Genomic DNA, 55,876 nt, shown 5'->3' on the forward strand with positions numbered 1-55,876 from the left:
ATCCCCCTCGGCATCAGCATCATGCGCGACGTCCTGCCGCCCGAGCGGCTGAGCGGTGCCACCGCGCTGATGAGCGCCTCGCTCGGTGTCGGCGGTGCGCTGGGCCTGCCGCTGGCCGCGTTCATCGCCGACAACGCCGACTGGCACGTGCTGTTCTGGGCCGCCGCCGCGCTGGCCGGTGCCGCCTTCGCGCTCGTGACCGCGCTGGTGCCCGCCTCCGCGGTGCGCACCGGTGGGCGGTTCGACCTGCCCGGGGCGGTGGGGCTGTCGATCGCGCTGCTGTGCCTGCTGCTGGTGATCTCCAAGGGCTTCGACTGGGGCTGGGGCAGCGGCCTGCCGGGGGCGCTGCTCGCGATCACCGCCGTCGTGCTGCTCGTGTGGGGGTGGTGGGAGCTGCGCACCCCGCGCCCGCTGGTCGACCTGCGCACCTCCGCCCGGCGCCAGGTGCTGCTGACCAACATCGCCTCCGCGGTGTTCGGTTTCTCGATGTACGCGATCACCCTGGTGGTTCCGCAACTGGTGCAGCTGCCGGAAGCCACCGGCTACGGCTTCGGTCGGACCGTGTTCGTCGCCGGCCTGGTGATGGCCCCGAACGGGCTGGTCATGATGGCGATGGCGCCGGTGTCCGCGCGGATCACGCGCACCCTGGGACCGAAGGTGACGCTGATGACCGGTGCGGCCGTGGTCGCCGCGGGATACGGCGCGGGACTGCTGCTCAACTCCGCCCTCTGGCAGCTCGTGCTCGCCTCGAGCGTCGTCGGCTCCGGGGTCGGACTCGCCTACGGCGCCATGCCCGCGCTGGTGATGGCCGCGGTATCGCCCTCCGAGACCGCCGCGGCCAACAGCCTCAACACGCTCATGCGGTCGATCGGCACGTCGGTCTCCAGCGCGGTGATCGGGGTGGTGCTCGCGCACATGACCACGCGGATCGGAACCGCGGCCGTACCGGCGCAGTCCGGCTTCCGCGCGGTCCTCGGCCTCGGCGCGCTCGCCGCGCTCGGCGCCCTGGCGATCGCCTCCTTCCTGCCCGGCCGCTCCGCCGGGCGCGCAGCGGCCGAACCGGAACCCGCCGCGCAGCGGGCGGGCCGGTAGGGCGGCGCACCTGCCGCGACGAGCCCGGGGGTCACCTCACCCGGGGGACGGCACCGCCGTGGCGTCCGGCTGATCGGTGGACACGTCTTCTTCCGCGCCGCAGCACCGGTGTAGTTTCGCCGGAAAGATCCCGTGCGGGCCGCGCTCCGGCCTGCCCCGCGGTGCGGTGACGCCGTCCTCGGCGCTTCGCCGCTTCGCAGCGGTGGGCTCGGGGCCGACCGCACGGGCCGTCGCGCGGCGAGGGGAGCGTTCCGTGGCCAGCGAGGTGCACCGGTCCGGGCTGGCGGTGGCCGACCCGGCCGTCTACGCCCACGAGCAGCAGCTGCACGAGGCGCTCGCGACCCTGCGGCGGGAGGATCCCGTGCACCGGGTGGACCCCTCCCCGGAGTACAACCCGTTCTGGCTGCTCACCCGCCACGCCGACATCCTCGAAGTGGAGCGGCAGCACCACCTCTTCCGCAACGCGCCGCGCCCCGTGCTCGTGCCCGCCGAGCAGGACCTGCGCGCCGAGCAGGAGGGGCAGCTGCTCAACACGCTGATCCACATGGACGGTCCGGAGCACCGCGCGATGCGCGGTGTCGTCGCCGACTGGTTCCGACCCAAGGCGCTGCGCAGGATGGAGGAGCAGGTCCGCGTCCTCGCCAGGCGCTACGTCGACCGGATGGCCGAGTTCGGCGGGGAGTGCGACTTCGTCCGCGACGTCGCCGTGGGCTACCCGCTGTACGTCATCCTCTCGCTGCTCGGGCTGCCCGAGTCGGACTTCGACCGGATCCTGCAGCTCACGCAGGAGCTGTTCGGCGGGTCCGACGAGGAACTGCAGCGCGGGCGCACCGCCGAGGAGATGGCTGCGGTGGTGACGGACTTCTTCGCCTACTTCCAGAAGATCACCGCGGACCGGCGCGCCCAGCCGACCGAGGACCTGTCCTCGACGATCGCCAACGCCCGCGTCGACGGGGAACTGCTGTCGGACCTCGACGCCACCTCGCTGTACGTGATCATCGCCACTGCCGGGCACGACACGACGAGCTCCACGATCTCCGGCGGGATGCACGCGCTCGCCGAGCACCCCGAGCAGCTGCGCCGGCTGCAGCGCCACCCGGAACTCGTCGACACCGCGGCCGAGGAGATGATCCGGTGGTCCACCCCGGTCAAGGCGTTCCTGCGCACGGCCGCCGCCGACTACGAGCTCAACGGCACGCCCATCGCGGAGGGGGATTCGCTGCTGCTGTCGTACCCCTCGGCGAACCGCGACGAGGAGGTCTTCACCGACCCCTCCGCCTTCGACGTCGGGCGCGACCCGAACCGGCACCTCGCGTTCGGGTTCGGTGCGCACTACTGCCTGGGCGCCACGCTCGCGCGCATGGAGACCCGCGCGTTCTTCGCCGAGCTCGCGCCGCGGCTGGGGGAGGTGGAGCTCGCCGGCGATCCGGAGTGGGTGGCGACCACGTTCGTCGGCGGGCTCAAGCACCTGCCGCTGCGCTGCGGTATGCGCAGGGCTTCCTGAGAGCCGTTCCGGCGAGCCGGGCCCGGTCGCGGCGGGTGTCCGAAGTGCGCGGAACGGCGTTCCGCGCTGCGTGGTCGCGTTGCCGCGCGGGCTACGCGCCCAGGTTGCGGTCGAGCAGTTCCAGCAGCTCCCGCCAGTGCCGCTCGGCGGCGTCCTCGTCGTAGCTGGCCGTGTCGGCCTGCGTGTAGCCGTGCGCGGCGCCCTCGTAGACCTCCGCGCGGAAGCGCACCCCCGCGTCGGTCAGCGCGGTGCTCAACCGCTCGACCTGCTCGGGCGGCAGCGCGTGGTCGTTGTCCGCGTGTCCGAAGTAGAGCTCCGCGGTGATCCGGTCGGCGAGCAGGTGCGGGCTGTCCGGGTCCTCCGTGGCCAGGTTCCCGCCGTGGAAACCCGCCGCGGCGGCCACCCGGTCGGGGTGGGCGGCGGCCGTGCGCATCGCGAGCGCGGCGCCCATGCAGTACCCGGTCACGCCCACCGGCCCGTTGGCGGCCTCGGGACGCGTGCTGATCCACTCGAGGTAGGAGCCGGCGTCGCGCACCACGCGGTCCGGCGTGAGCGAGCGCATCATCGGGCCGATCTGCTCGAAGATCTCCGGGCGCTGTTCCGGGTCGATGAACTCGGGCAGGTCGGCCACGGGCGTGCGGGCGTGCCGGTAGAACACGTTCGGGACCACCGCGGTGTAACCGGAGGCGGCGAGCCGGTCGGCCATGCCGGTCAGGTGCGGGCGCAGCCCGAACGCATCCATGTAGAGCAGGACCGCCGGGTGGGCGGCGGTGTCGTCGGGATGCGCCAGGTAGGCGTCGGCCACCCCGTCGGCGGTGGGGACGTCCACCCAGGTTCCGGTTGTGGTGGTCATCGGCGCAGGTTCCCTTCTCTCGACGGATCTTCTGCTGCGCGATCACATCACTCCGCGCCGCGGGGCGGGATCCGGGGCCCGCGATCCCGTGCGCGGGCCGGCGCCGCCGGCCGTTGCGCACCGCGACAGGCGCGGCGCGGCAGCGCTGCTCACCAGACGCGGACAGCGGCGAGCCCGGCGGACCACCGCGGCCTGCCGGGCTCGCGTCGGGAGCAGTGCTGCGCTCGCGGCCGTCAGTCGGTCCGCGCGGCCGTGATGCGGTTGGAATTGATCTGGGTCGCGATCGCGAGCGCGCCCATGATCAGCACGGTGGCGATGCCGACGAACAGCGGGGGGATCGCGTGGCCCAGCGCCAGGGCCAGAACGCCGACGAGGATCAGCGCCCCCGCGGCCGCGTAGCGGGCGCGGGCCACCGCACCGGTGCGCGAGCGCAGGAACAGGATGTTGCCCAGCAGGTAGATCAGCGGACCGCCCACGGTGGTCAGCACCAGCGGCGCATCCGTGTGGTCGTGGGTGAGGCGCAGCTCGATCGACACGGCCACCACGATCGCACCGGCGACCATGAGCGCGTGCGCGTAGGCGAACGCCGACCGCAGCGCGCGCGTGCTCGCGTCTCCGCGGCTGGCCTGCGTGTTCTGCCCCGCCAGCGCGAAGTACGCCCACCACTGCACGAACAGGCCGAGGAACCCGAGCACCGTGGTCAGCACCGCGGCCGGCGGGATCTCCTCCAGCTCGGACAGCGTGAAGCCCATGATCAGGATCGACTCGCCGAGGGCGATGATGAACACCCCGCGGTTGCGCTCGGCGAGGTGCTCCGGGTCCGTCGGCCAGGTGTGCATCGGCGCCGACCCGAGACCGGGGAAGCGGAACTCGAACCGCGGTGCGGCCACGTCCACCACCAGGGCCGCCAGCCAGATCACCAGCCGCACTTCGGGCGGGAAGAACGCGCCGAGGATCCACAGCACTCCCGCCGTGGAGCTCCAGGCCAGCAGGTTGGTGTAGTTGTGTGAGAGCACGTGTCCCCGCATGGCGAAGACCATGAACGCTGCGCGGCCCACCTGGGCGACCACGTAGAAGAGCGCGAAGAGCAGCGCTTCGCCCGCGAACGCGTACGGCAGGGTCAGCGACATGCCCAGGGCCGCCAGCATGAGCAGCAGGTTGAGCACGCGCACGATCCCGCTGTGCGGGTCCAGCCAGTTCATCGCCCACGCCGAGTAGTTCCACGCCCACCACACCGCGCCGAACAGCAGGGCGACTTCCAGCGCCCCGAACCAGTTCAGCTCGTCCAGCAGCGTGTGCGAGATCTGGATGATGGCGAACACGTACACCAGATCGAAGAACAACTCGATCGGCGCGACTTCCGAGCGGCCCTCTCCCGGTGCCCGCATCAACCGGGGCCGCGGTCGCGCGGCCCCGGCGTCCTCTTCGACCATCGCTCCTCCCCGTGGTGTTCCGACCTCGCGGCTCTCCGGCGGCCGCACAATCCTAGAGCAGTCCACACCGGAGGGCGCGACCGTCCGGTGCCCTCCGGTGGTGCAGGCGCTCCGCGAGCACGATCCGTCCGCAGTGGCTGGTCCTCCGTGGATCCGCGGGGGAGCGTGGCCGGGCAGTCGCTCGTGGGAACGCCGTCCCGCGCGGGACGCGGCGGCTCGGTGGCCGGGCGCGCTGCAACGCGCGAGCGCGGGCGGCCCCTGCGGACCGCCCGCGCACGTCACCCCCGCTCTCCCGAGGACGACCCCCGAACGAGCCTAGGCCGGCGACCTCGCAGGTGGGAAACGCGAACCTGCGGTGGGCTCACAAGCGGGAGCGATAGTCCCAGTGCAGCGCCTTCCCGGCACTCGGCGGGCCTGCGCTGCGGGCAGCGGCGGCGGATGGCTGACCGGCCGGGCCCGGCGTGCTGCTCGCGGCTCCGGCGCGCCCGGGCTCAACTCGGGTGCAACCGCCGCGCGTCCAGGGCGAGGCGCAGCCACACGGCCTCCTCGACGCCGTTGATCGACCGCCCCAGCACCGACTCGATCCGCGCGAGCCGGTTGAGGACGGTGTTGCGGTGGCAGAACAGCCTCGTCGCGGCGAGCTTGGCCGAACGGTCGGCCGCCAGCCAAGACGCCAGCGTCGCGAGCAACACGTCGCGTTCCTGCTCCGGCAGCTCCAGCAACGGACCGAGCGCGCGGTGCACGAGCCGCTCGGCCAGCGCCGGGGAGCGGGCCACGAGAGCCTGCGGCAACCGCTCGTCGAGCGTGGCCGTTCCGGTCGTTCCGGGAGGGACCGTGCGCAGGGCGAGCCGTGCCCACTCGTGGGCGCGCGGCAGTTCGGCGGCGCTGGTGACGCCGGGGGAGAGACCGACACGCCCCGGTACGTTCTCCGCGAGGACCCGGGTCAGCGCCTCGACCGGGTCCAGCTGCACCGCGACGATCCCCACCAGGGCCGCCGGCCTGGCCTGCCACGCCGAGGAGACCCCGTGGCGGGCCAGCATCTCCTCGCGGTGCACCGGGTCGACGGGCCCGTCGTCGGCGGCGTTGACCACCACCAGGTAGGACGCGTTCGCCGGCAGCCCCAGCGCCCGCAGCTGCGACTCCGCCGATCCCGCTTCCTCCTCCGTCCCGTGCAGCAGGGAGTCGATGAGCGCGCGGCGCTGCTGCTCGTCGGCGCGGAGCACCTCCAACTCGGCGCGGCGGTAGTTGTCCGAGACCACCGAGGAGACCTCGTCGACCACGGTCCACACGGAGGTGGCGATCTCGAGCAGCAGCTCCTGGTCGATGCGCTCGCTGCCGCGGGCGGCCTCCAGCGTGTTCGACCACACCACGCGCCCGCCCAGGCGGAACGAGCGCAGCACGAGGTCGAGCGGGACGCGCTGCTCCGCCCGCTTGCGCCCGGTGCGCCGGGCCGCGTCGTAGGCGTCCTCCCCCTCGGGGGTGCACTGGCCGATCAGCTGCAGCACGCGCTCGATGTTGGCCCGGCACGAGGCCCGCAGGTCCGGTTCGGACACCTGCTGGGAACGGTAGTACCGGGGGTTTTCGGTGACGATCGCCTCGACCAGCCGGTCGGTGACCGTGTCCAGCTTCGCCAGCGTCGCACGCGCGAGTTCGGCGGCACCCGCGTCCCGCTCGTCCGGAACGGTCCGTGCGTCGGTGTCCATGGCCCGGGAACGTAGACGGCCCGCGGCGGGCTTGGCAATTGCCCTCCTCCCTCGTTCCCGGGGGTGCGCTGCGGTGATCCGGAACTCGCGGGGTGCTGTGACGCCGTGCGCCGGGTGCGGCCCCGGTCAGGCAGGGGCTTCCACCGCGGCCTCCGCACTGGTCCACGCCCGTGCCTGCTCCGACGGGGAGAAACCGAGGCCGGGGCGGTCCGGCACGACCATCCGCCCGTTGCGCAGCTGCAGTCGTTCGTTGAACACCGGTTCCAACCACTCGAAGTGCTCGAGCCAGGTGGTACCCGAGTACGCCGCGGCCAGGTGCAGGTGGATCTCCATGGCGAAGTGCGGGGCCAGCGACAACCTGCGGTGCTCGGACAGGGCCATGATCCGGAGGAACGGCGTGATCCCGCCGACCCGGGGAGCGTCCGGCTGGACGTAGTCGCAGGCGTCCTGCCGGACGAAGTTCCAGTGCTCGTCGACGCTGGTCAGCATCTCGCCCGTGGCGATCGGTGTGTCCAGCGCCGCGGTGAGCCGGGCATGCCCCTCGGCGTCGGAGCAATCGAGCGGTTCCTCGATCCACGTGAGCTGGAACTGCTCCAGCACCCGGCCGGTGCGCTGCGCGGTGGCCCGGTCCCACTGCTGGTTGGCGTCGACCATCATCGGGAACGCGTCCCCGAGGTGTTCGCGCACGGCCTCGACTCGCCGCAGGTCCTCTCGCGCGTCGGGTTGTCCGACCTTGATCTTGATGCCGCCGATGCCGCGCGAGAGGGACAGGTCCACGTTTTCCAGGATCTGCTCGGTGGAAGCGGACAGGTAACCACCGGAGGTGTTGTAGCAGGGAACCGAATCGCGGTGCGCCCCCAGCAGTTTGGCCAGCGGCAGGTTCGCGCGCTTGGCCTTGAGGTCCCACAGCGCGATGTCGCAGGCCCCGACCGCCTGGGTGGCCAACCCGCTCCGGCCCATCGAGGCACCGGCCCAGACGAGCTTGTCCCACAGGCGGGCGATGTCGTTGGGGTCCTCCCCGATCAGGTCGCCGGCGATCTCCCGGACGTGGGCGAACATGCCCGGACCGCCCGCGCGTTTCGCGTAGCTGAAGCCGACACCGCCGTGCCCCGCTTCGGTGCTGATCTCCACGACGAGCAGCGCGATCTCCGTCAACGGCTTCTGCCTGCCGGTCAGGACCTTCGCGTCGCTGATCGGGGCTTCCAGCGGCAGGCGGACCAGCGAGAGGTGCACCTTCGAGATCGCGTCGGTGGGCGCCTCCTCGGGGGCGCTGGTGGACGGCCGGGTGGCAGGACTGCCGGATCGAGTAGTCAAGGGGTTTCCTCTCCGTGCACGTTGGACCGTTGTCGCGTGGTGGGCCGTGGTGGTGGGGACGTGGTGGTGGACCACTGCCTGCTCGCCGCGTCGCGCCGGGGCGGTCCGGGAACCGCGCGGGAGCGCTGCGCGCTCAGCCGAACGCGGTGATGCCGATGCTGATCACCAGGGCGATCAGGAACATCAGCGCGCCCATGATCGTCTCCATGAGCGTCCAGGTCTTCAGCGTGCTCCTGACGTCCAGATCGAGGTAGCGGTTGAACAGCCAGAACCCGGAGTCGTTGACGTGCGAGAGCACGGTCCCGCCGCCGGCGACGGCGATGACGATGAGCGCGGTCTCCGGCTGGGAGAGGTCCGCGGATTCGATGAAGGGACTGATGATCGGTGCGGTCGTCACGATCGCCACCGTCTTCGACCCCAGGGCCACGCGCAGCACCGCGGCGACGAGGAAGGCCAGCACGGTGGGGGGCAGCGCGGCGCTGCCGATCGCGTTGGCCAGGGCGTCACCGGCTTCGGTGGCCTCGAGCACGGCGCCGAACACGCCACCGGCTCCGGTGACCAGCAGCACCATCGCAACGGGGCCCAGCGAGGCCGAGGCGGCCTTCTCGACGCCCTGCAGGGTGAACCCGCTGCGGCGGGCGAGGATCCAGAAGGCCAGCAGGGTGGAGATGGTGAGCGCGCTGATCGGGTCACCGATGAACAGGAAGAAGCTGCGCACCGGTCCGTCGGGGAGGAACACGTCGGAGAACGTGTTGAGCAGGATCAGCACGACCGGCAGGACCATGAACGTCACGGTCAGCGGCAGGGACGGCGGGCGCTGGTTCTGCGCGCGCTGGCCGGCCTCCTCCGACACGCTCAGCGACAGCTGCTCGGGCACCGGGGTGAAGGTGCGGTCGCCGATCCACTTGCCGAACAGGTAGGAGCCGAAGAACCAGGCGGGCAGGCCGCAGAGGAGGCCCATGATCGTCAGCCACCCGAGGTTGGCGCCGAACAGCTCCGCGGCGGCGACCGGTCCGGGGTGCGGGGGCAGCACCGCGTTCAGCATCGCCAGAGCGCCCAGCGTGGGCAGTGCGATGCTGATCAGGGAACGTCCCGCGTTGGCCGCGACGGCGTACACCAGGGGCAGCAGCAGGATGAAACCGACGTCGGGGAACAGGGGGATGCCGACGACGAGTGCCGTCACGCCCATCGCCAGCGGAGCGCGGTGCTCGCCGAACAGGGTCAGGAGGCGTTCGGCGAGGGCCTGCGCACCGCCGGTCTGCTCCATGACGCGACCGAGCATCGCCCCGAGAGCGACGATGATGGCGAAGCTGCCGAGCATCTCGCCCATGCCGTTCTCCAGCACGGTGGGGATCTGGTTGAGCGGGATGCCGGAGGCCAGCGCCACGACCATGCTGACGACGAGCAGCGCGACGAAGGCGTGTAATCGCAGGGCGAGCACGAGCACGAGCAGCAGCGCGATGCCACCTGCCACGCTGAGCACGAGCGCCCAGTCGGGCAGGTCCCAGGCGGGCGTGATGTTCGCGTCCTCCGACTGCGCGAGGACGAGCGGTGCGGGGTGTGCGGGTAGGAACGGCATGGGCGTCCACCTTCCGCGGTGTCCGGGATCAGCGGGAGTTCGAAGTTCGTCGGGATGCGCGCCCCCGCGCGGGTGGGCCGGGGAGGTGCGCGGCGGTGCGGGGAGGGTGGCGTTCCGGGCGGCCGCCCGGAACGCCGGTCACCAGCGCGGCAGGTGCGGAGCGGTCCAGGAGGGGTCGTGGGCCCGCATCGCCGCGGCGTCGTCGCGCGCGCGGACCTCGCTGCCGGCCCAGCGCGCGTGCAGCCGCTCCAGGGCGGTGCGGTCGAGCTCCACCCCGAGTCCGGGTTCATCGCTGACGACGACGGCCCCGCCGCTGATGGTGTGCGGCCGGGCCACGACGTCCTCGTCCTGCCACGGCCGGTGCGTGTCGCAGGCGTGGTGCAGGTTCGGCACGGTCGCGGCCACCTGGGTCATCGCGGCGAGGCTGATGCCCAGGTGCGTGTTCGAGTGCATCGAGACGCCGACGCCGTAGGTGCGGCACAGGGCGGCGAGTTCCTGCGTGCGCCGCAGGCCGCCCCAGTAGTGGTGGTCGGCGAGCACGACCTGCACGGCGTCGCTGCCGAACGCCTGCGGGACCTCGTCGAACCCGGTCACGCACATGTTCGTGGCCAGCGGCATGCCGGTCCTCGCGTGCACCTGCGACATGCCGTCGGGGCCGGGCGTCGGGTCCTCCAGGTACTCGAGCGTCCCGTCGAGCTCGCGCGCGACGCGCACGGCCGTGTCCACCGACCACGCGCCGTTGGGGTCGAGCCGCAGCGGCAGTTCGGGAAACGCGGCGCGGAGGGCGCGGATGGCGGCGATCTCCTCGTCCGGTGGGAACACGCCGCCCTTGAGCTTGATCGACGAGAACCCGTAGTGCTGCACGAACGTGCGCGCCTGCGCCACGATTCCCGCGGGGTCCAGCGCACTCCCCCACGCGTCCGGTTCCCGGTTCGGGTGCGCGCCGTACTTGTAGAAGAGGTAGGCGCTGTAGTCCACCCGGTCGCGGACCTTCCCGCCCAGCAGGGCGTGCACCGGAACACCGAGGGCCTTCCCCCAGGCGTCCAGGAAGGCCACTTCGAACGCGGAGTGCGCGCTGGCCTTGAGCTTGGGGAGGTCGTGCTTGCCGCGCAGCGCCGAGGCGGGAGCCCCCGCCTCGGCACCGCCGGAGCCGTTCTCGTCGCGACCGGGCCCGTCCAGGGCTTCGTCGACGCGCGCGAGCAGGGCGTTGGGGCGGGAGACGTCGGCGGCGTGCAGCTGCGCGGCGACGGCGCGGACGGCGGAGAGGTAGTACTGGTCGCCGTACGTTTCGCCGAGACCCACGTGACCCGAGGCGGTCTCGACTTCGACGACGGTGCGGGGGGTCAGCGGCTGGTGCGCTCCGGGCAGGTTGAGCAGCGGGGGGTCCGAGATCAGGATGGGCGTCACCCGGACGTCGGTGACGTGGGACGCGTTGGTCGGTCCTGGAGCAGGCATCGTTGCCTCCTGTGCGGTGTGGACGGACCGGTCGCGGCGGTGACGCTCCCCGCCGCTCCGGATCGGGAGCGCCGCGGCCGGGCGAGGAGGGCCCCGCCCGGCCGCAGCGGTGTCAGCCCCGCTCGAGGGCCGGGCGCTTCGGGTCGAACGTCCAGTCGGGGACCAGGTACCGCATCGCTGCGGCGTCGTCGCGGGAACCGAGCCCCTCGGCCCGGTAGAGCTCGTGCGCGGCCGCCACGCGCTCCTCGTCGAGCGCCACGCCGAGGCCGGGGGCGTCCGGCACCCGGAGCAGGCCGTCGCCGATGCGTAGCGGCTCCCGCGTGAGCCGCTGACCGTCCTGCCAGATCCAGTGCGTGTCGATCGCCGTGATCTCCCCCGGCGCCGCGGCGGCCACGTGGGTGAACATGGCCAGCGACACGTCGAAGTGGTTGTTGGAGTGCGATCCCCACGTCAGGCCCCACTCGTGGCAGAGCTGGGCCACGCGCACCGAACCGCTCATCGTCCAGAAGTGCGGGTCGGCCAGCGGGATGTCCACCGCGTCGGCCCGCACGGCGTGCCCGAGCTCGCGCCAGTCGGTGGCGATCATGTTCGTCGCCGTGGGCAGGCGGGTGGCGCGGCGGAACTCCGCCATCGTCTCCCGCCCCGAGAACCCGTCCTCGGCGCCGCACGGGTCCTCGGCGTAGGCGAGGACGCCCGGAAGCTCGCGGCCGAGCTCGATGGCCTGCTCCAGCGGCCACGCCCCGTTCGGGTCGAGCGTGATCCGCGCGTCGGGGAAGCGCCGGGCGAGCGCGGTGACCGCTGCGGCCTCGTCCTGCGGCGGCAGCACGCCGCCCTTGAGCTTGAAGTCGCGGAAGCCGTAGCGCCGCTGCGCCGCTTCGGCCAGCCGCACCACCCCGTCCGCGGTGAGGGTTTCCGCGTGCCGCAGCCGCATCCAGTCGTCCGCGCCGGCCGGTTCGTCCTCCGGGGCGCGGTAGGCCAGGTCGGTGCGCGTCCGGTCGCCGACGTAGAACAGGTAGCCCAGCACCGGGACGTCGACGCGCTGCTGCCCGTCGCCGAGCAGCTCGGCCACGGGCACGTCGAGGTGCTGCCCCAGCAGGTCGAGCATCGCCGATTCGACAGCGGTCGCGGTGTGCACCGCCACGCGGAGGTCGAAGGTCTGCTGACCGCGCCCTCCCGCGTCGCGCCCGCCGAAGCGGGAACGCACCGCGCTGAGCACTGACCGCAGCCGGGCCACCGGTGCCCCGACGACGAGCTCGGCGACTTCCTCGAGGGTGGCGCGGATCGCCTCCCCGCCGGGGACCTCGCCGAGACCGGTGCGCCCCTCCGCGTCGGTGAGCACCACCAGGTTGCGGGTGAAGAACGGCGCGTGCGCGCCGCTGAGGTTGAGCAGCATGCTGTCGCTCCCGGCCACGGGGATGACGCGCATCCCGGTGACCACAGGGGACCGCTGTGCGTGTGCCATGGGTTCCTCCGCGTGCTTCAGTGGCGTCCCGGTTCGCCGTCGATGCGGCGCAGCAGTCCTTCGGGGTTGTCGGCGGCGACCGCCGCCGGCAGCAGGTCGGCGGGCACGTCCTGGTACGCCACGGGGCGCAGGAACCGGTCGACGGCCGCGGTGCCCACCGACGTGGTGCGTGCGTCCGATGTGGCCGGAAAAGGTCCACCGTGGACCATCGCGTGCCCGACCTCGACGCCGGTCGGCCAGCCGCCGAAGAGGACGCGACCGGCGAGCAGCTCCAGGACCGGCAGCAGTCGCGCGGCCTCGTCGTGATCGGCGGGGGAGGCGTGCACGGTGGCGGTCAACTGCCCCTCGAGGCTCCCGGCCACCTCGCGCAGCTGAGCGGCGTCGCGACACCGCACCACCAGCGAACTCGCCCCGAACACCTCGCGCTGCAGGCCGCTGTCGGCGAGGAAGCTCGCCGCGTCGGTGGCCAGCAGCGCCGGGCGGCACCGGTTCGGGTGGTCGGTTTCCGGGCCGCGGGCGAGCACCTCGACGTCCGCGCGGTCGGCGAACTCGGCCACGCCCTCGTCGTAGGAGCGGGCGATCCCCGGCGTGAGCATCGTGCTCGGTTCGCTGGCCGCGACCTCGGCGGCCGCGGAGTCCAGGAACGTCCGCAGCTGCGGATCTTCGACCGCGAGCACGAGCCCCGGGTTGGTGCAGAACTGGCCCGCGCTCGAGGTGAGCGAGCCGACGAAGCCGCGCGCGAGTTCGGCGGGCCGCTCGGCGAGCGCGCCCGGCAGCAGGCACACCGGGTTGATGCTGCTCATCTCCGCGTACACCGGGATCGGCTGCGGGCGCTGCTGGGCAGCGTTGCGCAGGGCCGTCCCGGCCGCGCGCGAACCGGTGAAGCCGACCGCCCGGATCCGCCGGTCGCCGACCAGCCGCACGCCCAGCTCCGGCCCCGAGCCGAACAGCATCGAGAACGTGCCCGCGGGCAGGTCCAGATCGGCCACGGCCTCGGTCGCGGCGCGCGCGACGAGCTCGCACGTGCCGGGGTGGGCGTCGTGCGCCTTGACGACGACGGGGCAGCCGGCGGCGAGCGCCGCGGCGGTGTCACCGCCCGCGACGGAGAACGCCAGCGGGAAGTTGCTGGCGCCGAACACCGCCACCGGTCCGAGCGGCACCGCCCGCTGCCGGATGTCCGCGCGCGGCGGTTGGCGGTCGGGGCGGGCGGGGTCGAGGCGCGGGACCTGTTCGCCGCCGTCGCGCAGCAGCGCGGCGAACATCCGCAGCTGGCCGGTGGTGCGGGAGCGCTCACCGGTCAACCGGGCGGTCGGCAGGCCGGTTTCGGCGCGGGCGCGCTCGACGAGCGCGTCGCCGAGCGCCTCGATTCCGTCGGCGATGCCCTCCAGCAACGCCGCGCGTGTGGTGCGGTCGACGGCGCGGTAGGAGGCGAAGGCCTCCTCGGCGGCGGCGCAGGCGCGCTCCACCTCGGCGGAGCCGCCGTGGCCGAAGGCGGGCTCGAGTTCCTCGCCGGTGTCGGGGTCGGTGGCGCGGATCCGCGCACCGCCGCCGAAGACGGCCTCCCCGGCGAGGAACATGTGGCCTGTCGGGTGCTGCTGGGGCATGATCACTCCTTCGGAATGCGTTCGACGAGTTCGGCCAGGCGGGTGCTTTCGTCCTCGTCCAGGTCCACCAGCGGGCTGCGCACCGGACCGGCCGGTCGCCCGACGACGGTCATGCCGGCCTTGACGATGCTGACCGCGTACCCCGCCCGGCGGTTGCGGATGTCGCAGTAGGGCAGGACGAACTCGTCGAGGTAGCGGTGCACGGCCTCCCGGTCGCGTGCGCGCACGGCCGCGTAGAAGCGCTGCGCGAACTCCGGCACGAAGTTGAACATCGCCGAGGAGTACGTCGTCACGCCCAACTCCTGGTAGGGCAGGGCGAACGTTTCCGCGGTGGGAAGCCCGCCGACGTAGGTCAGCCGCTCGCCCACGCGGGAGTGCAGCCGGGTCATCCGCTCGATGTCGCCGACCCCGTCCTTGAAACCGATGAGGTTCGGGCAGTCCTCGGCCAACCGCGCGACGGTCGTGTCGGTGTAGGTGGCGTTCGCCCGGTTGTAGACGAGGACGCCGAGGTCCGTGGCCGCGCAGACCGCGCGCACGTGGGCGGCCAGTCCCTCCTGGTCGGCCTCGGTGAGGTAGGGCGGGAACAGCAGCACGCCGTCGGCGCCGGCTCGTTCGGCCGCGCGGGCCAGCTCGGCGGCCAGCGCTGTCCCGTAACCGGCGGGGGCGACGATCGGCACGTCCTGCGGGGCCTCCTGCACCGCGGCTGTGACGACCTGCTCGACCTCGGCGGGGGTGAGCGAGAAGAACTCGCCGGTGCCGCCGGCGGCGAACAACCCGGACGCGCCGAACGAGCCGAGCCAGCCGATGTTCTCGCGGTAGGCGGGCTCGTCGAAGGAGCGGTCCGCGCGGAAGTGGGTCACCGGGAAGGACAGCAGACCGGAGGCCAACCGGTGGGCGAGATCGGGCGGAGTGAAGCGGGACATCGGTGCGTCGTCCTCCAGAATCCGTGCTTTGACTGGAGATGACGGTAGAGTCGCCGATCAATGCGCGTCCAACTCCGAAAAGGCATTCTTCGATACTGAGAGAGCATCAATGTTCACGCTCACGCAGCTCGCCGGTTTCGTCGCCGTCGCGGAAGAGGGGAACGTCGGCCGGGCGGCGCAGCGGCTGCGCATGACGCAGCCGCCGCTGAGCCGCCAGGTCCAGCAGTTGGAGAAGGAACTGCAGGTGCGGCTGTTCGACCGCAGCGGCCGGACGGTGCGGCTCACGCCCGCCGGGCGCGCGTTCCTGCGGGACGCGCGGCGGCTGCTGCACGAGGCGGACAACGCCGCCCTGTCGGCCCGCCGCACGACCGCCGGCCAGGAGGGCACGGTGCGCGTGGGCTTCACCGCGACCTCGGCCTACGGCGTGCTCGGCCCGCTGCTGAGCACGGCGCACGAACAGCTGCCGCACGTGGAGGTGGTGCTGCAGGAGCTCGTCACCCGCGACCAGTTCGAGCGGATCGCTTCCGGGGCGCTCGACCTGGGGCTCGTGCGCCCCCCGGCGCGGCCGGAACTCGCCTCCCGCCGGTTGCGCAGCGAGCCGCTGCTGGCCGCGCTGCCGGCGGGCCACCCCCTGGTGGACGCCGGCGAACCCCTCGGCCTCGAGGAGTTCCACGGCGCCGAGGTCGTCGGCTACTCGCCGTCCGAGGCGCGCTACTTCCACGAACTGCTCGCCGGCGTCTTCTCCGCGGCCGGGGTGCGGCCGGTGTACGTGCAGCACGTCAGCCAGGTGCACACCGTCCTCGCCCTCGTCGAGGTCGGCCTGGGCACGTCCCTGGTGCCGTCCACCGCGGCGCGGCTGCGGTTCGAGGGGGTCGTGCTGCGGCAGGTGGACCTGCCCGCGCCGGACCCGGTGGAGCTGCACCTGGCCTGGCGCGAGGACAACGACAACCCCGCCCTGCACGCGCTGCTCGCGGAGCTGTGAGCACGCGACCGGAGCGGTGCGGTGCTCGGCGCCGCCGGGCTCGACAACCGGCGGGACGGTTCGCACGCTGCCGGTCATGCTGAACTCGCGGGCCGGGGAGTTCGTGGTGGCGCGGATCGTGCGCATCGTCGAGCGCTTCGGCGTCGACGCGCCCGCCCTGGCGGTCTCGGAGATCGCCCGGCGGGCGGACCTGCGCGTCGCCACCGCCTCGCGCCTCGTCGACGAGCTCGTCCGGCACGGCTGGTTGCGCCGCGACGGCGACCGCGCCGTGCGCGTCGGGGTGCGGTTGTGGGAGGTCGCCTCGCGCGCCTCGCCCACGTCGGGTCTGCGCGAGGCGGCGATGCCGTTCCTGGAGGACGTGCACGCCGTCGTGGCCACCACGTCCAGCTCGGGGTGCGCGACGGCGACGAGGTGCTGTTCGCCGAGCGGCTGTCAGCACGGGGCGCGGTTGGAAGCCGAAGCCGTGCTCACCGCGCTGGTGCGGCGGGTGGAGCGGATCGAACTCGCTGCTGACCCGGTGCGCCACCGCAACAACACCCTGCGCGGGTGGGAGTCCCCGCCCGTGCGGGTCCGGCTCGGTCGAGCGCCCGGTCCGTCTGCGGACCAGGCGCTCGGGCTCCGCGGTCGTCCTCGCGGAACCCGAGCGCGCTGCGGGGCGGGGCGCGGTTCCGGCCGAGGGACCCGCCCGGGTTCACCTGCGGCCGTGCACGGACACGTCGTCCGGGTTGAAGAGGTCCGGTGCCGTCCAACCGTCCAAGTCGTACTCGGCCATGCACCGCTCGGCGAAGCCCTTCATCTCATCGGCCTTGCCCGAGTTCTGGTGCGCGTACAGGATTTCGGCGCGCACGCCCTCGTGGTTGCCGGAGTAGTTGACCTCGTAGAGCTCGTGGCGGCTGCCGAACTCGCTGCCGATCGAGTCCCAGATCAGCTTCATGAGCTTCACCCGGTCCACCGCCTCGTAGCCGTTCGACCCGCGCACGTACCTGTCCAGGTAGGACCGGATCTCGGGCCGCTTGAAGTCCCGCGCGTGCGAGTTGAGGTAGATCAGCGAACTGCCGAGGTCCTTCTGGATGATCTCCTTGATGCGCGGGTACCCCTGCGTCATGAACCAGCGGTAGGCCATGCCGTAGTCCGCGTTCGGCAGCACGGTGCCGTCCTTCCACCCCTCCGGGGTCCTGGCCATCGCGTCGGTCAGTCCCCAGAACATGTTGCGCCAGGCGAGCACCTCGCCGACGCGGGTCTGGATGCCGCGGAAGTCCTTGGTCCCGGTGACCTCGACGCCCTTCATGAGCAGGCCCGCGATGAAGTCGAGCTTGACCGCCAACCGCGTCACGCCCTGGAACGTGAACCGGGGCAGGAACCCGGAGTTGGGCATGAACGTGCTGGCCTTTTCGGTGTCACCGTAGATGAACACGTTCTCCCAGGGGATCTTGACCCGGTCCAGGACGAAGATCGTGTCGTTCTCGTCCATGCGCGAGGACAGCGGGTTGTCGAACGGGCTGCCCATCACGTCGGACTGCATGGAGTACGAGTGGCGGCAGATCAGCTTCATCCCGGGCGCGTTCATCGGCACCGTGCACACGAGCGCGAACTCGCGCTCCTTGATCGGCAGGGCGTAGTGGCCGAGGAAGTTGAAGTGCGTCAGCGTCGAGCCGGTCGCCACGACCTTCGCCCCGGAGACGACGAGTCCGTCGTCGCGCTCCTCGTGGACGTGCATGAACACGTCCTTGACCTCCTCCGGGTCGCGGTGGCGGTCCACCGGCGGGTTGATGATCGCGTGGTTCCAGTACAGCACCTTCTCCTGCGACTCCCGGTACCAGCGGCGGGCGTTGTCGGAGAACGGTTCGTAGAAGTCGGCGTTGGCCCCGAGCGTGCCGAGGAAGCTCGCCTTGTAGTCCGGGCTGCGCCCCATCCACCCGTACGACAGGCGCGCCCACTCGGCGATCGCGTCCCGGTCGGCGACCATGTCCTCGGCGCTGCGCGGGGCGCGGAAGAACGGGTGCGTGAACCCGTTGCTGCCCGTGTCGGTCGGCCGGGTGAGCACGTCCTGCTCGTCCGGGTCGTGCAGCGCGTCGTAGAGGCGCGCCGTCATGCGCACCGGGTTGCGGAAGGCCGGGTGCGTGGTGACGTCGTCGACCTTCTCCCCGTACAACCACAGTTCCCGGCCGTCGCGCAGGCTCTCGACGTACTCGTCGCCGGTCATCGGCCGCTGCTGCGCCTGCGGGGCGACGGCGGGATTGCTGGTGCGCTCTTCCTGCTGGGTCATCACGTGCTCCTTCGCTGCGGATTTCCCGCTGCTGCGGAGTCTCCGCGTTCTTCGGGTGCGGGTGCGCCGTGTCCGTGCCGGGCTCACGCCCGGACGAAACGGGTCTGGCCCGTGGGGCAGTCGGCCGATTCGAGCCACGGTGCGTCCTGGAACACCTCGCCCAGGTGCCGGAACGCGCCGAGGTAGAACACGAGCGGATCGCCGCCGGTGCACTCGAACGTCTCGACCTCGCCCAGGTGGATGACGTGGTCCCCGCCGTCGTAGCACCGCCACGGCCGGCACGAGATGCGTGCGAGCGATTCCCGCAGGTACGGCGCGGAATCAGCGGGACGCACCCACTCGACCGGTTCGTCCGCGGGCTTTCCCGCGAAGTGCAGCGCCACCGCGTCCTGCTCCTCGCGGAGCACGTTCACCGCGAACGGGCGGTTCTCCAAGTACCCGCAGGCCTTGCTGCGGCGGTCGAGCGACACCAGCACCAGCGGTGGATCCAGGGAGACCGCGCTGAACGCGTTGACCGTCGCACCGTGCGGGCTTCCGTCGGCCTCGCAGCTGACGACGGTGACTCCGCTGGTGAAGTGGCCGAGGCAGTTCCTGAGTTCTCGCGGATCCAGGTGCATGACGTCTCCAGTGACGGTCGGGGGCCGGAGGGCCCGGCCGCGCGGTGGGCGGGCCCCTCCACCCGTCTGCGGGTGTCCGAAGACTGACCCGACTCGCCGCGCTGTGGAAGGCGTCACGCCGGCGATGTCCGCTGAGTGCTAGGACCCGGCGGCTGAGTGCGAAGGGAGCGCAACTCCTGGATCGATTCTGCGCGTGTTCGAGCCCGGTCCTCCGCTGCGGTGCGCGCTGCCTCGGACACGCAGGTGGTGACGCCGGCGGTCACACGACCCGCACCGGCCGCGGTGCGGTGTCCGCGTCCGGCGCGGCCCCGGAGCGGTCCTGCCGGCGCGCTTCGCGCGGAGTCACGGCGAAGCGGTTCTTGAAGGCGCGGCTGAAGTAGTTGTGCGAGGAGAATCCGAGCGCCGGCGCGATTTCCCCGAGCGGACGCCCCTCGCCTTCCGGGGAGGTCAGCAACTCCCACGCGGTCCAGGCGACGGTCGCGCAGGTAGTCGCGCAGCGTCAGGCCCGCGTCGGCGAACGCGCGCGCGAGGTGGCGCGGGCTGATGCCGACCGCTGCGGCCACCCCTTGAGCCGACAGATCGGGGTCGGCCAGGTGCTGCTCGATGTAGTCCTTGGCCGCCGCCACGTAGCACGGGCCGGCTCCCGCCTCGCGGTCCACGACGAGCGGACGGAGGAGGTCCAGGGCGGAGCGTTCCACCTCCGCGCTCACCGGGACGTGCGCCGCGGCGGTGTCCAGTTGCGCCGCCACCGTGCGGCGCACCAGTTTCGCCAGGGTGTGCGCTGCGCGCTGAGCACCGGTTCCGAACGGGAAGATCACCGGTTCGCGCGGCGCGCCACCACTGGTGAGTCCGCAGTAGACCGATCGTGGAACGGTCAGGACGAGTTCTTCCAGTCCACGGGCGAATCCGCGGGTGTAGGGCAGGTCCGCATCGTACATGATGGCCTCGCCCGGTTTCAGGGATTCGTTGCCGCCGCGGTGGAAGAAGAAGGCCTCCCCCTGCGTGGCGAAGAAGATCGCCACCGCGTCCGCGGGGTTGTCGCGGATGAACGACTCCGAGCGCTCCACGATCTGGGGTGAACCGTTGACCTGCGCGAGGCTGAGGTTCGGCAGGTGCACGTTGATCTCCCGCGCGCAGCGGCGATTCGTCGATCGTGCGGATGTCGAGGGGTATGAGAGCTCGGGCGTTGTGGTGCTCCCACATGTGCACCCGGCTCGCCGGAGCGATGCCGTGCGTGGTGAACCGGAGGGTTCTCGGATGAGCGACCTGCTCGGCGTGCTCCTCGGGCATGGCTCCACTCCCGCTGGCCGTCGATCGATTCGCCGATATGCACCGCGTCCGAATCTCCCGGGGAGGCGGCGCGGAATCTTGGCTCGGTACTATGCGGGTGCGCGCGCGGCACGTCAACGCCGCCGCCGGCGCGATGCCGCCGCCGGCACGGCTCCGGGACGGGGACGCCGGCGAGCACCGGCCCTCGGTGGCGCGGCGGAGAGCTCGGCGAGTCAGCGCAGCGAGTCCTCGGTGAACTGCGGGCGCAGCGGGTCGAGCGTGCGCTCGCGCAGGCAGCCGCGCCACACGCCGGCCGCGTAGGCGGCGTCGTCGAGCACGCGCAGCACGGCCCAGTCCCAACCGCGGCCCGCCGACTCGACCAGGCACGGCAGCAGCGCGGCGAGCAGCGCCCGGCGCGCCCGCCGGCTGAACACCGCCGCCACCGCCAGCGGGGGCAGCCAGGTGCGGCGGGCGGCGTCGGCCAGCAACCGGCCCGCGCCGAGGTGCCCCGACCCGGCCAGTCGCAGCGCCTGCGCGGCGGGCAGACCGCGACCGCGGAGCTTGCGGGGGAACAGCGCAGCCGTCACCACCGCGGTGGCCAACGCCGAACAGGGGCGTCCCGCGGCGAGCAACGTCCACGACAACGCGCTCCACCGTGACATCTTCGCGCACGTCAACCGTCCCGGGTGGCGCGCCGACAGCGGTGCCGCCGAGGTGCCGTAGTCGAACCGCTGGCGCAGCCACGCGGCCAGGCCCGCCCGCGGGTCGTGGTGGACCACCGAGCGGGGCTCGTAGCGCACCGCGCGGCCGCTGTCGAGCAGCCGCCACACCAGGTCCACGTCCTCGCCGAAGCGCAGCCGCGCGTCGAAGCCGCCGACCTCCTCCAGGGCGCTGCGGCGCACCACCAGCGCGGCGCCGGGCACGTAGCTGACCCGGCTCATCGGCCGCACCGGGGCCGGCTGCTCCCCCAGGTCGAGGCTGGAACGGCTCCGCTCGTAGCGGGCCACCGCCCCCGGGCCGGAACTGCTGCGCACGCGCGGGGCGACCGCGGCCACCGCCGGGTCGGCGAACTGCGCCAGCACCGGCTCGAGCCAGCCCGGCTCGGGCCGGACGTCGGCGTCGACGAAGGCGACGAGCTCCGTGCCGGCGCGCTGCCACCCCGCATCGCGCGCGGCCGCCGGCCCGCGCGGGGTCTCGTGGCGCACGGCCGCTTCGGGCAGCGGGGCGGCCGAACCGTCGTCGACGAGCACCCGGTCGCCGAGCTCGGCCGTGGCCCGCCACAGCCGGCGGACCCCGGACGGGTCGTCCTTCACCGGCGCCACCAGCGTGACATCGCTCGGTGCGAACCGGCCCGGTGGTGGTTCGGGGTGCAGCAGGCCCGCGTCGATCAGCTGCCGGGCCAGGCGTTGCTCACCCCGGCCCGCTCCGAGCCGCTCGCCGTTCAACCAGCCGGTGACGACGGCGGCTCCGCGGGAACCGAGCCGCAGCAGCCGCAGCGGGGAACCGCCGAGCAGCACGGAGTCGGCGGCGAACCGGCGCAGCGAGGCGTCCGACCGCAGGACCGCGCCTTCCGGCGGGGCCGCGCTTTCCGGTGGTGCAGGACCGTCCGGCGGGGTAGCGGTGCTCAAGCCGTGAACCCCCCGTCCGCGTGCACGACGCTTCCGGTGATGGCCGAGGACTCCGGCGAGCACAGGAAGGCCACCGCGGCGGCGACCTCGTCCGGGTCGAGCAGCCGCTCGGTGAGCTGGTGGCCGGCGAACTCCTCGGCGTCGGACAGGTCGTAGATCGCGGCCGTGGCGTCGAGCATGTCGGTGCGCGTCGAGCCGGGGGAGACGGCGGTGGCGCACACGCCCGTGCCGCGCAGATCGGTCGCCAACCCGCGCACCAGTCCGACCACCGCGTGCTTCGCCGCGTTGTAGGTCGTCAGTCGCCACAGTCCCCGGTGGGCGGCTGCCGAGGCCAGGGCGACGAACCGGCCTGTGCGCGGTTCCGGGCGGCGCAGCAGCGCCGGGATCGCGGCGCGGGCGAGGTTGGCCACACCGGTCACACCGGTGGAGAACAGCACGTCCCACTCGGACTCGTCGGCCTCCCAGAACGGCTCGCCCCCGGCCATGAGCGCGGCCGCGCCCACGGCCGCGTCCAGGCCGCCGAAACGCTCCTCGGCCAGGGCCACGGCGTCGCGCAGCGCAGCGGTCTCCCGGACGTCGGCGGCGGCCTGCACCACTTGCTCGGGGAACTCGTCCGCGAGCGCCGCCAGCTGCTCGGGGGTGGCCAGCGGGTAGGGCACCGCCGGATCGTCGGCGCAGCGGTCGACCGCGATCACCCGCCACCCCGAGCCGGCCAGGCGGCGCACCACTGCCGCGCCGATGCCCCGCGCTGCCCCGGTCACCACGGCCACCCGCGGTTCAGCCATCGCGTTCTCCTCCCCGGAACGAAAAGAAGCTCGTAGACCATGCGGGAACGATCGCCGACAGCGGCGAACGAAGCACTACCGGACCCCGGTTTCGCTCAGCGCGCCGTCCTCGACGGACCACCGGACGAGTGCCGCGGCGAGTCGTTCGGCCATGCCGGTCACCGCGGCCCGCCCCTCCGCGGCCGTTCCGCGCGTCGGGTCGCCGAGCACGCCGCTCGTGCTCACCCCGAGCACACCGTGCCGGGAAAGCGCCGGCATGAGCTCGGCGACCGGTTCGGTGCGCCCGGTGCTGCGGTGCTCGTCGCGGACCGACCCGGGACGCAGCGCCGACATGAGCGCGGTCTCGGTGCGCCCGGCGTGCGCGTCGGAGCCGGGAACGCTGCAGTGCCACCACGCCACGTCCCGTCCTTTCGCCCGCAGCTGCGCGACGGCGCGGGTCAGTCCGGTGAGGTTGCCGCCGTGCGCGTTGACCACGAGCAGCCGCGGCGCCCACCGGCCCAGCGACCGGCCGATCTCGACGAGCAGCCGCTGCAAGGCCTCGTGCCCGGTGGAGACGGTTCCGGGGAAGCCCTCGTGCTCGCCGCTGGCCCCGTAGGGCTGGGCGGGCGCGACGAGCACGTCCGCCGCACCGGCCGCCAGTGCCGCGCCGCGCCGGGCGACCTCCGCGGCCACCGCTGCGTCGGTGTCCAGCGGCAGGTGCGGGCCGTGCTGCTCGCACGCGCCGAGCGGGAGCAGCACGGTGGGGGCGCGGTCGGCCAGCTCGCACCACGAGTGCTCGGCGAGTGCTTCCTCCGGCTGCGGGGGCACCGGCGACTCACCCGGCCCCGAGGGTTTCGGAGCCGCCGAAGCCGCTTTCGAACCCGGACGGGACGACGACGTCGGAGCGGTCGAGGTCGTGCACCGAGGCCTTGCCGAGGCCCAGCAGTGCCGAGTCGAGGCCGCCGCGGAGGATGTCGAGGACGTTCTCCACCCCGGGTTGCCCGTTGGCCGCCAGACCCCACAGGTAGGCCCGGCCGATCATGACGGCCTTGGCGCCCAGCGCGAGGGCCTTGGCCACGTCGCTGCCGCGGCGGACACCGCCGTCGAGGAGCACTTCCACCTGGTCGCCGACGGCGTCGGCGATGCGCGGCAGGGTGCGGATGGCCGCCGGCGTGCCGTCGAGGTTGTTGCCGCCGTGGTTGGACACGGAGATGGCGGTGACCCCGGCGTCGACGGCGCGCTTGGCGTCGTCGACGCGGCCGAGGCCCTTGAGCATGAACGGCCCGTCCCACTGCTCGGCCATCCAGCGGATGTCGTCCCAGCTCGGCGGGGGCGTGAACATCCACTTGCCGTAGGCGCCGAAGAACGTCGGCGCGTCGGCGTCGTCCTGCTCGCGCATGTTCGGCACGGTCAGGTCCGGGATCTGGCGCCGCTTGGCGAACTCGGCGAACCAGCGCGGATGCGTCAGCGCCTGCGGGGCGTACTTGGCCATCGTGCGCAGGTTCATCTTCTCCGGGATCGCCGGGCTGCCCCAGTCCCTGCCGTGCGAGAACGACCAGTCGGTGGTGGCGATGAGGCCCACCGCACCCGCGTCGCGGGCGCGTTGCATGCGCCGTTCGATGTCGTCGCGGCTGCCCACCCAGTAGGTCTGGAAGAAGGTCTGCGGGTTCGCCCGCACGACCTCCTCGACGGGTTTGCTGGCGAACCCGCTCAGCCCCATGGCGGTGCCGCGGTTGGCCGCGGCGCGGGCCACGGCCACCTCTCCGTCGGGGTGCACCGCCTGCACCCCCGTCGGGGAGATGAGCACCGGCAGAGAGATCGGCTGACCCATCACCGCGGTGGACAGTTCCCGCTCGTGGCACAGCCCCGCCACGTGCGGGGCGAAGCCCAGTTGCGCGAAGGCCGCCTGGTTGTCCGCCAGCGTCACGCCCTTCTCCGACCCGGCGACGAGCGCTCCGTAGACCGACCACGGCAGCCGTTTGCGCGCTCTGCGCTGCGCTTCGGCGACGGTTTCGAACCAGCCGCTACCCATGGGGATCTTCCTTTCCTGACAGCTGGGAGTTGTGCGGGCGCGCGGCCCGGATCGCTCAGGTCATGCCCGCCAGCGGGCTCTCGTCGCAGGCGCGGTCGGGTCGGCGCAGGCCGGGCAGGCCCAACATCACCTGCTGCTGCTTCGCGCTGGGCCTGGAGTGGTCCTGCGCGGGCCGCGGCGCCTGCTCCGCGTCGACCTGGGCCAGTGCGGCCTCGCCGTGGCCCTTGACGCACTCGGGATCCGGCCCGTCCAGCGCGAGCCCGGTGAAGAACTTCGCCGCCATGCAGCCACCCTGGCAGGCGTCGTAGGCCGAGCACGACAGACACGCCCCACCGGTCTGCGGCCGGCGCAGCTCGTGGAACAGCTCGGAGTCCCACCACACGGGGCCGAATCCCGCCTCGCGGACGTTGCCGGCGTGGAAGGCGTCGTGGATGGCGAACGGGCAGGCGTAGACGTCGCCGACCGGGTCGATCAGGCACACCACCCGGCCCGCGCCGCACAGGTTCAACCCCGGCAGCGGTTCCGAGCCCAGCGCGTTGAGGTGGAAGAACGAGTCGCCGGTGAGCACCTCATCGCCGTGCTCCAGCAGCCACCGGTAGAGGGTGTACTGCTGCTCGGCGCTGGGGTGCAGCTCGTCCCACACGTCCGCACCCCGGCCCGAGGGGCGCAACCGGGTGATGCGCAGCTGCGCGTCGAAGCCGTCGGCGATGCGCTTGAACTCGTCGAGCTGGCCGACGTTCTGGCTGGTCATCACCACCGAGATCTTGAACCCGCGCATGCCGGCCGCGTGCAGGTTGGCCATGGCGGCCACGGCCGCGTCGTACGAACCCGGCCCGCGCACCGCGTCGTTGACCTCGCGGGTGGCTCCGTCCAGCGAGATCTGCACGTCCACGTAGTCGGTCGCGGCCAGCCACCGGGCGCGCTCGGCGTCGATCCGGTGACCGTTGGTGGAGAACTTGATGCCCACGTTGTGGTCCACGGCGTAGGAGACCAGTTCCCAGAAGTCCTGGCGCACGGTCGGCTCGCCACCGCCGATGTTGACGTAGAAGACCTGCATCCGCTCGAGCTCGTCGATGACGGCCTTGATCTCGTCGGTGCTCAGCTCGTCCGGGTCGCGCCTGCCGGACGAGGACAGGCAGTGCGCGCAGGACAGGTTGCAGGCGTAGGTCCACTCCCAGGTCAGGCAGATCGGCGCGTCCAGCCCGTACTTGAACTGCTCCACCAGCGGTGGGGCTTGCGAGGTGGTGGCGGTGCTGGTCTTCAACGGCGCGTTCATCGGACCTCCTATCGGGTCGGCCCCGGCGGCGCCGGGGAGGGACCGGCGCCGAGGGGTGCAGCGGCCTCCTCGGCTGCCGGGGGCGCGCTCACGCGGGCACGATCATGCCCGTGCGCGCCAGCGCGGCCAGGGCTTTCAGGTAGCTCGCCTGCTCGGCCCCGGGCAGGTGGGTCACCGCCGCCCGGACCGAGGAGTGCTGCGTCAGCTCCCGCACGATCTCGACCAGCTGCGGCGTCTTCAAGAACGAGAGCTGGCGGGTGCCGAAGTGGTAGGCCAGCGCGCCGAAGCGCTCGGGCCGCAGCGCCACGTTCGGACTCAACCGGTACGGGCGGTCCGGGTCGAAAACCGGGGCGGACTCCTCCGGGGCCGCGGCGGCCCCGGAGGAGCGGGTCTCGGCCGACATCAGTAGACCCCGCACATCCCGTCGATCGAAACCTCCTCGACGAGGAGCTCCTCAGCGGCGACGTCCTCGGCCGCCGGCTGCTCGGAACCGTTCTGCTCGCTCATCGCGCATCCTCCTGATCCATCGCGGGTGGTGCGGTCCTCGGATCCGCACCGACCGGAGCCGAAGTTAGTCGGCGCGACGGCAGGTGGACGCCGTGCCAGCGGACGTGGTTTCCCCCTCCATTCGGGCAGGTAGCAGTCCTACACCGACTGCTCCGCGCGGCGGTGAAGCCGTGCGGAACGCGGGTGCGCCGGGCATTTCCCGCGGCGGGCAGGTGGTTCCCCCGTCCGTTCGCACGGGGCCGCCCCGGACCGCCCGGTCGCGGTTGCCTGGCCGAGGCGGCGGTTCCGGCCGCGAAGCCTTCCGCGCCGGCTCCGGGTCGCCCTAGCGTCCCGGTGCAGGTGATCCGCGTCACCTCGCGAATGCGGAGACCACGAGCGAACGCGCGTCGGGGAGTGCAGCGGTGCGCGCGGTGAGAGGAGAATCGAATGCAGGTCGAAGAGCTGTTCAAACCCTTCCCGCTCAAGGAGTTCCACCCGGTTCCCCGGGCGCTGCTCGGGCCGGGATCGCACGAGATGATCGGTCCGGAGGCCCTTGGCATCGGAATGCGCCGACCGCTGGTGATGACCTCCGGACTGCGCGGAACCGGCATCGTGCACAAGATCTTCGAGTCGCTGAAGTACCACGGCCTCGAACCGGTCCTGTACGACAAGGTGGAGTCGAATCCGAAGGACTACAACGTCATGGATTCGGTGCAGCTCTACCAGGAGAACTCCTGCGACGGATTCATCTCCATCGGCGGCGGGTCCTCGCACGACGCGTGCAAGGGCGCGCGGATCTCGGTGGCCCACGACGGGCGCAACGTCAACGAGTTCGAGGGCTTCAACAAGAGCGAGAACGCCAAGAACCCGCCGCACATCGCCGTGTCCACCACGGCGGGCACCGGTTCGGAAACCTCGTGGGCCTACGTCATCACCGACACCACCACCGACCCGGAGAACCCGCACAAGTACGTCGCCTTCGACGACCACTCTGTGACCACCCTGGCCATCGACGACCCGGTGCTGTACTACGACCTGCCCACCCACTTCACCGCGCAGTGCGGTTTCGACGTGCTCGCGCACGCCTCCGAGCCCTACGTCGCCCGGCTCGACTTCACCCCCTCCATGGGGCAGGCGCGCCACGCCGCCGAACTCGTGGGGCAGCACCTGCGCACCGCCACGTGGAACGGGCAGAACCTGGCCGCTCGCGAAGGCATGATGTACGCCCAGTACATCGCGGGGCAGGCGTTCAACTCCGGCGGTCTCGGCGTGGTCCACTCGATCTCGCACGCGGTCAGCGCCTTCTACGACACCCACCACGGGTTGAACAACGCGATCGCGCTGCCGCGCGTGTGGGCTTGGAACCTGCCCGTGGCCTACAAGCAGTACGCCGAGCTGGCCGAGGCGCTCGGCGTGGACACCACCGGGATGAACGACGTGAAGGCCGCCGACGCCGCCGTGGCCGCAGCGGTCCGGCTGCTGCGCGACGTGGGCATCACGGAGAAGTTCACCGACATCACCCGGGACACCCACGAGAAGAACCGCCTGGGGCAGGGTCCGACGAAGTTCTACGAGAAGCGCATCGCCATCAAGGGCGACAAGGACGACGTGGACCGCGTGTCGCAGCACATCCTCGGGGACGCCTGCACGCCCGGGAACCCGAAGGAGACCACCTTCGAGACCGTGCGCCCGGTCGTGGAGCACGCGTTCAACGGTGATCTCGACGACCTGCTGACCTGAGGCCACCCGCCACCGGCGCCCGCCCACCGCGGCGGGCGCCGGTGGCGCCGCACCGGAAACCACGTGGAAAGGCGAGGCCTTGAGCCCTACGCAGAGCTTCGACTCCGTCGAGCACACCGCCAGCGCCCTGGCCGAGGTCGGCTACCTGGCCGACCGCAGGTTGGCCACCACCGTGTACCTGCAGACCCGGTTGGAAAAGCCCGTGCTGCTGGAAGGACCGGCCGGCGTCGGCAAGACCGAACTCGCCCGGGCCCTGGCCGAGGCCACCGGGCGGCGCATGGTGCGGCTGCAGTGCTACGAGGGGCAGGACGAGAGCCGGGCCCTGTACGAGTGGGACTACGGCAAGCAGATGCTCTACACCCAGATGTTGCGGGAGAAGATCGGCGAGATCGTCGAGAGCTCCACCGACATCGCCGGAGCGGTCGAGGAGATCGGCGCGCACGAGGACGTGTTCTTCTCCGAGCGCTTCCTGTCCGCGCGGCCGCTGCTGGAGGCGATCCGCTCGGAAACGCCGGTGGTGCTGCTCGTCGACGAGATCGACCGCGCCGACGAGGCCCTGGAGGCGGTGCTGCTGGAAATCCTGTCCGAAGGGCAGGTATCGGTCCCCGAGATCGGCACCTTCATCGCGCAGCACCCGCCGCACGTGGTGCTGACCTCGAACAACACCCGGGAGTTGTCCGCGGCGCTGAAACGCCGCTGCCTGCACCTGTTCCTCGACTACCCGGACGCCGGCCGGGAGCTGGAGATCCTCCGCTCCAAGAGCACCGGGGTCGGCGACGCGCTGGCCGCGCACCTGGTGCAGGTCGTGCGCGGACTGCGCGAGTTGGACCTGCGCAAACCGCCGAGCATCGCGGAGGCGGTCGACTGGGCCCGCACGCTAGCCGTGCTGGGCATCGCCGAACTCGGCACCGAGGAGCTGGAATCCACGCTGTCGGTGGTGCTCAAGTACGACAAGGACCTCGCCCGCGCCCGCGAACAGCTGGACGCGCTCGTCGAGGGGGAGGTCCCCGGCACCGCCGGCACCCCGGGGGCCGGGGGCCCGGCCGACCGGGAGGGCCGGGCGGTGCGCAGCGCCAAGGACGAGCCCGGCCGGCACGGCCCCGGCATCTACGGGGAACCGGACGCGCACGGGGAACGCGGCCGGACCGGCAACGGCGAACGCTCCACCCCGCCCCGGGTGAGCGCCGGCCAGGGGGAGCGGTCGTTCACCTCCAAGTTCCGCCGCCGCGGCAACGCCTGAAGGAGGGGTCGTGGAGTCCACAGTGGTGCGCTTCGCCCGTCTGCTGCGGATGCGCGGTGTGCGCCTTTCGGTGTCCGAAGTGCTCGACGCGCTGCGCGGCCTGTGCGCGCCGGGGGTGTTGGAGGAGCGCGCGCTGTTCCGGGAGGCGTTGCGCAGTGCGCTGATCAAGGACCAGCGCGACGACCCGGTGTTCGACGAGCTGTTCGCCGCCCTCTTCGCCGCAGATCCCGTCGCCGCCGCCGATGAACCCGCGGCGGAGGACGAACCGGCGGCGGGCGCGGCGTTGGAGGATTTCACCCTCGGCGACGTCGAGCAGCGCCCGCCGCGCGCGGACATGGAAAGCCCGGACGCCGAAGTCGGCGACCTGTTCGACGAGGACGACCTCATCGAGCGCTACAGCCCGCACCCGGAACTGAACCCGATCAGCATGAGCTCCGACTCCTCCGACGAGCTCATGCTCTCCCAGGACGACGTGGCCGGCATCGACAACAGCGACCACGTGCAGCTGGAAACCGACCGCATGGGCGGCACCCCGCCGCCGGGGGAGCTGTCCTCGGCCAACGCGCAGCGCATCGACGCCGATCTGACCGACGAGCAGCAGGACGCCCTGCTGGGCTGGCTGTCGCCGCTTTCCGATCCGACCGCGGCGGAGGACGACGGCGACGCCGACGACGCCGCCGCGCTGCGCCGCCGGTTGTCCGGACTGCTGCAGCACCTGCCGGAGGCGCTCGAGCAGCACATCGCGCGGTTGCTCGCCGCCGGGCACGACGCCGAGGAGGCCGGTGACCCCGCGGTGCTGGACCGGATCGACCGCAGCGAGCGGGAGGAGCTCGAGGACTCGCTGAACCAGCTGGCGCAGAGCCTGCGCGGCGGGCTCACCAGCCGTCGCGTGATCTCCTCCCGCGGGCGCGTCGACTCGGCCCGGACCATGCGTCGCAACATGCGCTTCGACGGGGTTCCGTTTCGCCCGATCGCGGTGCGCCGCACCGAGGACAAACCGCGGCTGGTCGTGCTCGCCGACGTGAGCCTGTCGGTGCGCGCCACCGCCCGGTTCACCCTCCACCTGGTGCACGGGTTGCAGAACCGGTTCCGGAAGGTGCGCAGCTTCGCCTTCGTCGCCGAAGTCGCCGAGGTCACCTCGCTGTTCAGCACCCGTCCCAGCGAGCACGCGCTCGGGTTGATCTTCGACGGGCGCACCCTCGACGTGGACGCCGACTCCGACTGCGGGAAGGTGTTCGGCGACTTCCTCGAGGAGTACCGCGGGGCGCTCGACCGCAGCACCACGGTCGTCGTCCTCGGCGATGGCCGCAACAACGGCCGGCCGCCGAACCTCCCTGCGTTGGAGGAGATCTCGCGGGCGTGCCGCGAGCTCATCTGGCTCACCCCGGAACCCCGCCACTCGTGGGCCCTGGGCGGGTGCGACCTGCCGCACTACGCCGAGAACTGCGACCGCGTGCAGGTGGTGCGGGACCTGACCGGGCTGCGCCGCACCGCGGAGCGGATGGCCGAGGAGGTGACCGGGCGATGAGCGTGCCGCTGCGCACCGGTGGGCCGATCGACGCCTTCGACGCGTCGACCCCCGGGCGGTACTCCGACGGGCTCATCGAGGTCACCCGGGCCGAGCTCATGGGCGGAACCGAGCAGCGCACCGTGGCCAGCACGCGGCACTTCTGCCTGCGCCGCAACGGGGACCGGCTGCGCATCGGCCATCGGGTAGCGCCGGAGCGGCTCGACAACGAACTCGCCGGGCTGCTCGTGGAGGAGCTGTTCGTCCCGGGGTGGCTCAACGGCGCCGAGGTGTTCGAGCGCGTGTTCACCGGGGTCGTCAAGACCACTGTGGACGATCCGGTGCGGGGGTGGTCGCTGTTCTACGACAACACCCTCGAACGCATCCGGCAGCTGTGGTCGAGCGCGCCGGGCGAGGAGAGCTCCTCCATCGCGGAGATCGTCCCGGTCTACCGGCGCTGCCTCGAACTCGTGCCGGGCGGGCGCGTGCTGGACTTGGGGGCGTGCTTCGGCTTCCTCCCCGTGCTGCTGGCCGAACGGGGCGGCACCGAGGTCATCGCCTCCGACATCGATCAGGGTTCCATCGACCTGCTGCGGCGCATGACGCGGCACCGGGGCGTGCCGATGGGAACCCTGGTCTGCGACGCGGCGCGCGTGCCGCTGCCGGACGGCGCGGTGGACACCGTGCTGGCCGTGCACCTGCTGGAACACCTCGAACCGGAGCACGGGGCCGCCGTGCTCGCCGAGGCGCGGCGCCTGGCCCGGCGCCGCGTCGTCGTCGCCGTCCCCTTCGAACAGGAACCGACCGCGGCCTACGGCCACGTGCGCACGTTCGACCCGTACGCGCTGGAGGAGCTCGGCCGCTGGACCGGCGAACCGTTCGAGGTGCACCAGCACCACGGCGGCTGGCTGGTGATCGACAGGGGTTGAGCTGTTAGATCAGCCCCGCCTTGCTCGCGGAGTAGACGGCTTCGGCCCTGCTGGACACGCACAGCTTGCGCATCACGTTGCGCACGTGGAACTTCACCGTCGTCTCGGAGATGTAGAGCTGGCCGCCGATCTCCCGGTTGCTCAACCCGCGGGCGAGAAGCTCCAGCACCCGCAGTTCGCGGGTGGTCAGTTCCGGTTCCTCTTCCTGGTTGCTGATCGAGTGCGCCATCGCCGCCGCGGACCGCGAGTCGAACGCGCACTCCTCGCGCGCCACGGCCCGGATCGAGCGCACCAGCTCGGTGGTGTCCACGTCCTTGACAACGTACCCCCGCGCGCCCCGGCGCAGCGCCTCCACCACGAGGTCGTCCTCCAGGAACGTGGTGAACACGAGCACGCCGATGCCGCTGTGCGCGCTGGTGATCTCCTCGCACAGCTGCAGCCCCTCGGTGGAGTCCCCGTAGGAGAGCTTCAGGTCCAGCAGCACGACCTCGGGTTCGCAGCGGGGGACGAACGCGAGCGCCTCCTCCGCGCTGGAGGCCTCGCAGACCACCGCGAGGTCGTGCTCGCGTTCCAGCACGGCGCGCAGCCCCTGGCGGACGATCGCGTGGTCGTCGACCAGCATGATCCGCACCTCGCCGCTGCCGTGCTGCGCAGCCGGGGCGGCACTTCCGCGCGTGGCGGCTTCAGTCATCGCCAATCCCTCCAAGCCAGGGGCAGCGGCACCGCCAGGTGCACCAGCACGCCGCCGAGATCCGCGCGCCGGATGCTCAGTTCCCCGCCCATTTCCTCGGCCCTGCCCGCCATGTTCGCCAGACCGCAGTGGTGCCCGGCGCGCTCGTTCCCGCCGGTGAGGAGGGCCCGCTGCAGCGCCTCCGGGTCGCCGGTGCCGTCGTCGGCGACCGACAGCACCACCCGCTCGTCGGAGTAGTGCAGATCCACCACCGCGCGCGCGGCGTTGGCGTGCGTGGCCGTGTTGAACAGCGCCTCACCGGTTAACCGCAGCATCGAGTGCTCGACCGCGGGCGGCAGCGCCACCGGCTCACCCGCCACCCGCACCGACACCTCGACCTCGGTGGGCAGGTGCACGTGCGAGAGCCGCTCCAGCAGCACCGGAAGCGAACCGGGGGCCTCGTCGCTGGCGTTGTGCAGGGCGTAGATCGCCGAGCGCAGCTGCGAGACCGCCTGCTGGGTGAGTTCCTTGGCCGGCGCCAGCCGGTGGGCCACGTCGCCGGCCGGGCCCGGCACGCCCTCCAGCTCCGAACGGCACACCTCGACGATCATGCCCGCGCTGAGCACGGCCTGGGTGACGCTGTCGTGCAGTTCGCGCGCGATGCGGTGGCGTTCCTCGTCGATCACCTGCCGCTGGATCGCGGCGGTCAGCCGCTGCTGGACGTCCTCGAGCTCGGCCTGGCGCTGCACGAGGTGCTCGGCCTGCCGCGAGGCCTCCGCGGTGAGCTGGTCGGCCCTGCCGCGCAGGTGCGCCGCGGTCTGGAACAGGTGCGCGTTGTACAGCGCCACCGCGGCCTGGTTCGCCAGCACGCGGATGATCGCCAGGTCCGTGTCGGCGAGCTGCACCTGCGGCCCCGCGAGCGCGACGATCCCGCCGACCGGTTCCTCCTCGAGCATCATCGGCGCCCGCACGAGTCCGGTGGCGATCGAGCAGGACTCGAGCTCCCGCGGGGCGTCCCGCACCGTCGCCAGGTGCTCGCGCACCTCACCGGGGAGGTCCTGTTCGCGGTCGATGAGCCGGCCGTGGTGGTACAACAGCTGCCCCGGGCGCATCCCGGCCAGTCGCCCGCCCGAGATCGCCAACAGCAGCCACCGGGCCTGCAGGTGCTCCGCGGCGGCGGTGACGACCGCCTCGACCAAGGCGCGCGGCCCTTCCGCCGACCGCACGAGCGCCTGCGATATCTCGTCGAGCGCCTGCACGGTGCGCGTGAGGCGTTCGTTGGAACGGCGGTACTCGGGGTAGAACGAGTGCTTGCTGGAGCGCACTCCGGTCAGCTCGCCGAGCGTGGCCGGGTCGTCAGAGCGGGCGACGTCGTCCATGCCGACCTCACATGGCAGCGCGGAACAGCGCCTCGACCTGGTGCTGGTCCATGGGGCGCGGGTTGGTGGTCAGGCACGCGTCGCGCAGCGTCGTGCGTGCGAGGTGCTCGACGTTGTGCTCGCCGACGCCGAGCCGGACCAGCCCCCGCGGCACGCCGACGGAGTCGGCGAGTTCGCGCACCCGGTCGGCGAGCATGTCGGCCGCTTCGTCGGCGGGCGCGCGGTCGGCGTCGATGCCCGCGGCGCCGGCCAGGGGGCGGTAGCGCTCGGGGTCCTCCGCGGCGTTGAACCGGATCACGTGCGGCAGCAGGATCGCGTTGATCACCCCGTGCGGGGCGTCGAGCAACCCGCCCACCTGGTGGCTCATCGCGTGGGTGGCGCCGAGGATCGCGTTGGTGAAGGCCATGCCCGCCTCCAGCGAGCCCTGGGCCATCGCCGTGCGGGCCGGCATCTGGTGCGGGGCGATCAGGGTGTGCAGCAGGTTCCCGGTGACCAGGCCGACGGCGTGCAGCGCGTGGTGGTCGGTGAGGGGGTTGTGCGCGCGGGAGACGTACGACTCGACGGCATGGGTGAGCGCGTCGAGCCCGGTGGCGGCGTTGAGCCACTCCGGCATCGTGGTCAGCAGCCGCGGGTCGACGATCGAGATCTCCGGGACGAGGGTGCGACTGATGATGGTCACCTTGGTCGACCGAGCGGTGTCGGTGACCACGCAGAACTGCGAGACGTCGGCACCCGTCCCCGAGGTCGAGGGCACCATGACCAGCGGTGGGATCGGTTTGACGACTTCGTCCACGCCTTCGTAGTCGAGGACGTGGCCGCCGTTGCCGGAGAGGATGGCGACGCCCTTGGCGGCGTCCACGCACGAACCGCCGCCCACCGCGACGATCACGTCGCTGCCGGTTTCGACGTACTCGGCGTAGGCGGCCTGGACCTCGTGGTCCTTGGGGTTCGGGGTGAGCTCGCTGAACACGACGGGGTGCAGGCCGACCGAGCGCAGGTGCGCGCAGGCCTCGCGGACCCACCCGGCTTCGACCACGCCCGGGTCGGTGACCAGGAACGGGCGGCGCGCGCCGAGGCGGCCCGCGCTGTGCCCGAGTTCGGACAGGGCTTCGGGCCCGAACACGATCTCGGGGGCGTGGAACTTGGCGAGCTGACCCGCTGCCGGTTGCTCTGCCGTCGGATTCCCCGCTGGCGGCTGTTCGGCTTCCGGCGCGGTGCCGGTGGGCGGGGCTTCGCTCAGCTGCTCCGGGACGGTCCCGGCATCACCGGTGCCCACGCCCGGGCGAAGTCCTGTCATCGGCTGCCTCCGAGATGCGTACGCGGCTTGGGTGCAGCACGCGCTCAGGACGCGGTCCCCGGATCGATCACGGTGCGCACGGGACTCACCCGGTCGCAGGGGAACCCGCCTCGACGCGCGTGTTCCTCGATGCGTTCCGGGTCGGTCGCCTCGTAGACGCAGTAGAGCTTGTCGGGGGTCACGTAGGATTCGATCCAGCGCACCTCATCGCCCATCCCGGCGAGGACCTCGTTCGACTTCGCCGAGAGCTCGCGCAACTCTCCCCCGGAGAGGTCCCCGGCCCCGGGCACGGTTCGTTCCACCACGTAACGCTCCACGGCAGCTCCCTCGGTACTCGTGGCCGCGCCACCTCGCGTGAGTGACGCACGGCATAGCACGACGGTAATCGGTGCGCCACCCGGGCGTAACCCCTCCGGGGCGGTGCGCGCACCTGCCCGGATGGTCAGGTGACCAGCGAGCAACCCCGGTGCACCTGCGATAGCCGCTCCGCGGGCGGGGTGCGGTTGGCAGCCGATGCCCGAAGGCGCCCGGACGCGTCGCGGGACCGCTCGATCAGCCCTGCGCGGGGGCGAGCGGTTTGCGGGCGAGCAGGAAGCCCTGCGGAGTCCCCTCGCTGTAGTCGCCGCTCTCGTCCGGCTCGCGCACCAGGCGGGCGCGCACGTCCAGCCCCGCCCGTTCGAGCAGGCCGGTGAGCCCCTCCGGCCGCAACCGGTGGAAGTCGAGCGAGACGGGGGTGCCGCCCACGTCGGTGCGGTGCTCGACCTCGTCACCGACCTGGAAGGCCAGCTGCAGGTGGCCGCCGGGGGCCAGCACCCGGGCGAACTCGGCGAAGGCGACCGGCCGGTGCTCCTCCGGGAGGTGGATGACCGAGTACCAGGCGACGAGACCGCCGAGCGCCGCGTCGCCGATGTCCAGGCCGAGCATCGACCCCTCGGAGAAGCGCAGCCCGGGGTGCTCCCGCCTCGCCGCAGCGAGCATGCGCGGCGACAGGTCCACGCCGAACACCTCGAGACCGAGACCGCTCAGGTGCGCGGTGATGCGGCCGGTCCCGCAGCCGACGTCGGCGACCGGACCGGTACCGGCGGTGCGGACGAGCTCGGCGAACCCGCCGAGCACGGCGCGGTCCACGGGCTTGGCCGCCAGTTCCCCGCGGATCCACGACGCGTACGCGTCCGCACCCGCGTCGTAGGACCACCGGGTGCGCCGCAGGAAATCCGGTTCGTCCGTGCGAGCACCGTAGCGCCGGCCGGCGCCTGCTTCGAAGCCACCCGTTCCCGGCGCGGACGGCGCCACCTCCGGGGGATCGCGCCGCGCGACGAGCAGCCGTGGCGGCGCGCGGAACCGCCGCGCACGTGGATCCGTGCGCACCGGGACGTCCGGTGCGCACGGCGGAAAATCGGTTTGACGGTCGCTGGGGACGTGCATAGCCTCGGAACATGATCTCCTGAGATCGCGCCGGCGACCGTCCGCCCGCGGCGAGTTCCGCCGCCGAGCTCCACCGGTTCCCACTCCGGTATCGGCAGGACGCGTCCGCACGCGCATCCGGCTTCCCCGCTGCCTCCGCCACCGGAATTCCGGGAGATCCTCGTGTCCGATGCCGCTTTCCTGCACGCCCGTGACGTCGTCAAGCACTACGGGGACCGCCGCGTGCTCACCGGGGTCACCGTGTCCGCCCCCGCCGGCCGCCGCATCGGCGTGGTCGGGGAGAACGGCGTCGGCAAGTCGACGCTGCTGCGCGTGCTGGCCGGAGTCGAGGACGAGGACACCGGTGCGGTGCTGCGCCCGCAGGACTGCGGTTTCCTCCGGCAGGAGCTGCCCTTCCCGCAGGAGGCGGCGGTGCAGGACGTCGTCGACGACGCGCTCGCCGAGATCCGCGGGACGCAGCGTCGCATGGACGTCCTCACCGAACGGATGCGGGAATCGCCCGAGGACACCGCGGCGCTCGCCGAGTACGGCGAGCTCGTGGACTGGGCGCAGGACCACGAGCTGTGGGATGCGGACCGCCGCGCAGAACGCGTCCTCGGAGGACTCGGACTCGCGTCGGCGGACCCCGGCCGGCGCCTCGCCGCGCTCTCCGGCGGGGAGCGCTCGCGGTTGGCGCTGGCGGCGCTGCTCATCCGGCAGCCGCGCGCCCTGGTGCTGGACGAACCGACGAACCACCTCGACGACGCCGCGATCGGATTCCTCGAGCACCAGCTCGCGGACCTGCCCGGGGCCGTGGTCGTGGCCTCGCACGACCGCGTGTTCCTCGACGAGGTGTGCACCGACGTCCTCGACCTCGACCCGTCCCGCGACGGCGCGACCCGCTACGGCGGGTCCTACAGCGACTACCTGGTCGAGAAGCGCCGCGAGCGCCTCCGGTGGGAGCAGCAGTACCGCGCGGAGCAGGACGAGATCGCGCAGCAGCGGCGAGCGCTCGCGGTCACCGCGCGCGACGTCAGCCACAACCGCGAGATGCGCGACAAGAACAAGATGGCCTACGGGCGCCGGGGCGACCGCGTGCAGCAGCAGGTCTCCCGCCGGGTGCGCGATGCCGAGCGCAGGCTCGCGAAACTGACCCGCACCCAGGTGCGCAAACCACCGGTCCCGCTGTCCTTCGCGGGAACGCTGACCCGCGAACCGGCCTGCGACCTCCCGCTGGCGCTGCGCGGAGTCCGCTTCGCCGACCGGTTGCGCGTGGACGAGCTGGATCTCCCCGCACGCGGGCGGATCATGGTCACCGGGGCCAACGGCGCGGGCAAGTCCACATTGCTGGGTGTGCTCGCAGGCCGCCTCGCACCCGACGCGGGAGCGGTGCACCGCGCGCGGGGCGTCCGGGTCGGGATGCTGGACCAGGACGTCGAATTCGGCGACGGGAACCGCACACCGCGGCAGCTGTGCGACGAGGGTGGTGGCGGGAACGGCCCGCCGCTGGTCGAACTGGGCCTGCTGGCACCGCGGGACCTCGACCGGCCCGTCGGCCGGTTGTCCACCGGCCAGCGGCGTCGGCTGGCCCTGGCCCGCCTGCTGATCGCGCCGCCGCACGTGCTGCTGCTGGACGAACCGACGAACCACCTGTTGCTGAGCCTCGTCGAGGAGCTCGAAGAGGCGCTCGGGACTGCTCCCGGCGCGATCGTCGTCGCCTCGCACGACCGCTGGCTGCGCCGGCGCTGGACCCACCGGCGGTTGCACATGGCCGGCGGCGCGGTCGTGGGATGACCCCGGTGCGGCCGGGACCCGGACCGCCGCGGGTCGGCGCGCCGCGCAGGGCGATACCTCCTGCCGCGACGAGCACGCGCCGACCAGCTGGCCGGCTGTGCGGCGGTGAGCGCGTGCACGCCCTCCACGCGTGCGGTCGTCCCCAGCGGCGTGCGCGGCGGTGGAGGGGATCGGTACCGGATGGGACGTGGTGGTGCGGCGGCTGCCCCGCTGCGGCGGCACCGCGCGGGAAAGAGCTTTCCCGGAACCGGGTACCATCACCCCGGGGAAAGGAGATCGATGTCCTCGAACGCAGGTCGGTTGACCCTCGCCGATGTCGCGCGCGAGGCCGGCGTGTCGTTGGCGACGGCCTCCCGCGTCCTCAACGGCAGCGACCGCGCGGTCGGTGACGACCTGCGTGATCGCGTGCAGGCGGTGGCGGAGCGGCTGAACTACTCGCCGAGCGCCCCGGCGCAGGCCGTGGCGCGGGGCAGGACCAACGTCGTCGGCCTCGTGGTTCCGGACATCGCCGACCCGTACTTCTCGACGATCGCCGCCGGTGTGATCCGCCGCGCGGAGCCGCACGGCTTGATGGTGACGCTGTCCAGCACTTCCCAGCGCCCCGAGCGGGAGGCGGAGTACGTGGCGGCGTTGCGGCACCAGCGGGCGCGCGGCGTGATCCTGGTCGGCAGCCGCACCACCGAGAGCGAGCCCGAGGAGGCGCTGCGGACCGAGATCGACGCGTTCGACGCCGCAGGCGGCCGCGTCGTCGCGGTCAGCCAGAACCGGTTGTCCTGCGACACGGTGGTGCTCGAGAACCGCGCCGGCGCGCGCGAGCTGGCCACCCGCTTGACCGAGCTCGGCTACCGCCGGTTCGCCGTCCTGGCCGGGCCGCAGAACCTGCTCACGGCGCGGGACCGGCTGGCCGGTTTCCGCGACGGGCTGCGCCGCGCGGGCATCGGGCTCTCCGCCGCGGACGTGGTGCACGGCGAGTTCACCCGCGACGGGGGCCACGAGGCCGCCGTCGAGCTGCTGCGCCGTGAGCGCGGCGCGGAGTGCGCCTTCGCGGTCAACGACATCATGGCCGTCGGGGCCATGGCGGCCTGCCGCGAGCACGGTCTCGGGGTGCACGACCTGGCAGTGGCCGGGTTCGACGACATCGCCACCCTCCGCGACATCACACCCGGCCTGAGCACCGTGCGCATTCCGCTGGAGAAGCTCGGGGAGGCGGCCTTCGACATGCTCGTGGACGCCGACCGCCGGCAGCGGCGCCTGCGGCGGTTCAGCGGGCAGGTCGTCCTGCGCGACAGCACCCCGCAGCGCGGCTGAGCGCGACCGCCTCCGAGGCGGACGCGGTCGGTGCGGGGGTCCGCGGGTGCGGACCGATCCTTCCCGCCTGCTCGGCGCAGTCGCCGCCGCTCGTGCCCGGTCGAGGGCTACCAGGGGTGCGCGGTGAGGGCGCGTTCGACGCGTGCGCGAAGACGAGGGCGGAGTGCGCGTCCACGGCGTCGTGCTCGCCGACGAAGGCCAGCCACGGTGCCTGCCGGCCGAGCATGGCCTCCCCACCGAGGCCGCCGGGTCCGAGCACGGCGTCACAGGTGAACTCGCGCGGTCCGCGCCAGTGCAGCCGCCCCAGAAGTTCTGCCCGGACACGTGGCTGGCGGTCATCTGCAGGCCCTTGTGCCACCGGTGGTCGTGGGGTCGGTAGCCGGTCACGACGTGGCCGGCAAGTGTGCGCAGCGGTGCGCGTAGGGCTTGCGCGACTCGCAGGCCACCGGCTCCGGGCTGCGGGGCTTTGACACGAGCCCGGAAGGGCGACACGCTAATATTCACATTGCAGTAGTGATAGTTAACGGAATTGGAGTTAACCATGTCCTCTTCGGTGCCCGAGCGGATGCGCAGCGTGGTCATGCACGGCCCCGGTGACTACCGGCTCGAGGAAGTCGACGTCCCCGCTCCCGGGGAAGGGGAGCTGCTGCTGCGGGTCGAGGCCGTGGGCGTGTGCGCCAGCGACCTGAAGTGCTACCACGGCGCCGCGAAGTTCTGGGGCGACGAGAACCGCTCCGCGTACGCGCAGAGCGGCATCACTCCCGGGCACGAGTTCGTCGGCGTGGTCGTCTCGGGCGCGGAGGCCGACCTGCGGCGCCACGGCGTCTCCCTCGGGGACCGCGTCGCGTGCGAGCAGATCGTCCCCTGCGAGCAGTGCCGCTACTGCGCGCGCGGGCAGTACTGGATGTGCGGACCGCACGACATGTTCGGCTTCCGCAACTACCACGGGGCCATGGCCGAGTACGTGATCGTTCCGCCGAAGGCGCGGGCGCACCGGGTCTCGCACGAGCTCGCCCCGCACCACGCGGCCTACGCCGAGCCGCTGTCCTGCGCGTTGCACGCGGTCGAGCGCGCGAACATCTCCTTCGGCGACGTCGTCGTGGTCGCCGGCTGCGGGCCGATCGGGCTGGGGCTGATCACCGGGGCGCGGCAGAAGAACCCGATGACGCTGGTGGCCCTCGACCTCGATGACAACAAGCTCGAACTGGGACGCCGCTGCGGAGCGGACGTGGTGCTCAACCCTGCGAAGCAGGACGTCACCGCCGAGGTCGGCCGGCTCACCGACGGCTACGGCGCCGACGTCTACCTGGAGGGGACCGGTGCCGTCGCCGCCGTCGGACAGGGGCTGAACCTGCTGCGCAAACTCGGCACCTACGTCGAGTACTCGGTGTTCGGCTCGGACGTCACCGTCGACTGGTCGATCATCTCCGACGACAAGGAGCTGAACGTGCTCGGCGCGCACCTGGGGCCGTACTGCTGGCCCGCCGCGATCCGGATGCTCGAGCAGGGCGCGCTTCCCGTCGACGAGATCTGCACCCACCAGTTCCCGCTGGACGAGTTCCAGAAGGCGCTCGACCTGGTGGCCGACACCTCGGGCGAGTCGGTGAAGGTCTCCATCCTGCCGAACGGGTGAGACCGCCCGCTGCGCGCTCCGGCGGGCCCGACCCGTTGGAGCGCGCGTGCTCCCCGTCCCGGCCGCGAGGCTGGTTCCCGCCCCCATCGGTGGGACGATGGGACGTGTCGGGCGACCGGTCGTGAGGCCTGGCGGGGAGGGGATCGCGATGCACGCGCGCGGAACGGAGGCGTTGGGCGGTCGCGGGCGGATCGGCGAGATCGCCCTGTGGGTGCTGCAGGTGCTGCTGGCCCTGTACTTCGTGGGCAACGCGGCGGTGCCGAAGCTCGTCGGCACGGCTTCGGCCGTGGACATGTTCGACCGGATCGGAGTGGGGCACTGGTTCCGGTACCTGACCGGGAGCCTGGAACTGCTCGGCGCGGTCGGCCTGGTGATTCCCGCGCTGGCGGGGCTGGCCGGGCTCGGTCTGGTGCTGGTGATGCTCGGCGCGGTCATCACGCACCTGGTCGTGCCCGCGCTCGGCGGGACGTTGTTCCTGCCGCTGGTGCTCGGGCTGCTCGCGGCCGTCGTCGCCTGGGGCCGGTGGTCCCGGACAGCGGATGTGCTGCAGCGGATCGGCCCGGCGCGGTGATCCGGCGGCCCCGTCCGCGAGGCGGGACCGCGAGCTTCGCGGCCCGTGCTCACGGCGGCTCCGGGGGCGCGGGCAGCGGCGGCGGGTCGCTGCGCTCGTCCGGAGCGGTGCCCGGCATCAACGACGCCCGCACCCCGTCGACGAGCTGCGCGGTGCCGCGCCGCCGCATCGAGCGGCGCGGCACCGCGCAGCTCGTCACGGCCACAGCCGCTGCGTGGCCAGGGCCGCGCCTTCGGCGAGGGCTTCGAGCTTGGCCCAGGCGATCTGCGGGTGGACCCGTCCGCCGAGCCCGCAGTCGGTGGAGGCGAGCACGCGTTCCCGCCCGACGCATTCGGCGAAGCGCACGATCCGGTCGGCCACGAGCTCGGGGTGCTCGACGACGTTGGTGGCGTGGCTGACCACGCCCGGCAGGATCAGCTTGTCCTCGGGCAGCGTGACGTCCCGCCAGACCTTCCACTCGTGCTCGTGGCGGACGTTGCCCGCTTCGAAGGAGTACGCGCCCGCGTCGACCTGCAGCAGCACGTCGATAATCTCGCGCATCGGCAGGTCCGTGGTGTGCGGACCGTGCCAGCTGCCCCAGCACAGGTGGAAGCGGATGCGGTCCTGCGGCAGGCCGCGGAGGGCGTGGTTGAGCGCTTCGACCCGCCGCATCGCCCACCGCCGGTAGTCCTCGACGGCGGGGGCCGGGTTGATCTGGTCCCAGCTCTCGGCCAGGCCCGGGTCGTCGAGCTGCAGGATGAGACCGGCGTCGATGATCTCCTGGTACTCCTCGCGCATCGCCTCGGCGCAGGCGTGGAGGAACTCCTCGTCGGTGGCGTAGTGCTCGTTGCCGATGCGGGCGCAGCTGCCGGGGGCGATGGCGGTCATGAAGCCCTCTTCCAAGCCCGCGCGCTCCAGCGCGCGCTTGAACGCGGCGATGTCCGCCCGGATGGCGTCGTGCCCCGCGTAGTGCAGCGGTCCGCGGCAGACGGGGAAGCGCATCGCTCCCGAACCTCCGGTGGTGATCCCGGCGGACGGGTCGGCGTAGGCCTCGGCGAAGCGCGCCCGGTCGCGGCGGTCGGCGAAGCGCGACAGCGTGAGTCCGGTGGACTTGGCGGGGTCGTGGCTGATGTCGTCAACCCCCTGATCGGTCAGCTCCAGTCCGCCGAGCCGCTGGAACGAGTAGGACCACCAGGCACCGTAGTCGACGCGCGTGCTCATGGACTTCCCGAACTCGCCGTCGCCGACCACGTCGATGCCGGTCCCGCGCTGGCGCTGCACGAGGTCCGCGACGGCCTGGTCGACACCGCTGCGGAAGCGGTCGTGGTCGACCTCTCCGCCGGCGCGGGCGCGGTTGAGCTCGATGAGTTCGTCGGGCCGGGGAAGGCTGCCGGCCTGCGTGGTGCGGATCCGCTCGGTACTGGCCAACATGCGCGCATCATCCTCCTCCACGTATCAAGCACTTGATATGCGGAGATGCGGTGCGCTGGCAAGACCGCGATCGGGCGAGGACACCGATAGCATGTGCACATGGCCGAGCGGAAAGGGCCTCTCCGACTGGAGGATTTCGACAAGCTGCTGGCGCAGTCGGACCTGGCCGGTGCGGGGCACATCCCGCTGCGGCTCCGCCTGGTGTCGCAGATCTACGCCCGGGTGGCCGATGACCTGCTGAGCTCGGCGGGCACGTCGCTGGCGGCGTTCACGGTGCTCGCGAGCCTGCAGCTGCACCCGGGGGCCTCCGGCGCGGCGCTGGCCGATCTCACCGCGCAGACGCCGCAGGGGATCAGCGCGATGGCCGCGTCCCTGGAGCGGGACGGGTTGCTCGAACGGCGCTCGACGGACGGCCGTCGGCTGTCGCACCACCTCACCCGCCGGGGCGAGGAAGTGGTCGAGCAGTGCCGCGACCTGCTCACCGGACTGCACGAGCGGGCCTTCGCCGAGTTCGACGAGGACCGCGTCGCGCGCATGGTGGAGGACCTGAGGTCCTTCGCCGAAGGGCTGCTGCGCGAGCGCGGGTGAGCGGGGACGCGCACGGCCGCGCTGCGCTCTGCGAGGCGAAAGTCCCTGGTTCGCGGCGCGCGAGGCGCGCACTCTCGGGGCCTCGGCAACCCGAAGGAGTCATCATGACAGCTCGAGAGGCCCGAGCCGCGGAACTCGGTTCGTTCGGCTCGCCTGACGAGGTCCGCGAGATCACGCACGGACGGGTCGAGGTGCTCCACTTGGACGTGGGCACGGTAGGGCGGATGGTGCTGCACCCGGGGTGGCGGTGGAGCCGGGACGTGCGTCCGCTCGCCGGCACGGACTGGTGCGAAGCGCCGCACTTCCAGTACCACGTGTCCGGGACCGTGCGCGTGCGGATGTCCTCCGGCGAGGAGTTCGACGTCGGTCCCGGGCAGGTCAGCTACCTGCCCCAGGGTCACGACGCGTGGGTCCTCGGGGACGAGGACGCGGTCATCGTGGACTGGGCCGCGGCCACCGACTACGCACGGCCGACGTGAGCGGTGCCCCGGGAACCGGTGCCGGCCCCGGGCACCGCACGCCGCCGTGCCGCGTCAGGGGTTGCTGAACATCAGGAGTTGTTGGGGAATCCGAGGTCGACGCCGCCCTCGCCGGGGTCGGGCCAGCGTGTGGTGACGGCCTTCCCGCGGGTGTAGAAGTGCACGCCGTCGGTGCCGTAGATGTGGTGCTCGCCGAACAGCGAGTCCTTCCACCCGCCGAAGGAGTGGTAGCCCACGGGCACCGGGATCGGCACGTTGACGCCGACCATTCCGGCGCGCACCTCGAGCTTGAACCGCCGCGCCGCGCCGCCGTCCCGGGTGAAGATCGCGGTGCCGTTGCCCCAGGGCGAGGAGTTCATCAGCTGCAGCGCCTCCTCGTAGGAGCGCACGCGGACGACGCAGAGCACCGGCCCGAAGATCTCGTCGCGGTAGGCGGTCATCTCGGGGGTGACCTTGTCCAGCAGGCTCACGCCGAGGAAGTTGCCGTCGTCGTGGCCGGGAACCCGCAGTTCGGTGCCGTCGACGACGACGTCGGCGCCCTGCTCGCGCGCCTGCGGTACGTAGGAGGCGACGCGGTCGCGGTGCTCGGCGGTGATCAGCGGGCCCATGTCGCTGTTCGGGTCGGTGCCGGGGCCGATGGTGAGCCCGCGGGCGCGCTCGGCGATCCGCTCGACGAGATCATCGCCGACCGGGTCGACGGCGACGACGACCGAGACCGCCATGCACCGTTCCCCGGCCGAGCCGTAGGCCGCGGAGACGGCCGCGTCGGCTGCCTGGTCGAGGTCGGCGTCGGGCAGCACGAGCATGTGGTTCTTCGCGCCGCCCAGGGCCTGCACCCGTTTGCCGTGCTCGGTGGCGGTGCTGTGCACCGCGCGGGCCACCGGCGTGGAGCCGACGAAGCTGACCGCGTCGATGTCGGGGTGCTCCAGCAGCCGGTCCACGGCGGGCTTGTCCCCCTGGACGAGGTTGAGCACGCCGTCGGGCACGCCGGCCTCGGTGGCGAGCTCGACGAGCCGGGTGGTGGCCGCGGGGTCCTTCTCGCTGGGCTTGAGCACGACCGTGTTTCCGCAGGCCAGCGCGATGGGGAACATCCACAGCGGCACCATGGCGGGGAAGTTGAACGGGGTGATCCCGGCGACCACGCCCACCGGTTGGCGTAGCGATTCGACGTCGACGCGCGTGGCGACCTGGGTGGAGGTCTCGCCCTTGAGCAGGTGGCCGATTCCGCAGGCGAACTCGACGATCTCGAGGCCGCGGGCGACTTCGCCGAGCGCGTCGGAGTGCACCTTGCCGTGCTCGGCGGTGATGAGCGCGGCGATCTCGTCGCGGTGGCGGTGCAGGGCCTCGCGGTAGGCGAACAGGATCTCGGTGCGCTTGGCCAGCGACGTGCTCGCCCAGTCCGGGAACGCCTTGGCGGCGGAGGACACAGCAGTGTCCACGTCGGACGCATCGGCGAGTGCGACCCGACCCGTGCGCTGTCCGGTCGCCGGGTCGGTGACGTCGGCGTACCGGCCCGACGTCCCCTCGGCGGCGGCGCCGTCGATCCAGTGCTGGATTGTCTTCATGTTCCGTCTCGCTCCTCGCGGCTGGGACTTGTCCGTGCCGGTCGACCGGCCCCGTCCAGGGGGCGGTCTCTGTCTACGCCGTGCGCGCAGCCGCTGTCAACATTTGTCCATACATTAGGACTTGATAGTGCGCGGCGCCGCGTGTGTTGCACCACGACCGGTTTGCGGGCGGGCGCGCGCGACCTGGATCATGCTGCATGTGCAGCGCAGGTACGAGTACGTCGACAACGCCGGGCACGGTGCCCTGGACGAGGTGTCCAAGCGCATCATCGAGCAGTTGCAGGAGGACGGGCGCAGGCCGTACGGGGCCATCGGCAAGGCGGTGGGGCTGTCCGAGGCGGCCGTGCGCCAGCGCGTCACGCGGCTGACCCAGGCCGGCGTGATCCAGATCGTCGCGGTGACCGATCCGATGCACGTCGGCATGTTCCGCCAGGCCATGGTCGGCATCAAGGTGGATGGCCCGATCGAACCGGTCGCCGAGGAGGTCGCGCAGATGGAGGAGATGAGCTACGTCGTCCTCTGCGCGGGCCGCTACGACCTCCTCTGCGAGGCGGTCTGCGAGGACGACGAGCACCTCCTCGAGGTCGTCTCGCGCCAGGTGCGCGCCATCAGCGGTGTCCGGGACGCGGAAACCCTGCCGTACCTGAAGCTGTACAAGCAGACCTATCAGTGGGGAACCCGCTGATCGGGATCCTCGGCTGAGTCGGCGTCCGGGGCCGCCTCCTGCTCCGGCACGAGCTCGAGGTCGTCGAGCGGCCGCCGGAAGCCGCGCGTGAGCACGAGCACGTAGCCGAACCCGAGCGCCGTCCACACCAGGCCCGCGACCAGCGCGTCGGCGGAGAGGAAGTACCAGAGCACGCCGGTCAGGGCGGCTCCGACCAGCGGCATGACCACGTACCGCAGCACCTCGGGTGCGCTGTGCACGCGCCGCTCGCGCACGACGTAGTGCGCCAGCACGGCCAGGTTGACGAAGGTGAAGGCGATCAGCGCGCCGAAGTTGATCACCGAGGCGATGAGCTCCAGGCTCGGTGCGATCGCCAGCAGGCTCACCACGCCCACGAAGACCACCGTGTACGCGGGGGTGCGCGTGCGCGGGTGGACGTGGGCGAACATCCGCTTCGCCGGCAGCACGCCGTTGCGCCCCATGACGTGCAGCAGCCGGGACACGCTGGCGTGCGAGGCGAGGCCGGAGGCCGCGGTGGCGCCGAACGCGCCGGCGAGGAACAGCGCCTGGAACACGGGGCCGCCGACCAGCATCCCGAGCTCCGGCGTCGTGTTGTCCGGCTGGGCGAACGGCGCGTTGGTGGGGAAGGCGGCCTGCGTGAACCACGAGCAGACGAAGTACAGCACCCCGCCGATGAGCACGGTCAGCAGGATCGCCCGCGGCACGGTGCGTTCGTCGCGCGCTTCCTCGGTGTACATCGTCACGGCGTCGAAGCCGATGAAGGAGAAGGCCACGATCGTCGATCCGGCGAGCAGCGCGGCGAGGTGCGTGCCCTCGTTCCACAGCGGGTCGAGGGTGGCCGCGGTCCCCTGGCCGGGCCCCCCTGCCAGCTGCACCGAGATCAGCACGAGGAAGGCCGCCACCATGCTGACGGCGAACAGGAACAGCGCGGTGTTCAGCCGCGAGGTCGACCGCATGCTCCACGCGTTGACCGCGGTCACGCAGCCGACGAAGGCCAGCACCCACACCCAGGCGGGCACTCCCGGGAACACCGACTCCAGGTACTGCCGGATGATCAGCGCGTTGACCATCGGCAGCAGCAGGTAGTCGAGGAGCGCCGCCCAGCCGACGAGGAAGCCCACGACCGGGTGCATGGTCTTGCGCGTGTAGGTGTACGCCGATCCCGCGCTGGGGAAGATCCGCACCATCTTGCCGTAGCTGATCGCCGTGAAGAGCATGACGACCAGGGCGATGAGGTACGAGGTCGGCACGGTGCCGTGCGTGCGGTCGGAGACGATGCCGAAGGTGTCGAACACGACGGTCGGCGTCATGTACCCGAGGCCGAGGGCGACGATCGCCCACATCCCCAGTGTTCGTTGCAGCGTGCTCCCGGTCGTCGTCATGAGCAAGCACTCCCTCGTGGCGGGGTCGGGCGGATGACGTCCCGGCGGGCGCCTGCTGCACCCCGGCGCCGGGACCCCGAGGGGGCATTAACCCCCCGGAGGGCCGTCGTCGTCAACGGCAGAGGGAACGTTTTTCGTTGTGTTGAATGGTTATAGCCACGGATACGCTTGCATATAGCGATGAACTGTGCGATACACGTATTGCCAACGTCGTTGAACGAGTGCGAGGACACCGATGGCCCCCTCTGAGACCGCAGGCACCGCGGCCCCGCTCGATGACGCCGCGCGGGAGCACCTGTGGATGCACTTCACCCGGCACGCCGTGCACAGCGAGCAGGGCGAGCGCGTCCCCGTGATCACCTCCGGTGACGGCCCCTACGTGTTCGACGACCAGGGCAAGCGGTACCTGGACGGGCTCGCCGGACTGTTCGCCGTGCAGGTGGGGCACGGACGGGACGAGCTGGCCCGCGCCGCCGCCGAGCAGCTCGCGGAGCTGTCGTACTTCCCGCTCTGGTCGCACGCGCACCCCAGCGCCATCCGGCTCGCCGAGCGCCTCGCCGGAAGCGCGCCGGGAGACCTCGACCGCGTCTTCTTCACCGTCTCCGGCGGGGAAGCGGTGGAGACCGCCTGGAAGCTCGCCAAGCAGTACTTCAAGGTCACCGGGAAACCGACCAAGCACAAGGTCGTCAGCCGCTCGCTCGCGTACCACGGGACCTCGGCCGGCGCCCTGTCGATCACCGGGCTGCCCGGTGCGAAGCAGGACTTCGAACCGCTCGTGCCGAGCGTGCTGCGCGTGCCCAACACGAACTTCTACCGCGCGCCCGAGCACGGCGACGACTACGCGGAGTTCGGGCGCTGGGCCGCCGACCAGATCGCGCAGGCGATCGAGATGGAAGGCCCCGACACCGTCGCGGCCGTGTTCCTCGAGCCGGTGCAGAACACCGGCGGGTGCTTCCCACCTCCGCCCGGGTACTTCGAGCGCGTGCGCGAGATCTGCGACCGCTACGACGTGCTGCTCGTCTCCGACGAGGTGATCGGCGCCTTCGGCCGCCTCGGGCACGAGTTCGGCGCGCAGCGCTACGGCTACCAGCCGGACATGCTCACCACCGCCAAGGGGATGACCTCCGGTTACGCCCCGCTGGGCGCACTGCTCGTCGGCGACCGCGTGGCGGAACCGTTCCAGCACGGCACGACGATGTTCGCGCACGGGTCCACCTACGGCGGGCACCCCATGTCGTGCGCGGTGGCGATGGCCAACCTCGAGCTGATGGAGCAGTGGGACCTGTACGCGCACGTGCGCGCCAACGAGAGCGCGTTCAAGTCCACATTGGATAAATTGCGCGATCTGCCGATCGTCGGTGACGTGCGCGGCGCCGGGTACTTCTACGGGGTCGAGCTCGTCAAGGACCAGCACACGGGCGAGACGTTCACCGCCGAGGAGTCCGAGCGCGTGCTGCGCGAGCACGTCTCCAAGGAGCTGTTCGCCAACGGCCTGTACTGCCGCGCCGACGACCGCGGCGAGCCCGTCGTGCAGCTGGCGCCGCCGCTGGTCTGCGAGCAGGAGCACTTCGACGAGATCGAGCAGATCCTGCGCACCGTGCTGACCGGAGCGTGGAAGCAGCTCTGACCGGACCGAACCACCGCCACCGGCGATCTGCGCCGGTGGCGGGACCCGCTCATCACCGCCGCATCCCAGGAGGTGCACGAACCGTGCAGGAACCCCGCATCTTCCGCAACTTCATCGGCGGTGCGTTCGTCGACCCGGCGGACGGCCGCACGCAGCCGGTCATCGATCCGGCCACCGAGGAGGTGCACGGCCACGTCGCCGTGTCCGACCGGTCCGATGTGGACGCCGCGATGAAGGAGGCGCGCACCGCCTTCGCGGACTGGAGCAGGCGCACACCGGCCCAGCGGCAGCGGGCGCTGCTGGGCATCGCCGGTGACATCGAGCGCAACGCCGACGAGCTGCTGCGCGTGGAGTGCGCCAACACCGGCAAGCCCAGCGCTGTGGCGCACGCCGAGGAACTGCCGATGATCCTGGAGCAGACCAGGTTCTTCGCCGGCGCGGCACGCACGCTCGAGGGCCGGGCCGCGGCGGAGTACCTGCCGGGGCTGACCTCGTGGCTCCGCCGCGAGCCGGTCGGCGTGTGCGCGCAGATCACGCCGTGGAACTACCCGATCCTGATGGCCGTGTGGAAGTTCGCGCCGGCCCTGGCCGCGGGCAACACGGTGGTGCTGAAGCCGGCCGAGACCACGCCGGCCTCGACGCTGTACCTGGCCGAGCTCATGGCCGAGCACCTCCCGGCCGGGGCGTTCAACGTGGTCTGCGGCGGGCGCGACACGGGGCGCGAGCTCGTCGCGCACCCCGAGCCGGACATGGTCTCGGTCACCGGCAGCGTGCGGGCGGGCAAGAACGTCGCGGAAGCGGCGGTGGACGACGTCAAGCGCGTGCACCTCGAGCTCGGCGGCAAGGCGCCGGTGGTCGTCTTCGACGACGCGGACGTGGAGCGGACCGCCCGGGGCATCGCCGAGGCGGCGCTGTTCAACGCCGGCCAGGACTGCACGGCGGCCACGCGCGTGCTGGCCGGTCCCGGCATCCACGACGCGCTCGTGGAGGCGCTGACCGAGCAGGCCCGGGCGACCGAGACCGGTCCGGAGGCCGCGGAGCCGTTCTACGGCCCGCTGAACAACGCCGACCAGCTCGCCCACGTCACCGGGCTCGTCGACCGGCTCCCGGGGCACGCCACGGTGCACACCGGCGGCTTCCGGGTGGGCGAGCGCGGCTACTTCTACGCCCCGACCGTCGTCTCCGGGCTCGAGCAGCGCGACGAGGCGGTGCAGACCGAGGTCTTCGGGCCGGTGCTGACCGTGCAGCGCTTCACCACCGAGGAGGAGGCCGTGGCGATGGCCAACGACGTCGAGTACGGGCTGGCCTCCTCGGTGTGGACGACCGACCACGGCCGCGCGCTGCGGATGTCCCGCGAGCTCGACTTCGGGTGCGTGTGGATCAACACCCACATCCCGCTGGTCGGCGAGATGCCGCACGGCGGGTTCAAGCATTCCGGTTACGGCAAGGACCTCTCGCTGTACGGGTTGGAGGACTACACGCGCGTCAAGCACGTGATGTCGCAGATCGAGGACTGACCGCCACGAGGCAGTCCGATCCGTCCGGGCGCGCCGCGCGGCGCGGGCTCCGCACCACCGGGGCCGCGCCGCGCGGCGCGCCTGTGTCGTTTTAACAACGATCCTGTTCAATCGAACTTGCACCTTGTGGTGCTCGTGCTCAGCGGGAAGCGCGCCGTGTCCACCGAAGTTCCCACACCGGGGGTGCGATCGCGGCGCTGGAGCGATTCGGAACCGAGGGGGCGGGTGCGGATCACTGTGTTTTCGCAGGTCACGGAATCCCGGAAGGTGAGTCCTGCCGGAGGGCTTTGACAAAGCGCGTGTGACGAGACAAGCTGCTTCGCACACAAAGTCACAACATAGACGTGATACTTAAACTGGAGAAAGTTAAGTGTTCGCTTCGGTGGACCGTCCTCCCGCCCGACGAGTGAAACCGGAATCGCCGTGATGAGTACCGACGCAGCCAATCGACGCACCGAGACCGGGCTCGACCGGATCGGCATCCCCCACTCCCTGCGCTGGGGGTTCCTCGCCGTGCTGATCTTCATGACCGGCAACGGGACCGAGTCGAACTTCATCTCGCCGCACATCGAGAGCGTGCTCGGCAGCACTACCGCCACCGTCAGCACGATCATCTCGATGTACGGCGTGTCCGTGTTCGTGGGCAGCTACCTGTCCGGCGCGCTGGCCGACCTGTGGGGCCCGCGGCGCGTGATGCAGCTCGGCGCGGCCGTGTGGCTGGGCTTCGAGGTGCTGTTCCTGATCAGCCTGTCCGTCGGCAGCCTGCCCCTGGTCTTTCTGACCTACTTCCTGCGCGGCTTCGGCTACCCGCTGTTCGCGTTCGCCTTCCTCGTGTGGGTCAACGTGGTGGCACCGACCGAGCGCAAGGGCGCAGCGGTCGGCTGGTTCTACGTCATGTTCACCGGTGGTCTGCCCACCCTCGGCTCGCTGTTCGCGCTCGGCGCGATCCCGGCCTTCGGCGGTGGTACCGGTGGTGAGACCGGTGCGATGATCGCCTCCTCGGTGCTGGTGCTCCTCGGGTTCCTGCTCGCGCAGTTCGCCGTGACCGAGCCGCACGGGGACCGGCGCCTGGCCCCGCGGGGCGTGCCCGCGATGCAGGTGATCACCGAGGGCGTGCGCCTGAGCTACCGCCAGCCCAAGATCTTCATGGGCTTCCTCGTGCGCTGGATCAACACCGCGCCCCAGTACGGCATGTTCATCATCCTGCCCACGGTCATCGCGGATCAGCTGCAGTGGGGCCAGAGCCGCTGGCTGACCATGACCGTGCTGGTGTACGCCACGAACATCCTCGTCAACGCGGTCTTCGGCGCGATCGGCGACCGGTGGGGCTGGCGGCTGACCGTGCAGTGGTTCGGCGTGTTCGGCTCCGCGGTGGGGCTGCTGGCCTGGTGGTACGTGCCGCACTGGGTCCCGGCCGGGTCGGTGTGGGGCTTCTGGCTCGCCGTCGTCGCCGGCTGCGTGTTCGGCTGCCTGCTGGCCGGGTTCGTCCCGATGGGCGCGATCATGCCCGCGCTGGCACCGCAGTTCAAAGGCGCGGCCATGGCCATGTACACCACGGCGGCCGGTGGTTCGGCCTTCCTCGGCTCCGCGGTCGTCACCGCCGTCTACATGCTCGGCCTCGGCAACACCGCGGTCGTCTGGGCCTTCGTCCTGCTCTACGCGGCGGCGTTCGTCATGGTGCACTTCCTCCGCGTCCCCGAGGACGACAAGTCCGCCCGCACCCGCGCGGTGAGCGCGCCGGCCTGATCCCCATCCGAGCAGAACGAGGAGTGTGCGAACCGTGTTCGAACTGACCGGACGAGTGGCGCTCGTGACCGGCGCCGCCTCGGGCATCGGGGCCGAGGTGGTGCGGGCCCTGAAGCAGCAGGGCGCCGCGGTCGCCGGAGCCGACCGGCTGGCGGAGCTGCCCGACGAGTGCGCCTCCACCCACCGGGTGGACGTCACGGACGAGGAATCGGTCGACGCGTGCGTGCGGGAGGTGACCGAGCAGCACGGTCGGATCGACGTGCTCGTCAACTCGGCCGGTGTCGCGCTGCTGGCGCCCGCCGCCGAGATCGACCCCGCCGACTGGCGGCGGACGCTGGAGGTCAACCTCACCGGCAGCTTCCTCATGTGCCAGGCGGTCGGGCGCGGCATGCTCGGCAGCGGGGGCGGGCGCATCATCAACCTGGCCTCCCAGGCCGCCGACGTCGGCCTGGACGAGCACGTGGCCTACTGCGCCTCCAAGGCCGGCCTCCTCGGGATGACGCGCACGCTCGCGCTGGAGTGGGGCGGTTCCGGCATCACGGTCAACGCCGTGTCCCCGACCGTCGTGCTCACCGAGCTCGGACGCGCGGCCTGGGACAACCCCAAGGGCGAGGCGCACCGCAGGGAGATCCCGGCCGGGCGGTTCGCCGAGCCCCACGAGATCGCGGCGGCCGTGGCCTACCTCGCCTCGCAGGAGGCCGCGATGGTCAACGGCGCGGAACTGCGCGCCGACGGCGGCTTCACCGTCCGCTGACCGCAGCACTGGGCGCTCGCTCCCCCGCCCGCTGGACCCAGCGGGCGGGGGAGCGAGCGCCCGAGCGGACGGGGCGGGGCGCGTGCGGGCAGCACCGGCTCAGTCGATCCGGTAGACCGGGTTCGGCAGCTTCACCGCCTCCCGCGCGTGCCCGCCGCGCAGATCGCTGCGCTGGTCGCCGACGTTGACGACTATGTCGTAGCCGCGGCTCTCGATGTCGGCGCGCGCGCCCGACTTGTACGGCACGACCGACGGGCGGTCGTCCTCGGGGGGCTGCAGGTACAGGCCCGCCGGGTCGGGATATCCCTGCTCGCGGAGGTGGTGCAGGGTGTCGTGCCGCATGCGCGGGCTCTCGTCCCGGCCGGTGACGAAGAAGACGGCCACGCCGCGCTCCGCGGCGAAGCGGGCCAGTCGCCGCACGGGCGGGTTCGCGGGGAACGCTCCTCCGTGGACGTACTCGTCGAAGGCCTCGTCGACGTAGCCGTAGTCGTGGTCGCGCTGGTACGGGTACGTGCTCACGCTCGTGTCGTCGATGTCGAGCACGATCGCCGGGTCGTCCACCCCACCGCGCAGCGCGCGCTCGAGGTGCTCGCGGGCCTGCGCGGACCGCTCGGCGATGTCGTCGTGCCACTGCCCGGAGTCGTGGTACTCGGTGATGGAGTCCTTGACGGTGGTCAGGTTCGGCATCTCCGCCCGCGGGGGTTCGGACGCGGACTCGGTTTCGGAGGCGGAGTCGAAGGCCGCTCCCGCGGCCGGGGCTCCCGCGACGAGCGCCGCGGCGAGGGCGATCCCGCCGGCGGTGCGGAGCAGCCCGCCGGTGTTGCTGCGCTGTCCGTGCGGCATGTTCTCGCTCCAGTGGGTCGGTCGTGCAACTCGGGAAGGGCGCGGTGTCACCCGGCGCGGGCGGCGGTGACCGCGTCGAGCGTGGGATAGGAGGGCTGGGCTCCCGGGCGCCGCACCGCCAGCGCGCTGACGTGGGCAGCCCAGCGCGCGGCCGTCGGGAGGCTGTCGCGCTCGCCGAGCCGCCAGGCGAGCGCCGCGGCGAAGGCGTCCCCGGCCCCGGTGGTGTCGTGCGGTTCGACCGCGACCGCGGGGACGTGCTCCACGGCACCGGTGTCCGCAGTGGCCACTGTCGCGCCGCGGGCGCCGCGGGTGACCACGGCGGAGCGGGCTCCCAGGCGCAGCACGCTCCGCGCGAGGTCCTCCACCGCCTCGCCCGGCGCGTCCGCGCCGCTTGCCAGCTCGCGCGCCTCCTGCTCGTTGACGACGAGCGGATCGCAGGTCCGCAGCACGTCGGCGGGCAGTTGCGTCACCGGCGAGAGGTTGAGCACCACCCGCACACCGGCCCGGTGGGCCTGCCGCGCCGCGGCGCAGACGGTCTCCCCGGGGATCTCGGGGACGAGCGAGACGACCTTCGCCGCGGCGAGCAGGGACGCGGCGCGCCGGACGTCTTCGGGGCGGGTGCGCGCGTTCGCACCCGCGTCGAGGACGATGCTGTTCTCCCCGGCCTGGTCGACGGTGACCACGGCGGTCCCGGTCGGGGCGTGCGGGTCGCGGACGACGTGCGCGGTGTCCACCCGGTTGTCGCGGAGGCTGCCGAGCAGCGCCTCCGCGTGGTGGTCGTCGCCGACGCGGCCGAGCATCGCCACCGCGGCGCCCAGCCGCGCCGCGGCGACCGCCTGGTTCGCCCCCTTGCCCCCCGGCGTCGCGGTGAGCCCGCTTCCGCGCACCGTCTCGCCAGGTGCGGGGTGGCGGTGCACGCGCGCGGTCAGGTCGATGTTGAGCGATCCGACGACGGCGATGTCCGGTTCGGGGCGGGGCTGCAGCGCGGGGACGCATCGCGCGGAGAGGGGTTCGTTGGCGGGCATCGGGGTCCTTCCTCCGGACGGGGCGGGTGCGGGGTCGGGTCAGGCCGCGCGGTCGGGGAACTCCGGCGGGCTGGCCGCGCGGAGCCGGTCGCGCAGGCGTTCGGCGAAATCACCGGGGGTTTCCCGGACGACGCGCACGCTCGGATCGCCGGTGCCCGATTCCGGCGGGCGGGCCACGGTGGTGCCGCGCGCCGGGCCGTCGCCGGTGTCCACGTCGACGGCCAGCCGGGCGGTGGTGGCCTCCGCGAGGTCGCCAACCGCGATCGCGGCGGCCAGCGCGTCGTGGCAGGCGGCCTGCCGGGTCCCGGAGCGGTGCTCGTAGAAGTCCAGGTACCGCCGCAGGATCGCTCCTGCGAAGGAGCCCACGGGCGAGGCGGCGTTCGCGAGCTGGGCGTGGGATTCGGCGGTGAGCACCTCGGTGGTGGTGACGTCGAGGGGCACGAGGGTGCAGTCCCAGCCGGCGCGCAGCACGAGCCGGGCGGCCTCGGGGTCGTTGTGCACGTTCGCCTCGGCCACCGGTGTCGCGTTCCCCGGGTGGTGC

Annotated in this window: 50 protein-coding genes and 2 pseudogenes (2 of these 52 cut by a window edge); 19 read left to right on the forward strand and 33 right to left on the reverse strand. The window is 72.2% G+C overall.

Annotated elements, in window-relative coordinates; translation table 11 throughout:
* Positions 1 to 1,092: the 3' portion of an MFS transporter gene (locus ACYVJE_RS07995; protein WP_461143965.1), read on the forward strand. Its footprint begins 375 nt before the window's first position; only the last 1,092 of its 1,467 coding nucleotides appear in the window; its start codon lies beyond the left edge, outside the window; its stop codon occupies positions 1,090 to 1,092.
* Positions 1,093 to 1,345: 253 nt separating this feature from the next.
* Complete coding sequence (locus ACYVJE_RS08000; protein WP_461143966.1) at positions 1,346 to 2,596, forward strand: cytochrome P450; 1,251 nt, start codon at positions 1,346 to 1,348, stop codon at positions 2,594 to 2,596.
* A gap of 91 nt (positions 2,597 to 2,687) precedes the next feature.
* On the opposite strand, the gene ACYVJE_RS08005 is transcribed toward ACYVJE_RS08000, so the two are convergent.
* From ACYVJE_RS08005 to kdgD, 9 genes are all read right to left on the reverse strand, one after another.
* Positions 2,688 to 3,449 carry a dienelactone hydrolase family protein gene (locus tag ACYVJE_RS08005; protein ID WP_461143967.1) on the reverse strand — a complete coding sequence of 254 codons (762 nt, stop codon included), beginning with the start codon at positions 3,447 to 3,449 and terminating at the stop codon, positions 2,688 to 2,690.
* 233 nt (positions 3,450 to 3,682) lie between these two features.
* Entirely contained in the window at positions 3,683 to 4,882 is a 1,200-nt protein-coding gene (locus ACYVJE_RS08010) for a low temperature requirement protein A (RefSeq protein ID WP_459156029.1), read from the reverse strand.
* A gap of 491 nt (positions 4,883 to 5,373) precedes the next feature.
* Entirely contained in the window at positions 5,374 to 6,585 is a 1,212-nt protein-coding gene (locus ACYVJE_RS08015; protein WP_461143968.1) for a PucR family transcriptional regulator, read from the reverse strand.
* Between the two features lie 126 nt (positions 6,586 to 6,711).
* Positions 6,712 to 7,899, reverse strand: a complete 1,188-nt coding sequence (locus ACYVJE_RS08020) for an L-talarate/galactarate dehydratase (RefSeq protein WP_461143969.1) — start codon at positions 7,897 to 7,899, stop codon at positions 6,712 to 6,714.
* A gap of 133 nt (positions 7,900 to 8,032) precedes the next feature.
* Positions 8,033 to 9,478 carry a GntP family permease gene (locus tag ACYVJE_RS08025; RefSeq protein WP_461143970.1) on the reverse strand — a complete coding sequence of 482 codons (1,446 nt, stop codon included), beginning with the start codon at positions 9,476 to 9,478 and terminating at the stop codon, positions 8,033 to 8,035.
* Positions 9,479 to 9,616: 138 nt separating this feature from the next.
* Positions 9,617 to 10,933, reverse strand: coding sequence for an enolase C-terminal domain-like protein (locus ACYVJE_RS08030; RefSeq protein ID WP_461143971.1), 1,317 nt, complete (start codon positions 10,931 to 10,933; stop codon positions 9,617 to 9,619).
* A gap of 112 nt (positions 10,934 to 11,045) precedes the next feature.
* A complete protein-coding gene (locus ACYVJE_RS08035; protein WP_461143972.1) occupies positions 11,046 to 12,395 on the reverse strand; it encodes an enolase C-terminal domain-like protein in 1,350 nt (449 codons plus the stop codon).
* Between the two features lie 17 nt (positions 12,396 to 12,412).
* On the reverse strand, positions 12,413 to 13,999 hold the full coding sequence (locus ACYVJE_RS08040; RefSeq protein ID WP_461143973.1) for an aldehyde dehydrogenase (NADP(+)): 1,587 nt from the start codon (positions 13,997 to 13,999) through the stop codon (positions 12,413 to 12,415).
* A 2-nt stretch (positions 14,000 to 14,001) separates the two neighbouring features.
* Positions 14,002 to 14,922 (reverse strand): 5-dehydro-4-deoxyglucarate dehydratase, encoded by a 921-nt coding sequence (gene kdgD, locus ACYVJE_RS08045; RefSeq protein ID WP_461143974.1) that lies wholly within the window; start codon positions 14,920 to 14,922, stop codon positions 14,002 to 14,004.
* Positions 14,923 to 15,031: 109 nt separating this feature from the next.
* Between kdgD and ACYVJE_RS08050 the strand changes: the two genes are divergently transcribed.
* Positions 15,032 to 15,904, forward strand: coding sequence for a LysR substrate-binding domain-containing protein (locus tag ACYVJE_RS08050; protein WP_459156021.1), 873 nt, complete (start codon positions 15,032 to 15,034; stop codon positions 15,902 to 15,904).
* Between the two features lie 76 nt (positions 15,905 to 15,980).
* Positions 15,981 to 16,103 (forward strand): annotated as a pseudogene (locus ACYVJE_RS08055) (hypothetical protein); the annotation flags it as partial.
* Positions 16,104 to 16,595: 492 nt separating this feature from the next.
* Here the strand turns inward: ACYVJE_RS08055 and ACYVJE_RS08060 are convergent.
* The 10 genes from ACYVJE_RS08060 to mftA form a co-directional block, all read right to left on the reverse strand.
* Positions 16,596 to 18,170 (reverse strand): 4-hydroxyphenylacetate 3-hydroxylase family protein, encoded by a 1,575-nt coding sequence (locus ACYVJE_RS08060; protein ID WP_461143975.1) that lies wholly within the window; start codon positions 18,168 to 18,170, stop codon positions 16,596 to 16,598.
* 83 nt (positions 18,171 to 18,253) lie between these two features.
* Positions 18,254 to 18,787 carry a flavin reductase family protein gene (locus ACYVJE_RS08065; protein ID WP_461143976.1) on the reverse strand — a complete coding sequence of 178 codons (534 nt, stop codon included), beginning with the start codon at positions 18,785 to 18,787 and terminating at the stop codon, positions 18,254 to 18,256.
* Between the two features lie 113 nt (positions 18,788 to 18,900).
* Entirely contained in the window at positions 18,901 to 19,905 is a 1,005-nt protein-coding gene (locus tag ACYVJE_RS08070) for an AraC-like ligand-binding domain-containing protein (protein ID WP_461143977.1), read from the reverse strand.
* Positions 19,906 to 20,289: 384 nt separating this feature from the next.
* A complete protein-coding gene (gene mftF, locus ACYVJE_RS08075; protein ID WP_461143978.1) occupies positions 20,290 to 21,684 on the reverse strand; it encodes a mycofactocin biosynthesis glycosyltransferase MftF in 1,395 nt (464 codons plus the stop codon).
* A complete protein-coding gene (locus ACYVJE_RS08080) occupies positions 21,681 to 22,469 on the reverse strand; it encodes a mycofactocin-coupled SDR family oxidoreductase (protein WP_461143979.1) in 789 nt (262 codons plus the stop codon). The genes mftF and ACYVJE_RS08080 overlap by 4 nt, the downstream gene beginning before the upstream one ends.
* Positions 22,470 to 22,544: 75 nt before the next feature.
* Positions 22,545 to 23,276 carry a mycofactocin biosynthesis peptidyl-dipeptidase MftE gene (gene mftE / locus ACYVJE_RS08085; RefSeq protein ID WP_461143980.1) on the reverse strand — a complete coding sequence of 244 codons (732 nt, stop codon included), beginning with the start codon at positions 23,274 to 23,276 and terminating at the stop codon, positions 22,545 to 22,547.
* A 7-nt stretch (positions 23,277 to 23,283) separates the two neighbouring features.
* Entirely contained in the window at positions 23,284 to 24,480 is a 1,197-nt protein-coding gene (gene mftD / locus ACYVJE_RS08090) for a pre-mycofactocin synthase MftD (protein WP_461143981.1), read from the reverse strand.
* Between the two features lie 55 nt (positions 24,481 to 24,535).
* Positions 24,536 to 25,756: a mycofactocin radical SAM maturase gene (gene mftC / locus ACYVJE_RS08095; protein WP_461143982.1), complete on the reverse strand. Its 1,221-nt coding sequence runs from the start codon at positions 25,754 to 25,756 to the stop codon at positions 24,536 to 24,538.
* Between the two features lie 88 nt (positions 25,757 to 25,844).
* Positions 25,845 to 26,159: a mycofactocin biosynthesis chaperone MftB gene (mftB, locus tag ACYVJE_RS08100; protein WP_459156012.1), complete on the reverse strand. Its 315-nt coding sequence runs from the start codon at positions 26,157 to 26,159 to the stop codon at positions 25,845 to 25,847.
* Positions 26,159 to 26,263, reverse strand: coding sequence for a mycofactocin precursor MftA (gene mftA, locus ACYVJE_RS08105; protein ID WP_459156011.1), 105 nt, complete (start codon positions 26,261 to 26,263; stop codon positions 26,159 to 26,161). The genes mftB and mftA overlap by 1 nt, the downstream gene beginning before the upstream one ends.
* Before the next feature lie 426 nt (positions 26,264 to 26,689).
* Here mftA and mdo point away from each other — a divergent pair, with 426 nt between their 5' ends.
* From mdo to mftM, 4 genes are all read left to right on the forward strand, one after another.
* Positions 26,690 to 27,982, forward strand: coding sequence for an NDMA-dependent methanol dehydrogenase (gene mdo / locus ACYVJE_RS08110; protein ID WP_459156010.1), 1,293 nt, complete (start codon positions 26,690 to 26,692; stop codon positions 27,980 to 27,982).
* A 79-nt stretch (positions 27,983 to 28,061) separates the two neighbouring features.
* Positions 28,062 to 29,222 carry an AAA family ATPase gene (locus ACYVJE_RS08115; RefSeq protein ID WP_461143983.1) on the forward strand — a complete coding sequence of 387 codons (1,161 nt, stop codon included), beginning with the start codon at positions 28,062 to 28,064 and terminating at the stop codon, positions 29,220 to 29,222.
* A gap of 10 nt (positions 29,223 to 29,232) precedes the next feature.
* Positions 29,233 to 30,750 (forward strand): VWA domain-containing protein, encoded by a 1,518-nt coding sequence (locus ACYVJE_RS08120; RefSeq protein ID WP_461143984.1) that lies wholly within the window; start codon positions 29,233 to 29,235, stop codon positions 30,748 to 30,750.
* Positions 30,747 to 31,658, forward strand: a complete 912-nt coding sequence (gene mftM, locus ACYVJE_RS08125) for a mycofactocin oligosaccharide methyltransferase MftM (RefSeq protein WP_459156007.1) — start codon at positions 30,747 to 30,749, stop codon at positions 31,656 to 31,658. The genes ACYVJE_RS08120 and mftM overlap by 4 nt, the downstream gene beginning before the upstream one ends.
* 4 nt (positions 31,659 to 31,662) lie before the next feature.
* On the opposite strand, the gene ACYVJE_RS08130 is transcribed toward mftM, so the two are convergent.
* The 5 genes from ACYVJE_RS08130 to ACYVJE_RS08150 all read right to left on the reverse strand — a co-directional run bounded on the left by ACYVJE_RS08130 (position 31,663) and on the right by ACYVJE_RS08150 (position 36,213).
* The gene (locus tag ACYVJE_RS08130) at positions 31,663 to 32,349 is read right to left on the reverse strand and encodes a MadR family response regulator transcription factor (protein WP_459156006.1); all 687 of its coding nucleotides are present in this window, start codon (positions 32,347 to 32,349) and stop codon (positions 31,663 to 31,665) included.
* Positions 32,346 to 33,707, reverse strand: coding sequence for a MadS family sensor histidine kinase (locus ACYVJE_RS08135; protein ID WP_459156005.1), 1,362 nt, complete (start codon positions 33,705 to 33,707; stop codon positions 32,346 to 32,348). The genes ACYVJE_RS08130 and ACYVJE_RS08135 overlap by 4 nt, the downstream gene beginning before the upstream one ends.
* A gap of 7 nt (positions 33,708 to 33,714) precedes the next feature.
* A complete protein-coding gene (locus ACYVJE_RS08140) occupies positions 33,715 to 35,004 on the reverse strand; it encodes an iron-containing alcohol dehydrogenase (protein ID WP_461143985.1) in 1,290 nt (429 codons plus the stop codon).
* A gap of 44 nt (positions 35,005 to 35,048) precedes the next feature.
* Positions 35,049 to 35,321, reverse strand: a complete 273-nt coding sequence (locus ACYVJE_RS08145; protein ID WP_461143986.1) for a DUF4242 domain-containing protein — start codon at positions 35,319 to 35,321, stop codon at positions 35,049 to 35,051.
* Between the two features lie 235 nt (positions 35,322 to 35,556).
* Positions 35,557 to 36,213 carry a class I SAM-dependent DNA methyltransferase gene (locus ACYVJE_RS08150; protein WP_461144034.1) on the reverse strand — a complete coding sequence of 219 codons (657 nt, stop codon included), beginning with the start codon at positions 36,211 to 36,213 and terminating at the stop codon, positions 35,557 to 35,559.
* A gap of 378 nt (positions 36,214 to 36,591) precedes the next feature.
* Between ACYVJE_RS08150 and ACYVJE_RS08155 the strand changes: the two genes are divergently transcribed.
* Complete coding sequence (locus ACYVJE_RS08155; protein WP_461143987.1) at positions 36,592 to 38,202, forward strand: ABC-F family ATP-binding cassette domain-containing protein; 1,611 nt, start codon at positions 36,592 to 36,594, stop codon at positions 38,200 to 38,202.
* A gap of 279 nt (positions 38,203 to 38,481) precedes the next feature.
* Positions 38,482 to 39,510: a LacI family DNA-binding transcriptional regulator gene (locus ACYVJE_RS08160; protein ID WP_459156001.1), complete on the forward strand. Its 1,029-nt coding sequence runs from the start codon at positions 38,482 to 38,484 to the stop codon at positions 39,508 to 39,510.
* On the opposite strand, the gene ACYVJE_RS08165 is transcribed toward ACYVJE_RS08160, so the two are convergent.
* On the reverse strand, positions 39,464 to 39,868 hold the full coding sequence (locus ACYVJE_RS08165; protein ID WP_461143988.1) for a DUF6807 family protein: 405 nt from the start codon (positions 39,866 to 39,868) through the stop codon (positions 39,464 to 39,466). The two genes, ACYVJE_RS08160 and ACYVJE_RS08165, sit on opposite strands and share 47 nt — an antisense overlap.
* Positions 39,862 to 40,092: pseudogene (locus ACYVJE_RS08170) on the reverse strand (hypothetical protein); the annotation flags it as partial. The gene ACYVJE_RS08165 and the pseudogene ACYVJE_RS08170, both read right to left, overlap by 7 nt.
* Here ACYVJE_RS08170 and ACYVJE_RS08175 point away from each other — a divergent pair.
* On the forward strand, positions 40,052 to 41,143 hold the full coding sequence (locus ACYVJE_RS08175) for an alcohol dehydrogenase catalytic domain-containing protein (protein WP_461143989.1): 1,092 nt from the start codon (positions 40,052 to 40,054) through the stop codon (positions 41,141 to 41,143). The pseudogene ACYVJE_RS08170 and the gene ACYVJE_RS08175 sit on opposite strands and share 41 nt — an antisense overlap.
* A gap of 148 nt (positions 41,144 to 41,291) precedes the next feature.
* Positions 41,292 to 41,714, forward strand: coding sequence for a DoxX family protein (locus ACYVJE_RS08180; RefSeq protein ID WP_459155998.1), 423 nt, complete (start codon positions 41,292 to 41,294; stop codon positions 41,712 to 41,714).
* Between the two features lie 49 nt (positions 41,715 to 41,763).
* Here the strand turns inward: ACYVJE_RS08180 and ACYVJE_RS08185 are convergent, their stop codons facing one another.
* Positions 41,764 to 41,919 carry a hypothetical protein gene (locus ACYVJE_RS08185; RefSeq protein ID WP_461143990.1) on the reverse strand — a complete coding sequence of 52 codons (156 nt, stop codon included), beginning with the start codon at positions 41,917 to 41,919 and terminating at the stop codon, positions 41,764 to 41,766.
* Positions 41,910 to 43,124 carry a cobalamin-independent methionine synthase II family protein gene (locus ACYVJE_RS08190; protein WP_461143991.1) on the reverse strand — a complete coding sequence of 405 codons (1,215 nt, stop codon included), beginning with the start codon at positions 43,122 to 43,124 and terminating at the stop codon, positions 41,910 to 41,912. The genes ACYVJE_RS08185 and ACYVJE_RS08190 overlap by 10 nt, the downstream gene beginning before the upstream one ends.
* A 99-nt stretch (positions 43,125 to 43,223) precedes the next feature.
* Between ACYVJE_RS08190 and ACYVJE_RS08195 the strand changes: the two genes are divergently transcribed.
* Positions 43,224 to 43,712 (forward strand): MarR family winged helix-turn-helix transcriptional regulator, encoded by a 489-nt coding sequence (locus ACYVJE_RS08195; protein WP_461143992.1) that lies wholly within the window; start codon positions 43,224 to 43,226, stop codon positions 43,710 to 43,712.
* A 104-nt stretch (positions 43,713 to 43,816) separates the two neighbouring features.
* Positions 43,817 to 44,191 carry a cupin domain-containing protein gene (locus tag ACYVJE_RS08200; RefSeq protein ID WP_461143993.1) on the forward strand — a complete coding sequence of 125 codons (375 nt, stop codon included), beginning with the start codon at positions 43,817 to 43,819 and terminating at the stop codon, positions 44,189 to 44,191.
* Positions 44,192 to 44,262: 71 nt separating this feature from the next.
* Here ACYVJE_RS08200 and ACYVJE_RS08205 read toward each other — a convergent pair whose 3' ends face one another.
* Positions 44,263 to 45,756, reverse strand: coding sequence for a CoA-acylating methylmalonate-semialdehyde dehydrogenase (locus ACYVJE_RS08205; RefSeq protein WP_461143994.1), 1,494 nt, complete (start codon positions 45,754 to 45,756; stop codon positions 44,263 to 44,265).
* A gap of 199 nt (positions 45,757 to 45,955) precedes the next feature.
* On the opposite strand from ACYVJE_RS08205, the gene ACYVJE_RS08210 reads away from it, so the two are divergent.
* Positions 45,956 to 46,441, forward strand: a complete 486-nt coding sequence (locus ACYVJE_RS08210; protein WP_459155991.1) for an Lrp/AsnC family transcriptional regulator — start codon at positions 45,956 to 45,958, stop codon at positions 46,439 to 46,441.
* Here the strand turns inward: ACYVJE_RS08210 and ACYVJE_RS08215 are convergent.
* The gene (locus tag ACYVJE_RS08215; protein ID WP_461143995.1) at positions 46,423 to 47,823 is read right to left on the reverse strand and encodes an APC family permease; all 1,401 of its coding nucleotides are present in this window, start codon (positions 47,821 to 47,823) and stop codon (positions 46,423 to 46,425) included. The genes ACYVJE_RS08210 and ACYVJE_RS08215 overlap by 19 nt on opposite strands.
* Before the next feature lie 235 nt (positions 47,824 to 48,058).
* On the opposite strand from ACYVJE_RS08215, the gene ACYVJE_RS08220 reads away from it, so the two are divergent.
* The 4 genes from ACYVJE_RS08220 to ACYVJE_RS08235 all read left to right on the forward strand — a co-directional run bounded on the left by ACYVJE_RS08220 (position 48,059) and on the right by ACYVJE_RS08235 (position 53,467).
* A complete protein-coding gene (locus tag ACYVJE_RS08220) occupies positions 48,059 to 49,450 on the forward strand; it encodes an aspartate aminotransferase family protein (protein ID WP_461143996.1) in 1,392 nt (463 codons plus the stop codon).
* An 83-nt stretch (positions 49,451 to 49,533) separates the two neighbouring features.
* Entirely contained in the window at positions 49,534 to 50,967 is a 1,434-nt protein-coding gene (locus ACYVJE_RS08225; RefSeq protein WP_461143997.1) for a gamma-aminobutyraldehyde dehydrogenase, read from the forward strand.
* A 426-nt stretch (positions 50,968 to 51,393) separates the two neighbouring features.
* A complete protein-coding gene (locus tag ACYVJE_RS08230; protein ID WP_461143998.1) occupies positions 51,394 to 52,713 on the forward strand; it encodes an RbtT/DalT/CsbX family MFS transporter in 1,320 nt (439 codons plus the stop codon).
* A 25-nt stretch (positions 52,714 to 52,738) separates the two neighbouring features.
* Complete coding sequence (locus ACYVJE_RS08235; RefSeq protein WP_461143999.1) at positions 52,739 to 53,467, forward strand: GolD/DthD family dehydrogenase; 729 nt, start codon at positions 52,739 to 52,741, stop codon at positions 53,465 to 53,467.
* A 99-nt stretch (positions 53,468 to 53,566) separates the two neighbouring features.
* On the opposite strand, the gene ACYVJE_RS08240 is transcribed toward ACYVJE_RS08235, so the two are convergent.
* The 3 genes in view from ACYVJE_RS08240 to ACYVJE_RS08250 are tightly spaced (at most 47 nt apart) and all read right to left on the reverse strand, a layout consistent with a single transcriptional unit that may run on beyond the window.
* Complete coding sequence (locus ACYVJE_RS08240; protein ID WP_459155985.1) at positions 53,567 to 54,310, reverse strand: HAD family acid phosphatase; 744 nt, start codon at positions 54,308 to 54,310, stop codon at positions 53,567 to 53,569.
* A gap of 47 nt (positions 54,311 to 54,357) precedes the next feature.
* Positions 54,358 to 55,335 (reverse strand): ribokinase, encoded by a 978-nt coding sequence (locus ACYVJE_RS08245; protein ID WP_461144000.1) that lies wholly within the window; start codon positions 55,333 to 55,335, stop codon positions 54,358 to 54,360.
* A 39-nt stretch (positions 55,336 to 55,374) separates the two neighbouring features.
* Positions 55,375 to 55,876: the 3' portion of a nucleoside hydrolase gene (locus ACYVJE_RS08250; protein WP_461144001.1), read on the reverse strand. It continues 482 nt past the right edge of the window; the window shows 502 of its 984 coding nt (coding positions 483-984); its start codon lies off the right edge, out of view; it ends in the stop codon at positions 55,375 to 55,377.

It is taken from the genome of Salinifilum aidingensis (assembly GCF_054782015.1).

Excerpts from the sequence above, each read along its gene's own strand:
- ACYVJE_RS08180 (WP_459155998.1), top strand. The coding sequence starts at position 41,292 with ATGCACGCGCGCGGAACGGAGGCGTTGGGCGGTCGCGGGCGGATCGGC.
- ACYVJE_RS08240 (WP_459155985.1), bottom strand. The coding sequence starts at position 54,310 with ATGCCGCACGGACAGCGCAGCAACACCGGCGGGCTGCTCCGCACCGCC.
- ACYVJE_RS08205 (WP_461143994.1), bottom strand. The coding sequence starts at position 45,756 with ATGAAGACAATCCAGCACTGGATCGACGGCGCCGCCGCCGAGGGGACG.
- ACYVJE_RS08025 (WP_461143970.1), bottom strand. The coding sequence starts at position 9,478 with ATGCCGTTCCTACCCGCACACCCCGCACCGCTCGTCCTCGCGCAGTCG.
- mftC (WP_461143982.1), bottom strand. The coding sequence starts at position 25,756 with ATGAACGCGCCGTTGAAGACCAGCACCGCCACCACCTCGCAAGCCCCA.
- ACYVJE_RS08195 (WP_461143992.1), top strand. The coding sequence starts at position 43,224 with ATGGCCGAGCGGAAAGGGCCTCTCCGACTGGAGGATTTCGACAAGCTG.
- ACYVJE_RS08140 (WP_461143985.1), bottom strand. The coding sequence starts at position 35,004 with ATGACAGGACTTCGCCCGGGCGTGGGCACCGGTGATGCCGGGACCGTC.
- ACYVJE_RS08175 (WP_461143989.1), top strand. The coding sequence starts at position 40,052 with ATGTCCTCTTCGGTGCCCGAGCGGATGCGCAGCGTGGTCATGCACGGC.
- ACYVJE_RS08080 (WP_461143979.1), bottom strand. The coding sequence starts at position 22,469 with ATGGCTGAACCGCGGGTGGCCGTGGTGACCGGGGCAGCGCGGGGCATC.
- ACYVJE_RS08015 (WP_461143968.1), bottom strand. The coding sequence starts at position 6,585 with ATGGACACCGACGCACGGACCGTTCCGGACGAGCGGGACGCGGGTGCC.
- mdo (WP_459156010.1), top strand. The coding sequence starts at position 26,690 with ATGCAGGTCGAAGAGCTGTTCAAACCCTTCCCGCTCAAGGAGTTCCAC.
- mftB (WP_459156012.1), bottom strand. The coding sequence starts at position 26,159 with ATGTCGGCCGAGACCCGCTCCTCCGGGGCCGCCGCGGCCCCGGAGGAG.
- ACYVJE_RS08030 (WP_461143971.1), bottom strand. The coding sequence starts at position 10,933 with ATGCCTGCTCCAGGACCGACCAACGCGTCCCACGTCACCGACGTCCGG.
- ACYVJE_RS08005 (WP_461143967.1), bottom strand. The coding sequence starts at position 3,449 with ATGACCACCACAACCGGAACCTGGGTGGACGTCCCCACCGCCGACGGG.
- ACYVJE_RS08135 (WP_459156005.1), bottom strand. The coding sequence starts at position 33,707 with ATGGACGACGTCGCCCGCTCTGACGACCCGGCCACGCTCGGCGAGCTG.
- ACYVJE_RS08200 (WP_461143993.1), top strand. The coding sequence starts at position 43,817 with ATGACAGCTCGAGAGGCCCGAGCCGCGGAACTCGGTTCGTTCGGCTCG.
- ACYVJE_RS08040 (WP_461143973.1), bottom strand. The coding sequence starts at position 13,999 with ATGCCCCAGCAGCACCCGACAGGCCACATGTTCCTCGCCGGGGAGGCC.
- ACYVJE_RS08060 (WP_461143975.1), bottom strand. The coding sequence starts at position 18,170 with ATGACCCAGCAGGAAGAGCGCACCAGCAATCCCGCCGTCGCCCCGCAG.
- ACYVJE_RS08050 (WP_459156021.1), top strand. The coding sequence starts at position 15,032 with ATGTTCACGCTCACGCAGCTCGCCGGTTTCGTCGCCGTCGCGGAAGAG.
- mftM (WP_459156007.1), top strand. The coding sequence starts at position 30,747 with ATGAGCGTGCCGCTGCGCACCGGTGGGCCGATCGACGCCTTCGACGCG.
- kdgD (WP_461143974.1), bottom strand. The coding sequence starts at position 14,922 with ATGTCCCGCTTCACTCCGCCCGATCTCGCCCACCGGTTGGCCTCCGGT.
- ACYVJE_RS08215 (WP_461143995.1), bottom strand. The coding sequence starts at position 47,823 with ATGACGACGACCGGGAGCACGCTGCAACGAACACTGGGGATGTGGGCG.
- ACYVJE_RS08190 (WP_461143991.1), bottom strand. The coding sequence starts at position 43,124 with ATGTTGGCCAGTACCGAGCGGATCCGCACCACGCAGGCCGGCAGCCTT.
- ACYVJE_RS08245 (WP_461144000.1), bottom strand. The coding sequence starts at position 55,335 with ATGCCCGCCAACGAACCCCTCTCCGCGCGATGCGTCCCCGCGCTGCAG.
- ACYVJE_RS08160 (WP_459156001.1), top strand. The coding sequence starts at position 38,482 with ATGTCCTCGAACGCAGGTCGGTTGACCCTCGCCGATGTCGCGCGCGAG.
- mftD (WP_461143981.1), bottom strand. The coding sequence starts at position 24,480 with ATGGGTAGCGGCTGGTTCGAAACCGTCGCCGAAGCGCAGCGCAGAGCG.
- ACYVJE_RS08230 (WP_461143998.1), top strand. The coding sequence starts at position 51,394 with ATGAGTACCGACGCAGCCAATCGACGCACCGAGACCGGGCTCGACCGG.
- ACYVJE_RS08035 (WP_461143972.1), bottom strand. The coding sequence starts at position 12,395 with ATGGCACACGCACAGCGGTCCCCTGTGGTCACCGGGATGCGCGTCATC.
- ACYVJE_RS08065 (WP_461143976.1), bottom strand. The coding sequence starts at position 18,787 with ATGCACCTGGATCCGCGAGAACTCAGGAACTGCCTCGGCCACTTCACC.
- ACYVJE_RS08130 (WP_459156006.1), bottom strand. The coding sequence starts at position 32,349 with ATGACTGAAGCCGCCACGCGCGGAAGTGCCGCCCCGGCTGCGCAGCAC.
- ACYVJE_RS08010 (WP_459156029.1), bottom strand. The coding sequence starts at position 4,882 with ATGGTCGAAGAGGACGCCGGGGCCGCGCGACCGCGGCCCCGGTTGATG.
- mftA (WP_459156011.1), bottom strand. The coding sequence starts at position 26,263 with ATGAGCGAGCAGAACGGTTCCGAGCAGCCGGCGGCCGAGGACGTCGCC.
- ACYVJE_RS08220 (WP_461143996.1), top strand. The coding sequence starts at position 48,059 with ATGGCCCCCTCTGAGACCGCAGGCACCGCGGCCCCGCTCGATGACGCC.